The organism is Pectobacterium versatile, assembly GCF_020166435.1.
Lineage (GTDB): Bacteria > Pseudomonadota > Gammaproteobacteria > Enterobacterales > Enterobacteriaceae > Pectobacterium > Pectobacterium versatile.
Genome location: NZ_JAINZP010000024.1, coordinates 1 through 57,671, shown reverse-complemented (window position 1 = coordinate 57,671; position 57,671 = coordinate 1). Strand labels below are relative to the sequence as shown.

The window sequence follows — 57,671 nt, the reverse complement described above, 5'->3', positions numbered from 1 at the left end:
CTACGATGAAATTTGCTACATGACTGAGGTGAATTTCCGCAAAATACCGCCGCCACGTCACCCAGAGGACGAACTGGCCGCAGAGCCGTGGTACAGCGTCGCGCCGAATGACGTGTTTCCCGAAGAGTTCCCCCATTTCCTGTGCAGTGACCGTCACATTCGTACGCTATTTGAGGAAATGCACGGCGATCTGTTTTGCGCGGACTACTGGCGAGCACTACAGCAGCGCATCAGGGAAGGGCACATTGAGGATGTTTACGCCTACCGGCGGAGGAAGCGTTTTAGTCAACGTGTTGAAATTTAAGCGTGGCTCGTTATTCGTTAATTTATTCTGTCTCAGAGGGCGTTTCGTGCGCCACACCCCTGCCATTCACATGCGATACCGTATACGCGCCCGACGTAGGGCGGCTCAGTCGCCGCCGCCCTACGAACCCAGGCTTCCGACTAAATTATGCCGCTACGCGGTCCCATCGATGCTCTTGACCGCTAGTCGAGCCGCCAGTGACGCGTTCCCGACGCGGCACTGGCTTTCGCGACGTCCTGTCGCTCACTCGGCGGTCAAGTTCACCGCTGCATAATTTTCACGCCGGGCAATAGTAAAACTCGTCATAACAAGCTCTTATTACGAGAAATACTCGTTATTCATAACCCGCTGTATTCCTGCATGACCTGTTTCGCCGCTTTGATCACCAGTGCGCCGAGTTCTGTGACACGGTCGTCCGTGATGCGCGACACGGGGCCAGAGATGGAAATGGCGGCGAAGGCTTCGTGATGTTCATCCAGAATACAGGCCGCGATACAGCGTAGCCCCAGCGCGTGCTCTTCGTCATCAAACGAATAGCCCTGTTTGCGAATCAGAGACAGGTTTTCTTTCAGGGCTTGTGGCGAGCTAAATGTGTGTGGCGTGTAGCCATGCAGCCCTTTCTTGTGCAGCAGTTGGGTGACCTGAGCATCAGGTAAATGCGCCAGAAACGCTTTTCCGGCACCAGAGGCATGCATCGGTAATTTACCGCCGATAGGGGCGGACATGCGCATCAGCGCCGTACATTGCACCTGATCGATGATGATCGCCTGACTGTCGGTCTGATCGAGCACGGCCAGATTGACAGTTTCGCCAGAATCTTCCATTAGCTTGCGTAGTATCGGATGCACAATGGCCAGCAGGTTGCGGCTTTGCAGAAAGCTGCTGCCGACGATAAACGCGTGTGAAGCAATCGTCCACAGCCCCAAGTCGCCAACCTGACGCACAAAGCCCTGTTGCTGCATGGTGGTGAGCAGGCGGTGGGTCGTGGAATTCGGTAAACCGGCCTGTTGAGCGAGATCGGTTAGTGCCACGCTGCCGTTTGCTTTGGCGATATATTCAAGCAGCGTCAGGCCACGGGTCAGCGACTGAACCTGCCCGGTTGGCTGCGCGGTGGTGCCCGTACTGGCTCTGGGTTTCTTCCCGCGTTTGGCTGGCTCTGGTGGCGTCATGGCGTCGATTCCTTTTTAGGGTTATGGAATTGATTTTCGTTTTTTTACCACAGAATGCAACTCTTCTTTCTCTGCGCTTTTTATCGGCGAATGATCTGAAAAAGTCTCATGCTACACGGCGTTAGCGTGCTCATAACTTATGCTAGGATATACCCGTCATACTCCAAGCTACATGTGCGTTGGCAATACTCGGCTCTCTGAGCCTCGCTCTGAAGAGCCGCCGCAAGCGACGTTCAAATCGGCTTAGCCGATTTGTCCTTACTCACCCCAGTCACTTACTTATGTAAGCTCCTGGGGATTCGTGCGGTTGCCGCCTGCATGCAACTCGGATTATTTTGGGTATAGACACTACATATCGTATTTATTGGCTGGGAATGGGGTTCGCGTGAGTAATCGGGTAGACGAATTGCGGCGTCAGTTGGCGCAACGCATTATGGTGCTGGATGGTGGTATGGGTACCATGATTCAGGGTTATCGCCTGCAGGAAGTAGATTATCGCGGTGCGCGCTTTGCTGACTGGCCGAGCGATGTGAAAGGAAATAACGATCTGCTAGTGCTGACCAAGCCGCAGGTGATTAGTGAAATCCATGACGCCTATCTGGAAGCCGGTGCCGATATTCTCGAAACCAACACCTTCAACTCCACCACCATTGCGATGGCGGACTATGATATGGAAGCGCTGTCGGCGGAAATCAACACCGTCGCCGCACAGCTGGCGCGTGCCAGCGCGGACAAATGGACTGCCTTAACGCCGGATAAGCCACGTTATGTTGCCGGTGTGCTTGGCCCGACAAACCGCACCGCGTCGATCTCCCCCGATGTTAACGATCCCGCGTTTCGTAACGTGAGTTTTGATCAACTGGTGGAAGCGTATCGCGAATCGACACGCGCCTTGATCGCGGGCGGTGTCGATCTGATCATGATCGAAACTATTTTCGATACCTTGAATGCTAAAGCGGCGAGTTTCGCCGTCGAAAGTGAATTTGAAGCGTTAGGGATCGTGCTGCCCGTGATGATTTCCGGCACGATCACGGATGCGTCAGGGCGTACGCTGTCCGGTCAAACCACGGAAGCCTTTTACAATTCCCTGCGTCATTCCCGTCCGCTTTCCTTCGGCCTGAACTGTGCATTGGGGCCGGATGAGCTGCGCCAGTATGTCGCTGAACTATCACGTATTTCAGAATGCTATGTGAGCGCACATCCGAATGCGGGGCTGCCTAATGCCTTCGGGGAATACGATCTGGATCCGGCCGATATGGCGAAACATATCGGAGAATGGGCGCGATCCGGCTTCCTGAATATCGTTGGCGGTTGCTGTGGATCGACACCTGCGCACATTGCCGCGATGGCGAAAGTGGTGGAAGGCGTGCCGCCGCGTAAGCTGCCGGAGATCCCGGTGGCCTGCCGTTTATCTGGCCTGGAACCGCTGAATATCGATGCCAACACCCTGTTTGTTAACGTCGGGGAGCGGACGAATGTCACCGGCTCCGCACGTTTTAAACGATTGATAAAAGAAGAAAAATACAACGAAGCGCTGGATGTCGCCCGTCAGCAGGTGGAAAGCGGCGCGCAGATCATCGATATCAATATGGATGAAGGCATGCTGGATGCGGAAGCGGCGATGATCCGTTTCCTGAATCTGATTGCCGGTGAGCCTGATATCGCCCGTGTGCCGATCATGATCGACTCCTCAAAATGGGATGTGGTTGAGAAAGGGCTTAAATGCATTCAGGGCAAAGGGATTGTTAACTCAATCTCCATGAAGGAAGGCGTTGAGGCCTTTATCCATCACGCTAAGCTGGTGCGGCGCTATGGCGCCGCCGTGGTAGTGATGGCCTTCGATGAAGTCGGGCAGGCAGATACCCGCGCGCGTAAAATTGAAATTTGTAGCCGGGCGTACCGCATCCTGACGGGAGAAGTCGGCTTCCCGCCGGAAGACATTATTTTCGACCCAAACATTTTCGCCGTGGCAACGGGGATCGACGAGCACAACAACTACGCGGTGGATTTCATCGAAGCCTGTGCGGACATCAAGGCGCAGCTACCGCATGCGATGATCTCCGGCGGCGTATCCAACGTTTCCTTCTCATTCCGTGGTAACGATCTGGTCCGTGAGGCGATCCACGCCGTCTTCCTGTATTACGCGATCCGCAATGGGATGGACATGGGGATCGTGAACGCCAGCCAGTTGGCGATCTATGACGATCTCCCTGTTGAGCTGCGCGATGCCGTTGAAGATGTAATCCTTAACCGTCGCAGCGATGCTACCGAACGTATGCTCGATCTGGCAGAAAAATATCGCGGCAGCAAAACGGAAGATGAAGGCAGCAAAACGCAGGCGGAATGGCGTGGCTGGGACGTGAGGAAGCGTCTGGAGTATTCACTGGTTAAAGGTATTACCGAATTCATCGAGCTGGATACCGAAGAAGCGCGACAGCAGGCGACGCGGCCGATCGAGGTGATCGAAGGCCCGCTGATGGACGGAATGAACGTGGTCGGCGACCTGTTCGGTGCGGGGAAAATGTTTTTGCCACAGGTAGTGAAATCCGCCCGTGTGATGAAGCAGGCGGTGGCCTATCTCGAACCCTATATTGATGCTAGCAAAGACAAAGGTTCTTCCGCTGGGAAAATCCTGCTGGCGACCGTAAAAGGTGACGTCCACGATATCGGCAAGAATATTGTCGGCGTGGTGCTGCAATGTAACAACTACGAAATTATCGATCTTGGCGTAATGGTGCCGACGGATAAAATCCTGAAGACCGCGCGTGAAGAGAATGTCGATATCATCGGGCTGTCCGGGCTGATTACACCGTCGCTGGATGAAATGGTCAACGTGGCGAAAGAGATGGAGCGTCAGGGCTTCACGCTGCCGCTGCTGATTGGCGGCGCGACGACCTCTAAAGCGCATACCGCTGTGAAGATTGAGCAGAACTATAGCGGCCTAACAGTCTACGTGCAGAATGCCTCGCGCTCTGTTGGTGTGGTGTCGGCCCTGCTGTCCAGTACGCAGTATGCCGACTTTGTTGCGCGCACTCGTAAAGAGTATGAAACCGTGCGTATTCAGCACGCGCGTAAAAAACCGAGAACGCCGCCCGTGACGCTGGAAGCGGCTCGTGCTAACGCCTCCGATCTGGATTGGGAAAACTACACGCCGCCGGTTGCGCATCGTCTGGGTGTCCAGGAAGTGACGGCCAGCATTGAAACACTGCGCAACTACATCGACTGGACGCCATTCTTTATGACCTGGTCGCTGGCCGGAAAATATCCTCGCATTCTGGAAGATGAGGTGGTGGGTGACGAGGCCAAGCGCCTGTTTGCCGATGCCAATGTGATGCTGGACGACTTATCCGCACGCGGCGCACTGAATCCCCGTGGCGTGGTAGGCCTATTCCCAGCGAACCGCGTTGGCGATGACGTGGTGATTTATACCGATGAACGGCGTGAAACGGTGCTGTCAGTCAGTCATCACCTGCGTCAACAGACGGAAAAAACCGATTTCCCGAACTACTGTCTATCTGATTTTGTTGCACCGAAATCCAGCGGCAAGCCGGATTATTTGGGAGCCTTTGCGGTGACCGGCGGGTTGGAAGAGGATACGTTGGCCGATCTGTGGGACGTTCAGCATGATGATTACAATAAGATCATGGTGAAGGCGATCTCTGACCGTCTGGCGGAAGCTTTTGCGGAATATTTGCACGAGCGCGTGCGTAGGGTTTATTGGGGCTATGTGCCAAATGAGAACCTGAGTAATGAGCTGCTGATTCGTGAGAGTTATCAGGGTATTCGTCCCGCACCAGGCTATCCGGCTTGTCCAGACCACACGGAGAAATTACAAATCTGGAAACTGCTGGAGGTGGAAAAACACACCGGCATGAAGCTCACCGAATCCTATGCCATGTGGCCGAGTGCGTCAGTATCCGGCTGGTATTTCAGCCATCCTGACAGCAAATACTTTGCCGTCGCTCAAATCCAGCACGATCAGGTGGAAGATTACGCGGTACGTAAAGGGATGGATGTGAGCGAGGTTGAGCGCTGGCTGGCGCCGAATTTGGGCTATGATGCGGATTAAGGAATTGAGTAAGTGACTTACTGATATTGTTGTCTGAATTATGTATTGCAGGGTGGGCGTTTCGTGCGTGATGAGCCACATTTTTCTCTGTGACACTAGCGCCACGCCCGACATAGGGCAGCTCAAACGCCGCTTGCCCTATGTACCCAGGCTATTGGCTGAAATCCTGCCGCTACGCGGTGCCTTCGGAATCATTGAACGCTTATCGAGCCGCCAGTGACGCGTTCCCTACGCGGCACTGGCTTTCGCGACGTCCTGTCGCTCACTCGGCGTTCACTGATACCTCAGCATGATTTCTGATGCCAGCCAAAGAACCTTCCCTACGCTAACTAAGGTGTTCAGGATTTAGAATGCATTTCAATGAGAATAGTTATCAGTCTTATTGATGCGCTCGCTACGCAATGATAAGGTGAATAACGATCTCTGTAGCGAATACGTCGCTGCGTCACGTCATTTCCACTAACCGCAGGCCTGATTCTGGGCGTTAAACAGGATGAGGGTATCTTCCCGCTCATGCTAAAACGACTCTTTTCCATTGAGGATTTCTTCGACATCGGTGAACGTTACGGGATTGATTACCACTTCCCGCAGCTATCGTCCTGCCGTGAGCGCGCGAAAGAAAAGCGTATCGTGGTGCAGGGTGATGTCGAAGAGATGACGCTGTCCTCCGGGATTTGCCTGACGAATTCTAACGTGCGCGTGTTGCAGCCTTACGAATCGACGTCTTTGCATTGCTGTCCGTTCTATACACTGGTTGTGCTGGAAGGTCGTGTCGCGCTGCGTCTGAACGGCAAGGAATTTGTTGTGCGCTCAGGTATGGCATTCAGCACCCGGCTGGGTGACCCGTTAGTCATGAACGCCAGCCACCTTGCGGACTGTCACCTTCGTACCGTGTCGCTGGGTATTTTTCCCACCACTTTCGCTTTGGATCCGCTGTTGGGCTCGCTGCTGAGCGAGTGGGAACAGGGCGGTAATCCGACGTTTTTATGGCAGGTTCCCGGCTATTTATTATCTGGGTTGCAGCACGCGCTGGAAAATACCGTGCCGGGATTATCGCGCCAACTGATGCTGGAAGGTGTGATGCTACAGTTGCTAGGGCAAGGTCTGTCATTCGGGCAACGTGGGGGAGAACGGCGCGTATTGCCCCCGCCCGGCGAACAGGATCGACTGGAGAACGTTCGGCGGCTTCTGGCGCAACAGCCTGAAAAAGAGTACACCCTCAATGAACTGGCGCAGATGGCCGCGATGAGCACCAGTAGCCTGCGTACCAAGTTCCGTCAGGCGTATGGTCATTCGGTTTTTGACTACCTGCGTGACTGCCGGCTGGAACTAGCTCGATGCTATCTGGTGCAGGGATACAGCGTTCAGCAGGCGGCCTGGATGTCGGGTTACCAGCACGCCACCAACTTTGCCACGGCTTTCCGGCGGCGTTACGGTATGGCGCCGAGCGATGTGCGCATGGTCAGCTAACGTTTCCTTCCTTATCAACATCAATCCATATCAACTCATTGACCCTTTACGTCTGACTTTTCCGCCGTGCCGCTCATCTGGGTTTTTCTCGCTGAGTTCCCGTTTTGTCATTGCGCATACGTAAGCTGTCACTGCGCATAGCTATCGCCAGACCGAAAACGGTAATAATTCTTATTTACAATAATAAGGTCTGTGGAGATTCCCATGTTCAGAAAAACGCGGCTGGCGCTGGTGGTTGGCTGTTTCACCAGTGGATTGACGGTGTCGGCACTCGCGCAGGATACGCCATCTTCTTCTCAGGGCGAGACGCTAGTTGTGACGTCTCAAACACAACGTGGTGCAACCAAGCTGGAAACGCCCGATATTGAGACTCCTCAGGCCGTTTCTATCATTACGCGCGACCAGATTCAGGAGCAGGGTGCGACCAGCGTTCGTCAGGCGGTCGGTTATACGCCGGGCGTGTATAACAACCAAATCGGCGCGTCTAACCGCTTCGACTACATGGTATTGCGCGGCTTTTCCGATGGCAGTCTCGATAACGTCTATCTCGACGGGCTGAAGATGATGGGGGATACCAACTCCCATAGCTCACTGGTTATCGATCCCTGGTTCCTCGACAGCATTGAAGTGGTCAGAGGCCCGGCTTCCGTACTCTACGGGCGTTCTTCTCCGGGCGGGATTGTGGCGCTGAATTCCCGTCAGCCGTCGTTCGATCGCAGCGGACAGATCAAGCTGTTCGCAGGCAACAATGCACAACGTGGTGCGGCGTTCGACGTTACCGGTCCGTTGGATGATGACGAACGTTTTGCGTTCCGCCTAGGCGGGATGGTGCGTGAGGCGGATACCCAATTTGGGCCGCTGAAAGAAGAGCGCTATGCGATTGCGCCTAGCCTGCTGTGGCGGATTTCCGACAAAACTCGTCTGGAATTTATGGCTTATCTGCAACGCGATCCTGAGGGCGGCAGCCATTCGGGTTTACCGTATGAAGGCACCGTGGTGGCGCATAACGGGCAGAAAATCTCGAACACCTTCTATGAAGGGGAAGAGAATTATGAGAAATACGACCGTAAGCAAAACATGGTGGGATACAACTTTGAGCATGGTTTTGATAGCGGTTGGGCGGTACGTCAAAAAGTGCGTTATCTGCGTACCAAAGTGCACTTGGATCAGGTGTACGCCTATGGTTGGACGCAGCCTAACGCCGACACGCTGACCCGTTACTACTCGGGTTCCCGTGAGTCGCTGTCTGCGTTAACGTTAGATAATCAGCTCGATGGCAGCGTGGATACCGGTGCGGTGAACCACCGTCTGCTGGTGGGAATCGACTATCAGCAGCGTAATAATAATGTGGACTGGCCTTCGGGTTCTTTCCCTGCGATCGATGCGTTTAACCCTGTCTACGGTTCGGGCCCAACGGCCATGTCTGGCACGCTGGAAAAGCACAAGCTGCAACAAACGGGCATCTATATGCAGGATCAAATGAGCTGGGAGCGCTGGCGCTTAACGCTGGGCGGTCGCCATGATCGGGTGAAAGTGACCCACGTTAACCATACCAACGGCACACACAGTGAGTTGGATAAAAACAACTTTAGCTCGCGCGCCGCCTTACTCCACCTATTTGATAATGGCTTGGCACCGTATGCCAGCTATTCTACGGCCTTTACGCCAACCAGCTTCGCCGATGATAACGGCAACGTGCTGGAACCGATGAAAGGCAAGCAGTGGGAAGCTGGGATGAAATATCAGCCTGAAGGTTCTCAGGGTCAATACAGCCTGTCGGTATTCCGTATTAACCAGAAGAATGTGGCGACGAAAGTTCAGCCTAACGATCCTTATCGCTCCGTGGGTGAAATCGAGTCTGAAGGGGTGGAACTGGAGGCCGTGAGCCATATTACCGACAATCTGCGTCTGCAAGCGGCCTATACCTATACGGATATTCGCTATAAGAAAAGCAGCGTAGCCGAGCAAGGAAAACGTGCGGTGTACGCGCCGCGCAATCAGGCCAGCGCCTGGGCCAGCTATGATGTGAAAAGCGGTCCGCTGGACGGTCTGACGCTTGGTTCTGGCGTGCGTTACGTGAACGGTGTGACTTCCGATCGTGCCAATACTCACACGCTGCCTTCTTATACGCTGGTGGATATGGCGGTGGGATACGATCTCTCGAAGGTCGGTCTGAAAGGGCTAAGTGCGCAGCTTAATGTCAACAACCTGACCGACAAACGCTACGTGGCGGCCTGTAACTCGCTGGAGTTCTGCTACTTCGGTGCCGAGCGTAGTGTCGTCGGCAGCGTCTCTTATTCGTTCTGATCGCGTTTGTTGCTGTAATGCAAAGAAAAAGCCGAGGTAACCCGGCTTTTTCACATCATGATTCGCTAACCATTAATACAGGCCAATCGCTTTCCACCACAGCAGACCCGCGCTCATGAAAATCGCCTGATTCACCAGACTGACGACGAAACCGGTGCGCCACCAGACGGCGGTGGGCACGTAGCCCGCGCCGAACAGGATTGGGCCGCGCGCGTGCGTATATTGCGTCAGTGAACAGTACAGGCTGCTGGTAAACGCTAGCATGAACGCCATTGGTACCGCTGGAATATTCAGGTTGATCCCGACACTGAGGAATACGGCAAAAAGTGCGGCGATCTGCGCGTTGCCGCTGGCGAAGAAATAGTGAGTGTAGAAATAGGCGGCATTCAGCAGCAGCAGCACCAATACCCAGCTGGTTCCCTGCATTAAATGACCGATGTTGCTGCCGATGAGATCGCCAAACCAGTTGGTGAAGCCGAGCTTTTTCAACTGATTCGCCATCATCAGTAGGGCGGCGAACCAAATCAGCGTATCCCAGGCTCCTTTCTCACTCTTCACGTCTTCCCAGCTCAGTACGCCGGTTAACAGCAGGAAAGACAGCCCGACGAACGAGGCCGTCGTGGCATCCACGCCTAATTTATCGCCAAAAATCCACAGCACCAGCAGCAGGACGACGGTGAATGCCATCAGCCATTCACCGCGGCTCATATTGCCCATTTTTGCCAGTTCGGCGACAGCCAGTTTTGGTGCATCCGGCGTATGGCGAATTTCTGGTTTGGTCAGCCAGTAGACGAGCAGAGGGACAACGGCCAGAGAAATCAAACAGGGCACAAGCGCTGCCAGAAACCAGCTTCCCCAGGTAATCGTCACGCCTGCGTTGGCTGCCAGTTTCACCGCTAGCAGGTTGCCGGTGTAGGCGGTCATAAACATCGCCGCCGTCACATCGTTAACGTTACCGATACAAGTGATCAGGAAGGTGCCAATCTTACTGCGCGAGGCATCTTCCGGTTTGGAGTCGAAGCTTCGCGACAGCGAGTCGGCAATCGGATAAATAATCCCGCCGCAGCGTGCCGTGTTGCTTGGCATCGCGGGGGAAAGCACCAGATCGGCAAAGGCCAGTCCGTAAGCCAGACCCAACGTGCGTTTTCCCAACATGCGGATCATCTGCAAGGCGATGCGGCGGCCCAGCCCTGTTTTGATAAAGCCGCGTGCGATCATGAAGGCGACAACAATCAGCCAGATCAGCGAGCTGTTCAGGTCGCTGAGTGCAGTTTGTATCGCGCCGCTGGCCGTTTTATCCCCCGCGGCATACGTCAATGCAAAGAGCGTGATACTGATAATGCCGATGGCCCCAATCGGAAGTACGTTCGCGACAATACAGACGATCGTGGCCACGAAAATGACGGCGGAGTGCCAGGCGGCGGGGCTTAGGCCGGTAGGGGGCTCCATTTGCCAAAAAAAAGCGGCGATGGCGAGAATAATGATTAGCGGGAGCCAGTTCAGTCCATAAGAGGTTTTCGTCTTCATCCATTTTCCTTACTCTGGATCAGCAGGATTGTGTGGGGTTGTAACCCATAAGAGTTATAAGGATAAAAAGAGCATAGCGTTAACCAGAAAAAATGTGAGGTGAAGTTGTCGGCTTATTGATTTGGATTCTGTTTTTTAAATATTGTCAGTTAATTAACTTTAATCATTATTGATATTGAGCGATTTTTCTCTGGCGCGGGCTGCCTCGCAGTACGACCAGCCAACATCTGGTAAAATAGTTGTTCATTACCTCATCAATACATTGTATTTATCAACACACTGTATTTATCAACATATTGTTTAGCTGGAGGCGCGGACTTTTTGTTAACACTGCTGAATCTCCTTTCTGCGATTGCGTTACTGGTATGGGGCACTCACATTGTCCGTACCGGTATCATGCGGGTTTATGGCACCCAGTTACGGCGGGTTCTCAGCGATAGCGTTGAGAAAAAACCGTTGGCTTTCATGGCTGGCATCGGCGTCACTGCGCTGGTGCAGAGCAGCAATGCGACCGCGTTGCTGACAACCTCTTTTGTCTCACAGGGGCTGGTGGCATTAACGCCTGCGCTGGTGATTATTCTCGGGGCGGATGTCGGTACGGCACTGATGGTGCGAATTCTGACGTTCGATCTGTCCTGGCTTTCTCCGCTGCTGATTTTTCTGGGCGTGATATTTTTCCTCAGCCGTAAGCAGACGCGGGTGGGTCAGGTTGGTCGCGTGGCGATTGGGCTCGGGCTCATTTTGCTGGCGTTGGAAATGATTGTTGTGGCCGCGGCCCCGATCACGCAAACGTCGGGTGTGAAGGTGCTGTTTTCCTCGTTGACGGGCGACGTCATGCTGGATGCACTGGCTGGCGCGCTGTTCGCGGTGATTACCTATTCCAGTCTGGCAGCCGTGCTGCTAACGGCAACCTTGACGGCAAGCGGTGTGATCTCGCTGGAAGTGGCGATGTGTCTGGTCATTGGTGCCAATCTGGGTAGCGGATTACTGACGATGATGAGCACCTCGACGCAGAATGCGGCAGGCCGACGCGTCGCACTCGGCAGCATGCTGTTCAAGCTGATCGGCTGTTTGGTTGTGCTACCGCTGGTTGAGCCGCTTTCGCGCTGGCTGACGCGCATTCCGTTAAGCGCCGAAGAGCTGGTCATCTACTTCCACCTGTTCTACAACCTGATTCGTTGCTTGCTGCTGATTCCGCTTACTGGCGTGGTGGCGCGGCTGTCCTGTGCGATGATTGCTGATTCGCCGCAGGTCGATCTCCAGATGAAACCGCGTCATCTGGACACCAGCTCGCTGGACACGCCTGCGCTGGCGCTGACCAATGCTGCACGAGAAACGCTGCGCATTGGCGATGTGCTGGAGCAAATGCTGCGTTTGTACCGTGAAGTTTTACAGGGCGACCATATGCAGCGGCGGGAGATTCGCCGACTCGATGATGATGTCGATATCCTTTACACCGCGATTAAGCTCTATCTGGCGCAGATTCAGAAAGACGGATTGGATGAGCGAGATTCTCGGCGCTGGGCTGAGGTGATCGAGGTGGCGCTGAATCTGGAACAGGCGGGGGACATTATCGAACGCATGGCAGATGACATTGCCAATCATTCATCTGGCGTACGCATGGCGTTTTCCGCGCAGGGGCTGGAAGAGTTGAACCACCTACATGAACAACTGCTGGCGAATCTGCGTCTGGGACTGTCGGTTTTCCTGTCGGAGGATGTTACCAGCGCGAAACGCCTGCGCCGTGCCAAGCACCGTTTCCGCATTATGAACCGCCGTTATGCGCATGCGCATGTTGATCGCTTACATCAGCACAACGTACAGAGTCTGGAAACCAGTTCGCTTCATTTGAGCTTACTTGGGGACATGAACCGACTGAATTCACTGTTCTGTGCAGTAGCGTATAACGTCTTGATTGTGCAACAGGATGGGGAAGAAGAACGCGAAGAGTCACCGCTGACGCTGTGATTCCCTTTGTGGAAATTTTTATTCAGATTAAGATGCGGTTTCGTGCGCGATAATGCCGCTATTTTCATGCTACGTCGTAGCACGCGCCCGACATGGGGCGGCTCAAACGCCGCTCGCCCCATGACCCTCAGGCTTTTGGCGCAAATTATGCCGCTGACGCGGTTCCATCGGTGTTCCTGACCGCTAGTCGAGCCGCCAGTGACGCGTTCCCTACGCGGCACTGGCTTTCGCGACGTCCTGTCGCTCACTCGGCGGTCAAGCCCACCGCTGCATAATTTTTTACGCCGGATAACGGCAAAACCCACGATGCCTCTGTATTTGTGACTAAGAGACTACGCGCTGATGGAGAATTTACTCGAACAGGCTGCGGTGCAGTGTCTGTACCACACGCTCGGCGTCATCACCCGGCACTAAGAAGCACAGGTTGTTGCTGCTGGCGCCGTAGCAGATCAGGCGAATACGGAACGGCTCCAGTACGCCAAATACTTCTTTCCCGACGCCACAGGCCTGAGACAGATTGTTGCCGATCAGCGCGACCAGCGACAGATTCTCTTCAACCTCAACCCGACACAGCGATGACAGCTCAGTCAGCAAGGCGCTTGATAGCAGGCTGTCGCCCGTTGAGGTGGAGCCGGTTGTGTCGAGCGTCAGCGCGACGTTGACTTCTGACGTGGTGATCAGGTCAACGGAGATGTTGTGACGTGCCAGAATGCCGAACACTTCGGCCAGAAAACCGCGTGCGTGCAGCATGTTCAGGCTATAAAGCTTAAGCAGTGTTTGTTTACGACGCAGCGCCAGCGCGCGGAACAGCGGCGGATTTTCGGTTTTATTGCACACCAGCGTACCGCCAGCGGCCGGATCTTTGCTTGAGCCAACAAATACCGGAATATCGCTACGCACCGCAGGCAGCAGCGTGGCTGGGTGCAGGACTTTCGCGCCAAATGTCGCCATTTCGGCGGCTTCTTCAAACATAATTTGGTCGATGCGTTTTGCTGTCTGCACCACGCGTGGATCGGTGGTGTAGATGCCTGGAACATCGGTCCAGATATCAATCCGGCTGACGTTGAGCGCTTCGCCCAGCAGTGCCGCCGTATAATCGCTACCGCCGCGACCCAACGTGGTCGTGCGACCTTTCGCTTCGCTGCCGATAAAGCCCTGAGTGATCACCAGACCTTGCTCAAGACGCGGCTGCAACTGGCTGCGAGTCAGCTCACCCAGCACGTCACAGTCCGGCTGAGCGCGGCCAAAGTGATCGTCGGTACGCATGATCTTGCGTACATCAAACCATTCAGCCACAACATCACGCTGGCGCAGAATCTCGACAAACAGCAGGGTAGACATCAGTTCGCCGTGGCTGACTAGTTCATCGGTCAGGGCGTTGGACGTCGCGAGTGCCGCCGCTTCAGACAGCGTGGTGACGCTATCCAGCATGCGATCAATCTCATCGCGAATCACGCTTTGGTTGGTCAGTTTGTCGATGATGGCGTATTGGATTTGACGGATCTTCGCCAGATGCTCGGCACGCGTTTCGGGCGTTTGACCTTCCGCGAGCGCGACCAGTAAATTGGTGATACCTGCCGACGCCGACAGCACCACAACGCGCACATTCGGGTTGGATAACACCACATCGGCACTGCGATTCATGGCGTCAAAGTCCGCCACGCTGGTGCCGCCAAATTTGGCAATAACGGTAGAGTTCGCGTTTGCGGATACTTCAATTGCAGACATGTCAAAAAACCTCGTGTCAGGGGGTAGGCTGTTTTCAGTAAACAGCATTCCATTAATCAGCCTTGGCACAGGGGGAGAGCAAAAGTAGGGGGCAGGCGTAGAAAATTACTACGATACACCCAGAAGCGCTCCACCTTGCTGGACGTCCGTCAGGACTAATCCGGTGACAACCCAGAGGATTCAGCCTCTGTAGTCGATAGGGTGAAAGCCGTATTTCACCGCATCTCGGCGTCGCTCCCCCTCGGATATCATCAGCGGATTACGGTTCCTCCGATATCTTACCTGGGCGACGCGCCTCTTCTGGCTTGCACACCGAGTGTGCAAGTACGGTGTTAGAAATAACGGGTTATGCCGTTTCTGTCAATAAACAATCTGCCTGCAAACTACAAGCTGTCAGTAAACGACAGGGCATAAACCGCTTTTAGCAAGAAAAGGGATCTCAATCGGGATTTTAAGGGATACAATCGATTCAGTCACTTTGAACTCATGCTTAGAGAGAAAGTCGCATTATGAAAAATATTAATCCAAGCCAAACTGCCGCCTGGCAGGCATTACAAACCCATTTTGATACGATGAAAGAGGTGCAAATCAGCGAGCTGTTTGCACAAGATAGCGATCGTTTCGCGCATTTTTCCGCGACGTTCGACGATCAGATGCTGGTGGATTTCTCCAAAAACCGCATCACGGCAGAAACGATGGAAAAACTGCACGCGCTGGCACGGGAAACCGACCTGTCTGCGGCGATTCAGTCCATGTTTGCTGGCGAGAAAATCAACCGTACGGAAGACCGCGCTGTTCTGCACGTTGCCCTGCGTAACCGCAGCAACACGCCGATACTGGTGGATGGCAAAGATGTGATGCCAGAAGTCAACGCAGTGCTGGCGAAGATGAAAGATTTCAGCGAGCGCGTGATTGGCGGTGAGTGGAAAGGCTATACCGGCAAAACGATCACCGACGTGGTTAACATCGGTATCGGCGGCTCCGATCTGGGCCCGTTCATGGTAACGGAAGCGCTGAAGCCTTATAAAAATCACCTCAATATGCACTTTGTCTCCAACGTCGACGGCACGCATATCGCTGAAACGTTGAAGCCGCTGAACCCAGAAACCACGCTGTTCCTCGTCGCGTCGAAAACGTTCACCACGCAGGAAACCATGACCAACGCGCACAGTGCTCGCGACTGGTTCCTGAAAACGGCGCAGGATGAGAAACACGTCGCCAAGCACTTTGCCGCGCTGTCCACCAACGCGAAAGCCGTCGGCGAATTTGGTATCGATACCGACAACATGTTCGAATTCTGGGACTGGGTTGGCGGACGTTACTCCCTGTGGTCGGCGATTGGCCTGTCGATCATTCTCTCTCTGGGCTTTGATAACTTTGAAAAACTGCTCAGCGGTGCGCACGCGATGGACAAGCACTTTGCTTCCACGCCAGCGGAGAAAAACCTGCCCGTGCTGCTGGCGCTGATCGGCATTTGGTACAACAATTTCTTCGGTGCCGAAACTGAAGCGATTCTGCCGTACGACCAATACATGCACCGCTTTGCCGCCTATTTCCAACAGGGAAATATGGAATCCAACGGGAAATCTGCCGATCGCAACGGCAATCCAGTGGATTACCAGACCGGGCCGATTATCTGGGGTGAACCGGGTACGAACGGCCAGCATGCCTTCTACCAATTGATCCATCAGGGAACCAAGCTGGTTCCGTGTGATTTCATTGCGCCAGCGGTTAGCCACAACCCATTAAGCGATCATCACAGCAAGCTGCTGTCGAACTTCTTTGCACAGACGGAAGCGCTGGCGTTCGGTAAAAGCCGTGACGTGGTGGAAGCCGAATTTGCGGCGGCAGGCAAAAGTGCAAAAGAGGTGGAACACGTCGCGCCGTTTAAAGTATTTGAAGGCAATCGCCCGACCAACTCTATCCTGCTGCGCGAAATCACCCCGTACAGTCTGGGCGCGTTGATTGCGCTGTATGAGCACAAGATCTTCACTCAGGGCGCGATCCTGAACATCTTCACATTCGATCAGTGGGGCGTGGAGTTAGGGAAACAACTGGCGAACCGTATTCTGCCAGAGCTGGAAAATGACAGTACGATCGACAGCCATGACAGTTCTACCAACGGACTGATCAACCGCTTCAAGGCGTGGCGTAACTAATCGGGCCTGTGCCCTTTGGTTTTTCAATCGCAAGGAGGAAGACATGCAGGTTCGTATTTTGTTGGGGCTATCAGCGGCAGTTTTGCTGGCGGGGTGCAGCAGCACCAGTCAACTCAGCGCTGCTGGGCAAGCCGTGGCGTTCACGGATACCAAACCAGGAAGCGAATGTCAGCTGTTGGGGCAAGCCAGCGGTAGCCAGTCTAACTGGCTGGCAGGAAACCATAGCGACGGCAGTTCTATGCGCAGTGCGGCAAACGATCTGCGCAATAAAGCGGCAGCGATGGGGGGGAATACCATCTATGGCACAACCAGTTCGAGTGAAACCTTCTGGTCAAGCTTTGCGCCGCTAGACAGCAAGATGAACGGCAGCGTTTACAAATGTCCTTAAGCTAAAGAAAAACCCGGTGAGAGTGGAGAAATCCGCTCTCACCGCATTATTCACTCACTCGAACGCTCAACGTAATAAATCGGTATCGTCCTGATGCTGCTTCATCCCTAAATCCAACGGCGTTTTGCTGGCTTCCCCACCGATTTCCCGAGCCAGACGGGGCACCAGATAGCCGGATACCTTCTTCAGCAGCGCTTTAACTAAGACGCGTGCCTCGTTGTCATCTACCAGAAAATGAGCGGCACCCTGGACCTTATCCAGTACGTGCAGGTAATAAGGCAGAATTCCTGCGTCAAATAGTGCATTGCTGAGTTGGGCAAGCGTCTCTGCGTTGTCATTCACTCCGTGCAGCAGCACGCTTTGGTTGAGCAGCGTCACACCTGCGCGGCGCAAACGCGCCATACTTTGTGTTAAATCAGGATCAATTTCCTGCGGATGATTAATATGCGTCACCAACAGCACCTGAAGCGAACTGCGTGACAGGCGATCGCACAGCGCGTCGGTAATGCGCGCAGGGATCACCACAGGTAAACGGCTGTGAATGCGTAGGCGTTTCAGGTGTGGGATGTGTTCCAATTCGGTGATCAGCCAGTCCAGTTCATGGTCTTTGGCCATCAGCGGGTCGCCACCGGAAAAAATAATTTCATCCAGTTCTGGGTGCTGGCGGATATAATCCAGAGCCTGATGCCAGTTTGCTTTATTGCCCTGATTATCCTGATAAGGGAAATGGCGGCGGAAGCAGTAGCGGCAGTTCACCGCGCAGCCGCCTTTAACCAGCAGCAGGGCGCGGTTGTGATATTTGTGCAGTAACCCCGGCACGACGCTGTGTTGTTCATCAAGCGGGTCATGGGTGAAGCCTGGGGTAGCGATAAACTCCTCACGCGCGGTCAAGACCTGTAGCAGCAACGGATCGTCAGGATTGCCTTTTTGCATCCGTGCAGCGAATGCGCGTGGCACACGCAGCGCAAAAAGCCTGCGCGCATCACTGCCTTGCCGAAGTTTAGCGTGATCGTTCAGTGCCAAAAGTTGCAGTAATTCATCAGGATCGGTAATTACGTCCGCAAGTTGCTGCAACCAATCTTCTCTGGAAGGTATATTTAGGGTTACAATGTGTGCCATTTTTTGGCTTCGTACCAGTATTAAAATTATAGAGGGCCTTTATGGCGACTTATTCTAGCAACGATTTCCGTTCCGGTCTTAAAATCATATTCGAAGGCGAGCCGTATGCCGTCGAATCCAGTGAGTTTGTTAAGCCGGGTAAAGGCCAGGCTTTTGCTCGCGTAAAAATGCGTCGCCTGTTGACGGGCTCTCGCGTTGAAAAAACCTTCAAGTCTACCGATTCTGCAGAAGGCGCAGATGTCGTTGATACCAACATGAACTACCTGTACAACGACGGTGAGTTCTACCACTTCATGCACCCTGAGACGTTTGAACAGCATCAGGTTGAAGAGAAGACCGTTGGTGATGCCGCAAAATGGCTGCAAGACAACGCAGAATGTATCGTTACTCTGTGGAACGGTAGCCCAATCACCGTTCAGCCACCGAATTTCATCGAAGCTGAAATCACCGATACCGATCCAGGCCTGAAAGGCGATACTGCCGGTACTGGTGGTAAGCCAGCAACGCTGAGCACCGGCGCAGTTGTTAAAGTGCCATTGTTCGTGCAGATCGGCGAAGTTGTCAAAGTTGACACCCGTTCTGGCGAATACGTATCACGCGTTAAGTAATTAATGTAAAGAAGGGCGCCTTTTATATGTATCGGTGCGCCCTTCTTTAGGCATTTTTTCTGCATTTAGGCTCTCCTTTTGCCCCATTTTTCATCAGAGCCTAGCATTTAATCGAACGAAAAATCGCTTTTAAAAATTAGACGATCCTGTGTAATGATCAACCATCTCTTATTATAGTGAAGAATGAATAAAAAGTGTTTTTTGAAATAATTCATATGATTATCATATATAATAATTCTTCATTTATTAGGTGGTTATCTTACAAATAGAGACAATAATATGATTGGAAAAATTAACTGCCAACCTTCCTTCATTTTTTCTCATGTCAAATCAGATAACAACGCGTGTTTAGAAAAAAAACCATTAAAAAATAAAATCACTGGTTCTACGATTAATGTAAAGAACATTGACGCTGATTTTCGCATTGTCAGCAAAGAACTATCTCTATTCAGGGAAATAAAAAATAACCCTTGTTTGGCAGACGTTGCAAATATTGATGCGCAAAAAAACCAAAATACTCGATTCTGGTCTATTGGCATGGCAGTAAGCGCAATATCTAATTCAGATTTAGATGGGAATCGTTTTTTTGTAGATAGAAAAGTAAAAGAAAAAGCTGATGAAATATGTGATAAAAATGCTCTAAATAACCCCAGTGATATAAAATCTGATCTTTCAGTAAATAAACGGGGTCAGGAGTATATCCATTCCTTCCTTAATGCGGAAACCCCTCTTGATTCTACTAACTATGCTATTGGGCTCAGTGCAGCATCTGAAGTGATAGAAGGTTCACCCTATCTAACTATGAGAAAACAATTCGGTTTTATATGGGAGCAGCGGCAGCGTCTTATCCTATCAGGTAAGTGACAAATCAGCCAGAGGCTGGTTGAACGCTACTTGCAGCGGCTGCTAGCTAGTATGCCGAGTAATGCAGTTAACGTACAGGCAACTGAAATATGATGAGTGTAGAACACGATGGTGAAATGCTAGACGTGTTGTTATGCATTTTTCAGTCATACTAGGAGGATATTATAAGTAGATTGGCCTCATTTACGTGGCAATAATACATAATTTTTTGCGACCCCCGAAATTTTATAAGCTAGAGGGAAAGAGTGAACTGTAGGGATATATCGATAGTTCCAATTTTTGGTCGATGGTGCGTTATCGACGGCATATTTGAAAAATTTTCACAATAATTAAGCTATTGGACGACAGATTTCATAAAATGGTGGGGCATGTTTATCGTTTTCTGCCACATTTGCTTAAGGCCATCAAAGGCATATCAGAGGGAAAAAGGATATTACTTAACGTGAATATTGCTCCTCTGAGTATTAGAGACTTCATCCGAAAAATTTCCATAAGTATCAAAATTGGCTACGCTTAAAAAGCAGTCCTTTCGTACCGTTGAAATCCTACTCTCATAAAGAAGGAACCGAGTATGTTGAAGAAAGCGTTTGTTGCCATTTTCTCTCTGGTTATTTTCTCTGCGGTGGTTGGGTGCAATACCACCCGAGGTGTTGGGCAAGATGTTGAAGCAGGCGGGAAGGCCATTCAGCGCAGCGCTCAATAGCCCATACCCGTCATACTTCACGCTGCATGTGTGTTGGCAATACTCGAGGCTCATCTCTGAGCCTCGCCCTGAAGGGCCGCCGTGAGCGGCACTCAAATTAGCTTAGCCAATTTGTCCTCACTCACCCCAGTCACTTACCTGAATATGCTCTGATTACTGATTGACCCAGATAAGCGCCTCTGTCGGGAAGCCATAGCGTTTGGCTGTCGCGACCAGTTTGTCGCGTGTCACAGCATCTAACGTTGGCGTGCGCGAGAGAATCCACAGGTAGTCGCGGTTCGGCCCACAAATCAGGGCGTAGCGGTAGTCGTCGTCCAGTTCAATAATGTTGTAACCGCCATAGAACGGCCCGAAGAACGACACTTTTAGTGCGCCCCGCTGAGGCGAACCCGTGAAATACGCTTTCCCGATGCTCTCTTTCCATTCCTGTTTTTCGACGTTAAAGCCGCGGTTGATCACTTTGATGCCGCCGTCATCTCGCGGGCTATAGGTTGCCGTCACGCGTTCCATATTGTGTTCAAAGCGGTGGTCGAGGCGGGCAATCTCATACCATGTGCCGAGGTAGTGATTAACGTCAAAATTTTCCACGACGGTGACGTTATCGGGCGGTGTTACGCTACAGGCGACAGAAAAGAGTGCTATCAGCGCGGCAACGCACGCTTTCCCACGTCGTCTGATTTTGAATAGAAGGTTTTTGAATAACGTGGTGTTAAAGCGAATAGCGTTAAAGGGCATCATATTGACATCTCATCGTTTTCATCTCTGTTCCAGTGTAGACGATGGATGTGGTCAGGCGGGGAAAATAAAACGGCCTGCAATATCGTGCAGGCCGTTAAGTAGAGATTCACATCTACAGCGTTGTATCTACAGAGTGACAACACCGATGACGGTAACCACAGTCAGGATTGCCGCCAAGCCGTAGAACACCCATTTCCCAGCAGGAACGTGGATTTTCAGGTCATGCATCGCATGGTGGATACGGTGCAGGCCACACCAGAGCGGCAGTACAATCATCAGCAGTAAAAAGACGCGGCCGATGAAGCTCTGGCTGAACGCGGCGATGCGCTCATAGGTTAACGCGTCCGGGAACAAGCCCAGAGGCAGCATCACACCGACCAGCAGGATGATCACCGGAGCGAAGAACGCGCTCCACATCCCACCGGCGCCGAACAGGCCCCAGAAAGGCGGTTCGTCAGAACGTTTTGGCGTTGGGTTAATCACGTTATTTCTCCTGTTCAGAATAGTAAGGCGATTGCCAGAACGGCTACGGTTACCACCACGGTGACAGCCCACAGCCCTTTAATGATTGGCTCCGGCCCCATTTTTTCATCTTTAATTACGATGATGCTGGCCTTCGGTGCCAGTTCAAACCAGGTTTTGGTATGCAGCGCGGCGGCCAGCAGAGCAACGATATTAATCAGCAGTACCAGCGGGTTTTGCAGGAAGCTGACGAAGTTTGCCCAGCCTTCCGGCCCATTTTTCAGCGCGAAAACGCCAAACATCAGTACGATGCTGAACCAGACGGCAGGGACAGCAGTCCCTTCACGCACCATATAAAAGCGGTAGAAACCCAGCTTTTTCCACCAGGTCGGCGACATACCGCGAACATACGCTTTACGTTTAGATGTCATCATTGTCCCTCCCTTATTGTGGTTTCAGCATCGCGATCATGAAGTCTTTTGCGCTTTCGACTTTGCCTTGCTGGATAGCCGCGGCAGGGTCGACGTGCTTCGGACACACTTCTGAGCAGTAGCCCACAAACGTACAGGTCCAGACGCCGTTATTCCCGTTCAACTGCGCCATACGCTCTTTCTTGCCGTGATCGCGGTTGTCCAGGTTATAACGGTGTGCCAGCGTAATTGCCGCTGGGCCGATGAACTCAGGGTTCAGGCCGAACTGCGGGCATGCCGCATAGCACAGACCACAGTTAATACAGCCGGAGAACTGGTGATACTTCGCCATTTGCGCCGGAGTCTGTTTGTTCGGGCCGTCAGCCGGTTTACGATCGTTGCCGATGATATACGGCTTGATGGCTTCCAGACTCTCGATAAAGTGGGTCATATCGACCACTAAATCGCGCTCGATGGGGAAGTTGCCCAGCGCTTCGACCTTCAGACCGTTCGTGTATTCACGCAGAAAGGTTTTACAGGCCAGTTTAGGGACGTTATTCACCATCATGCCGCAGGAACCACAGATCGCCATGCGGCAGGACCAGCGGTAGGAGAGGTCCGGTGCCAGGTTATCTTTGATGTAACCCAGCGCATCCAGCAGGGACGTCTGCGTGTTGTACGGAACATCGAACGCCTCAAAATACGGTTCGCTGTCCTGTTCAGGGTTATAGCGCATGACTTCCATTTTCAGGGTTTTGATCATCTCAGCCATTCGCCTGCTCCTTCTTGCTGCCTTCCTGCGCATCACCTTCTGCACCGTATACGCGTTTGGCCGGTGGAAGTTTGGTAATCTTCACATCGCTATACTCCAGACGAGGTGCGCCTTCTGGGTTATAGAACGCCAGCGTATGCTTCAGGAAGTTAACGTCATCACGCTCGGTGCAACCATCATCCAGACGCTGGTGTGCACCGCGGGATTCTTTACGGCTGATCGCCGAATGCGCCATACATTCCGCAACATCCAGGCTATGGCCCAGCTCAACGGTGTACAGCAGGTCGGTGTTGAACACGCTGGATCGGTCGGTGATTTTCACGCGTTTGAAGCGTTCTTTTAGCTCAGCCATCTTATCGACGGTTTTCTGCATCAGGTCGGTGGTGCGGTAAATACCACAGCCTTCTTCCATCGACATGCCCATCTCATCGCGGATTTTCGCCCAGCTTTCTGTGCCTTCCTGATTCATCAGGTCATGCAGGCGTTGTTCGATATCGCGGGTTTGTGCGTCCAGTGCCGTGCCGTTGGCCGGCGCTGCCGCCTGTGCGCGCTGTACGGCGTGTTCACCTGCAACGCGACCGAAGACCACCAGTTCGGCCAGCGAGTTGGAACCGAGACGGTTCGCACCGTGCAGGCCAACCGAGGAACATTCGCCGACGGCAAATAGACCTTTGATGCGGGTTTCGCAGTTTTGATCGGTTTCAATGCCGCCCATCGTATAGTGCGCGGTAGGACGGATAGGAATCGGCTCTTTCACTGGATCGACGCCGACATAGGCTTTTGCCAGTTCACAGATGAACGGTAAACGTTCCAGAAGCTTCTTCTCGCCGAGGTGGCGCAGATCGAGGTAAACCACGTCACCCAACGGGGTTGAGACGGTGCGGCCTGCGCGCCATTCGTGCCAGAATGCCTGCGATACCTTATCGCGTGGCCCCAGCTCCATATATTTATTTTTCGGTTCTCCGAGCGGTGTTTCTGGGCCCATGCCGTAGTCTTGCAGGTAACGGTAGCCGTCTTTGTTGACCATGATGCCGCCTTCGCCACGGCAGCCTTCGGTCATCAGGATACCGGAGCCGGGTAAACCGGTCGGGTGATATTGAACGAATTCCATATCACGCAGTGGAACACCGTGGCGGAACGCCATGCCCATGCCGTCGCCTGTGACGATGCCGCCGTTGGTATTGTAACGGTACACGCGACCTGCGCCGCCTGTCGCCAGCACCACGGCGTTAGCGCGGATCTGAATCAGCGAGCCTTCCATCATATTGATGGCAACGAGGCCGCGTGCCTGGCCGTCATCGACCAGAACGTCGAGGACAAAGTGCTCATCGAAGCGTTGGATTTGCGGATATTTAAGGGAAGTTTGGAACAGGGTATGCAGCATGTGGAAGCCGGTCTTATCGGCGGCAAACCAGGTGCGTTCGATCTTCATCCCGCCAAAACGGCGAACGTTGACAGAACCATCCGGTTTACGGCTCCAGGGGCAGCCCCACTGTTCCAGTTGAATCATCTCTTCCGGGCAGCGCTTGACGAAGTGCTCAACAACGTCTTGTTCACACAGCCAGTCGCCACCAGACACGGTGTCATTGAAGTGATAATCGAAGCTATCGTGTTCCTGAGTCACTGCTGCTGACCCACCTTCTGCCGCCACGGTATGGCTACGCATTGGGTAGACTTTTGAGATCAGCGCAATTTTCAGTTGAGGGTTGGCTTCCGCGGCAGCAATTGCCGCTCGTAGGCCAGCGCCTCCAGCCCCGATAATGGCTAAATCGGCGTTAAAGGTTTGCAATGCATTCCTCCAGTTACTTAAGTTAATTAAGTTAAAATAAAAAAATAATATCTATTCGTTTCTGTCTTTATATCCGAGCTTAATATCAAACCCGCTGAAAATTATGTGATAGATGTATAAAGAATAGATAAACCTATAATTTTTGTGTGGGAATGATTATACCGAATTATAGGTAGATGAAATTTGATGTGATCCTGCATTTTGCGGTTTTTTTAGTGGGTCGCGTATTTATTGATAAAAACGTGATCGAAAGACTTATTTAGGGGGGAATAATGCTTTTATTTCTTTAATAACCCTTTTGGGGTGGATATAAGAAAATGATCCACTGGATATAATTGATGGCTGCTATCCTGACCGCACCTTCTTAGAGGGTAGATCATGCGTTGCTGAAAAGCGCGTCTGGCCTTTTTTCCGCTGGAAATTTGGGCTGATGCGGGTAGACTGCACCCCCTGTTTGACTTTGGAGTAAGAACCATGAGCGAGACGACAAGTTGGCAACCTAGTGCTTCTGTCGCTAATTTGTTGAAACGAGCGTCGATCATTGCTGCTATCCGACGTTTCTTCACCGATCGTGGTGTACTGGAGGTTGAAACGCCCGCGATGAGCCAGGCTACGGTAACGGATGTTTTCTTATACCCGTTCCAGACCCGCTTCGTTGGCCCTGGTGCTGCGGATGGCATGACGCTGTATTTGATGACCAGCCCGGAATACCACATGAAGCGTCTGCTGGCTGCTGGCAGTGGACCGATATTTCAGCTGTGCCGCAGTTTCCGCAATGAAGAATCAGGCCGACACCACAACCCAGAATTCACTATGCTGGAATGGTACCGCCCTCACTATGATATGTACCGCCTGATGAATGAGGTCGACGACCTGTTGCAGCAGGTACTGGATTGTGAAAGTGCGGAAATGCTCTCCTATCAGCAAGCGTTTTTACGCCATCTGGAGATCGACCCTCTGTCTGTTGATAAAGCGCAACTGCGTGAAGCGGCAGAAAAACTCGGGCTGGGCGATATCGCCTGCCGTGAAGACGATCGCGATTCGCTGGTGCAGATGCTGTTTACCTTTGGCGTTGAGCCGCACATCGGGCGTGACAAACCGGCGTTTGTCTACCATTTCCCAGCAACACAGGCCTCGCTGGCAGAGATCAGTTCGGAAGACCATCGCGTCGCCGAACGTTTTGAAGTCTATTTCAAGGGGATCGAGCTGGCGAATGGCTTCCGTGAATTGACCGATGCTGATGAGCAACGTCAGCGCTTTGAGCAGGATAACCGCAAGCGTGCCGCGCGTGGTTTGCCACAGCAGCCGATCGATGAAAACCTGCTGGCGGCGCTGAAACACGGTCTGCCGGATTGTGCCGGTGTGGCGTTGGGCGTGGATCGTTTGATTATGCTGGCGCTGAATGCCGAGAAGCTGAGTGACGTGATTGCGTTCTCCGTAGAGCGCGCGTAACCGGTCTGATACAGGGCGGTGCCACATCTGGCCACCGCCCGTTTTCCTTTCTTATAAGCTGCCCGGCGTCCGCTGCCGTGGCGTCAGCGTTTTTCCACTGCGCGACAGATTGTCCATTTTCACCTGGAACGGTGGGAAAGGAAGCTCCAGATTGTGTTTACGGTAGTTTTCCAGAATCAGCTGATGCAGTTCGTGACGCAGCGGCATACGGTGCCCCATTTCGGCGGCGAACACGCGCAGCTCGAAAATCTGAATGCCCTGTTGCAGGTCAACGAGGAAGGCTTCGGGCTCTGGCGTATCCAGAATTAGCGAACAACGCTTCACTGCATCCATCAGCAGTTCCGTGACTTCCTGACTGTTCGCGTTCGCGGGAGCAGGCACCGTCATCACCACACGCGTGACTGAATCCGACAGCGACCAGTTAATAAACTGCTCGGTGATAAAGGCCTTGTTCGGCACGATGATCTCTTTGCGATCCCAGTCGGAAATGGTGGTGGCGCGGGTATTAATCCGCATGACGCTACCCGTGAGATCGCGGATCGTGACCGTATCGCCGATACGGATCGGTTTCTCGAACAGGATGATCAGGCCGGAGATAAAGTTGGCGAAGATCTCCTGTAAACCGAACCCGAGCCCCACACCCAGTGCAGCAACCAGCCATTGCAGTTTCGACCATTCGATCCCGATCAACGAGAACCCCATCAGACAGCCGATCAGCATCAGAATATATTTGCTGATGGTGGTAATGGCGTAGCCGCTGCCCGGCGACAGATCCAGATGCTGTAGGATTGCCAGTTCCAGCAGGGCGGGCAGGTTACGCACCAGTTGTGCGGTAATAATAAAGATCAGAATCGCGATCAGTACCGATCCCAGCGTAATCGCCTGCACGCTTTCCACGCCCTTGACCGTGCTGGAGACATCCCACAGGCTAATATTTTCCATGAACGCGAAGGCGGAATGAATTTCCGACCACAGTGCGATAACGGAAACCAGTGCGATCAACGTCAGGATGGAACGCACCAACTGCAAGGATTTGGCGCTGATGGCGTCCAGATCGACAACGGGTTCTTCCACCGCTTCCGAACTGCTTTCATGTGATGATGCAGACGGCGTGTCTTCTTCACCTTTGGCACGCTGCGCCAGAATTTCCGAACGTCGCTGTTTGGCGCGGTCGAAGGCGATGCGGCGGCGCTGAATTAACATCCAGCGGCGGATAATGTGGTAAACCACCAGCAGGAAGAACCAGATAGAAACGGAGGTTTCCAGACGGGCTAACAGTGCCTGTGCGGTCGCCAGATAGCCTATGCAGGAGGCCAGCGCAGCAACGAGCGGCATGGCGATCAGGATGTTCCACATCGCACGGTTAACGGAGTTTTCCCCCGAGCCTTCTTTATCCAGATACAGCGGGATACCCGCGCGTTTTAATCCGGTGGTGACCAAACTCAACGCCATACAAAGCAGGATGAAACAGAGCCGCCCGAGCGTGCTAGAGAACTCGCGATCGTTGAGCTTATCGAACGTAATCAGCGCCATAATCAGCGGCACGATAAAGGCGATGGAGAGACGATAGTAGCGCATCGCTCTGGCTACGCGCTCCGGCGACCAGCGGAAGTGGACAATGAACAGCCCCTGCGGATGCGAGAATGAGGCACTGATCATCACCAGCCACATCAGCGGCACAGTGGCGGTCACGCTGTCGCCGATGGCGACGGCAATCGGGTAAGGCCAGGCGTTTTGCAGCCCGTATCCCAACGCGGCCCAGAGCACCGGCAGCGGCAGGGCGGTAAGGATGGACCAGAACACGGTACGCAGCGTCAGCATAAAGTGATCGAGCGTGACCTTGCCGACACGGCTGCTGGCGCGCTCCATAAACGCATGATAGTGGCGACGTGAGCTGATACTAAAACCAACCAGCAGCAGTGCGCCCAGCAGCGGCAACACGGTTTCCTGACTGGTCACCATCATCACCAGCGCGCTACCCAGCTGCGTCAGCGTATCTAATGACAGCAGGCGCGTCAGATCCTGTACCAGTTTGAGCGGATAGGCGAACGTTACGGGATCGACATCTGCAACCCAGAACAGGTCGCGATGGGCCGCTTCCCGTGTTTCGGTTAGTGCATCCGCCAGCTGGTTATTGGCGACTTTGAGTTTGGTCAGTTCGAGTATCTGTGAATCACAGCCGGAGATCAGTGACGTCAGCAGGTCGCGCTGGGTTCGCATCTGATCGGCCAGAATACGCTGCTGCGCGCTGGTCAGCGGATCGCCATTATCCTGCTTGGCATTATCAAGATCCTGAGGTTTGTTGATCAGGTCTTCAAAGTGCAGGCGCTGTACGCGCAGCTGCGCCATGTCGCTATCCAGCAACTGAGGTTTGGGCATTTCCGGCAGGCGGGCGATCTGTGCCCGTAAGGTTTCACCCAATATCGGTGAGACGCCGAGCCACTGTGCCTGTTCGCGAATGGTGCTCAGCGCCTGACGAACCTGAATGGTGTGCGTGGCCGCCTGACGCTGCTGAGAGGCGATGAGATCCATCCGCTGCGCTTGTTGATTCAGCGCGACGGAGAGCTCGCGGTTAACCTGTAGCTGCTTGCTGATGACGCTGGGTAAATCGCCACTTTGTTCCGCGAGCAGTTCTGTACGTTCTAATGCCTGTTCGGCTTCGCGCTGGCGCAGGTTGTTGAGTCTGCTGCGTAAATCCTGTTGCAGCAGATCCAGCCTGTCGTGACGCTTTTTATACAGTTCGACGCGTAGCCGAGACAACTCTTGACGATTGCTGGCTGACAGCTGTGCCAGTTCCAGTTCGTCTACCCTACTTTTTCGCAGGGCGGATTCGGCCTGAAGAGCGACAAGCTGCGCTTGCCCCAGCGGGGTAGCAGGAGTACCGAGAGACTGAATACGGCGTTCCGCCTCGCTTTGCATGCGGCTGGCTTCAGTTTGCTGCTGCGGAAGCTGGCTCAGTGAATCACTGATTTCACGCAGCCGATCCTGTTCCTGTTGGAGCTGGCGGGCCTGTTCCAACAGCTGGCTGCTGGTTTGCAGTAGCTGCTGTTCGAGATCGTTGCTGGAGAGGCTTTCTGAAATAGACGACGGTTTGCCGTCTTCAGCATTAAGCTGGCGACGCAGCTCTTGAACCAGTTTGGGGAAATCATCAATGACGCGTTGATACTGTGTGGCGCGCTCCAGTGACTCTTTGCGGTCCTGCAGGGTGTTCAGTGCAGCCTGATATTCTTCAACGACTTTCGCCTGATCGGCTGCACCTTTGTTGGCTTCTGCCTGCTGTAGCTGCTGGCGTAACTGCGCCTCATTGGGCGCAGTGGCAGCCAACGCAGCAGTTGATAATAAACATCCCAAAAGAAAAGTCAGAATCAGACGCACGTTAGCTACCTTTATTACAGTATTACAAACAACAAAAATCTGACGTTATTTACGGCGCGTCGGGTTTGTGGCCCGTCTGGCCGGCTGCATCAGCCGCAGGATGTTGTCCCTCAACTTTAACAGGCTCAGACGTTGCCGCGACAGGCGATGGTGCGGTGTCGTTTTCTTCCAACTCGGTTCCTTCCGGGAAAACAACAGGCGCTTGCTCATCCTGACGGACTTCGGCAAACGGTTCGCCCATACGCGTCACGCTCATCGTATTCAGGTGTGCAGCAAACTGGAGATTATTGCCTGCGGCAAACAGGTTAATCACGGTGGAGCCCAGCTTGAAGCGACCCATTTCCTCGCCTTTCGCCAGCACGACTGCACCTTCTTCACCCGCCTGTGGATAAGTCCAACGCTTGATGATGCCTTCACGCGGTGGCGTCACCACGCCTGACCACACGGTTTCGATGCTGCCGACAATGGTTGCACCGACCAGAATCTGTGCCACTGGGCCGAATTCAGTATCAAACAGGCAGATGACACGTTCGTTACGTGCAAACAGATTCGGCACGTTATCGGCCGTCAGCAGATTGACGGAGAACAGGTCACCCGGCACATAAATCATCTCGCGCAGCACGCCATCGCACGGCATGTGGAGGCGGTGATAATCACGTGGAGAAAGATAAATGGTGGCAAACAGGCCGTCGCGGAACAGATCGGCCATCACATAGTTGCCAGCCAGCAGCGCTTCCAGCGTGTAGTCGTGATTCTTTGCCTGAATCAGCTTGCCGTCGGTAATGGGGCCAAACTGCGACAGGACACCGTCAGCAGGCTGCACCAGACGGTGCGCATGAGGATCGACAGGGCGAATGCCTGGGCGCAGCGGGCGAACGAAAAATTCGTTAAACGTGCGGTAGGAGGCGGTATCCGGCTGCTGTGCTTCCTGCATGTTGACGTTGTATTGGCGGACAAACAGATCGATCACCAGCTTGGTGAGTTTTCCCGCACGCTTATTTGCTCCCCAGCCCGCTAAGCGGGTCAGCCAGATCTTGGGAAGCCAATACTGTAATTTGATTTTGATATTATCCAGCACTGTGAGCCTCTTGGATTAATAGTGCGCCATAAAACAAGCTTTCTGGGGAACACGCTTAGCTTAGCGCTGTCAGCGGTAGCCCAGAGAGAATAAGCGGATTCACTTATCCTCAAAGGGGGCGCATTGTAGCGACGGTTATGATAAATGTCAGTTATCTGTATCCGAAAAGCCTTTACGCGTTTTTACTTGCGCCATGCTCTCCAGAATCCGGTGATAGTTATCAAAGCGCTCTGTGGCAATCTCTCCGCGCGCAAGTGCGGCATTGATCGCGCAGCCTGGATCGTTTTCATGTTTACAGTCGCGGAACTTACACGAGCCGATGTGTTTACGTAACTCAATGAAACCACTCGTCACTTGTTCAGGCTCCAGATGCCACAGACCAAATTCCCGCACGCCCGGTGAGTCGATCACGTCGCCGCCGTGCGGGAAGTGATAAAGCCGAGAGGCGGTGGTGGTGTGTTGCCCCAATCCTGAGTTATCAGAAACCTCATTCACCAGAATGCGTTCTTCACCCAGTGCGAGCAGCGCATTAAGCAGACTGGATTTCCCGACACCTGACTGTCCGGCGAAAATACTGATACGGTCAGTGAGTGCCTGCTCCAGTTCAGGGATACCCTGTTGAGTATGGCTGGAAACCATCAGCACGCGATAGTCGAGGGCGCGGTAGATATCCATTTGTTTATCAACAAACTGGCGGGATTTGTCATCCAGCAGGTCAATTTTGTTCAGCACGATCAGCGGATCTATCTCCAGCGTTTCGCAGGCGACCAGATAGCGATCGATAATGTTCAGCGACAGCTCAGGCAAGATCGCTGAGACGATCACGATCTGATCGATATTGGCGGCGATCGGTTTAATGCCATCGTAATAGTCGGGGCGGGTCAGGACTGAATGGCGAGGGTGAACGGCTTCCACGATCCCGCTGATACCAGCGAGTGATTCATGGCCGGGTCGCCAGACTACGCGGTCGCCCGTGACCAGCGATGAAATGGTCCGACGAATGTTGCAGCGGTGCACCACGCCATCGGTGGCTTCCACATCGGCGTGCATACCGAATCGGCTGATGATAATACCTTCCTGCGCATCGCCCAGTTGGCTATCTTCCCATTCGACTTTGCTTTCCGTTTTTTTCAGGCGACGCTGGTGGTTTGCGCTAACCCGACGCTGCTGACCTTTCGACAGTTTCTTTTTGCTCACTGAGCCTCACTTAAGACGATTTATCGTTCACGATAGCGGGTTATCGCTCGCTGCGTTTGAACAGACTATAATACACCCTATTTGATTTTAATTAACTGATACCACCTTATCGGTATCAGCATTGAGATTGATACTGGTATCCTTGCCTCGACGACAGGGCACAATGCAACAGGAATTCCCACGATGGTAGATGAAAATAACCTGATCTGGATCGATCTCGAGATGACCGGTCTGAACCCGGATCACGATCGCATCATTGAGATCGCAACGCTGGTGACGGATGCAAACTTGAATGTGTTGGCCGAAGGACCGGTAATGGCGGTGCACCAGTCAGATAGCCAACTGGCACTGATGGATGACTGGAATGTGCGTACGCACGGTGCCAGCGGCCTGACGGATCGCGTCAAAGCCAGCACGACGGATGAACGCGCTGCTGAGCTGGAAACGCTGGCGTTTCTACAAAAATGGGTACCGGCGGGTAAATCGCCGATCTGTGGCAACAGCATCGGCCAGGATCGCCGCTTCCTGTTCCGCTATATGCCAGAGCTGGAAGCTTACTTCCACTATCGTTATCTGGATGTCAGCACGCTCAAAGAACTGGCGCGACGCTGGAAGCCAGAAATCCTGACGGGTTTTAAGAAGCAAGGCACACATCAGGCGATGGACGATATTCGCGAATCACTGGCGGAATTGGCCTATTACCGTGAGAACTTTCTGCGACTGTAGTCGGTGACGCAAAACGGGTAGGGTGTGATGCCCAGCGATCTGTTGCTATTTACGCCATAACGCCTGTTTTGTCAGCGCATTGTTTTTTTTATCAGCAGTCAGACAATTTTTCATTTTTGGGGGCTTGCGGTTAAACGGATTTCTCGTATAATGCGCACCCCATACCGATGAAGAATTTCAATTAAAGAACGTCAACATCGTGTAAAGATTTCCCGGGCGGGAATAGCTCAGTTGGTAGAGCACGACCTTGCCAAGGTCGGGGTCGCGAGTTCGAGTCTCGTTTCCCGCTCCAAGTTTTATCACTGTTTGTCACCATACAGGCAGTGTGCAGTAATCAGACATAACGCCTGTTAGCGTCTGTCCGATATGCGGGAATAGCTCAGTTGGTAGAGCACGACCTTGCCAAGGTCGGGGTCGCGAGTTCGAGTCTCGTTTCCCGCTCCAATCTTTTAGTCTCTTTTTTCAATCATCTCCTGATTTATAATCTCTCGTTCCTACTTTATATGGTCCCATCCACGACTCACGTCATTTATGCCTCTATTTAGAGGAAGAATGGATATCGGCGTATCAAATGTATAAAGCGAGTACGGGTTTTCTTGTCGCTGCGTCTACCGGAGAAATGAAGCGGTTTTGGCGGGCCACATTCAGTGGTCGACTGCTGAGCGGTGTGGGAAAACAGAACGCAGATCGCTGTCTTATGGTTTGGCTAGATGACGTCCAGTGTTATAGGACGTTTCTTTACGAAAGCACCAGCCAGCGTCGATCATCATATCGTCTGCTTGTACCCTGATATCATGAACTCAATTTTCTCCAGAAAGAAAAACACCCCGCCAGCATATGGCTGACAGGGCGGTGGTTTGCGTATTAACCCAGAAGTGTAGCTTCAGGGTTTTTCATACTAGCTGGATCGGCAATAGCTTATGAACCGATTAGCATTGGGCCTTTAAGCTTTTTTCTTTCAGCAACATTCACCTCTCTTGTGAATGGATAGCCATTTCAATGTTTATAGGCAGGAGACGCCTGGATTACGATTCAAAGGTTGAGAGTTCCTCACATACCTCGCTCAGTGCTTTAACAAAGGTATCCGCTTCTTCCAGCGACAAAACCAGCGGGGGTTGTATGCGCATCACGCGGTTGTTATTCGCTGTCACGAAAGTCAGAATATGGTGATCTTTGGAAAGTTTGGTCATGATTCGCAGTACGAACATGTCCGCCAGTGTAGATTCTAATTCCTTTATTGCGGCTTCCAGATGTTCACGAGCTTTCATCGGCATCATCCGATAGGTTGCCGCAGCTTTGGCAGGCAAGCGGCTGGACATTTCCCGGACAAATGCCTCAATGCCATCTGAGACGTCATTCTGAAATTCGATCGCAATCATCAGCCCTTGTCCACGAACTTCCTTGATGAAGTAATGCCTGTCGGCTAATTCCTCCAGTCTTTTTCGCAGATGTGCACCAACCTGTGCGGCATTGTCGGCCAGATTTTCACGTTCGATCACGTCCAGTGCCGCCATCGCTGCGGCGGCGGCAAAGTTACCGCCGCCAAATGTTGATGTGTGAAGCGCGAAACGATCGATATTGCCATAAGCACGTTGCCAAACATGTTTGGATGATAGCGTTGCTCCAATAGGGACAAGGCCACCAGAGAGGGATTTTGATAGCACCATAATGTCGGGAGAAACGCCCTCCCACTGGCAAGCGAACATCTTGCCGGTACGGCCAAGTCCAGTCTGGATTTCGTCGAGGATCCAGAGGCAATCATGCTCTGAACAGAGCGTTCTTACGGCGTTGAGATAGCCATCGGGCGGTATCACCACGCCACCTTCCCCTTGGATGGGCTCCATGATAAAGGCTGCTATGTCTCCCTTTTGCAATCTGGCTTGTAAGGCTGAAGCATCGCCAAACGGAATTTCCTCACAGTGAGGTAATAGAGGCTCGAACACCTGCCGATGTTTCGCTCGTCCTGTTACGGACAAGGCCCCAAGTGTTTTGCCATGATAACCATTAGCGCAATAGAGCAGTGTTGGTTTGTCGCTGGCTGCCAGCGCTAATTTCAACGCGGCTTCCACGGCTTCAGTGCCAGAGTTACTCAGAAACACACGTTCCAACCCGTCAGGCGAAAGTGCCGCTAAACGCTTGGCTAGAAGGCTGGCATGGAGAGGTGCTGACAGATATTGAACAAAAGTAGGATGTTGCTGTAGCAGGTACTTTTGCAGATTAGCAGCAATATCTGGATGGTTATGGCCAGTATTGAGGCAACCATATCCTGCTACAAAGTCCAGATAGCGTTGTCCGTCCAGATCCGTTAGCCAACAGCCTTTTCCGTGGTTGAAAACCCGTTCAACATGGTTGAAAGCATAAAACTCTCGCAGAACGGGATTGATGTATTCTCCGAAGCATCTCAGCACGTCTTCACGAAGACGTTCAGGTTCGCGAAGATGTTCAGGGTTAATGTCACTGCCATCAGGAGTTGTGTGTCGTTTCCCGTTATGAAATCGACGCAGTTCGCGCAGTTTCACATCATCCACATTTTCACCGCGGCTTGACATGGGGCGGGGCAAAAAACCATGTCGTTCAGCAAGACGGCCAATCTCCAGAACCCGATCAACGGGTAACTCCCGACCAATCGAGAACGGTTCGGCCCAGCCTTCCAGAGCGAGAATGATGGTCTCAGCCAGACAACCATTGAGATGGCGTTTGGGATCCAGTCCTAACGTCATCGCGCCGAAACTGACGGCATCGGTTGCGGAAACTAATCCGCCATCAATCACCAGAATATCGTCACGAGTTTCCCAACCGGGTAATACATCTTTTGGCAGTGCGGCATCCACGACGATACTGCCTGGAGCCAGTCGCTGAGGGTCAATGACACCGCCACTGGATGTAGCGGCTACGAACAATTTCACCCGCTCGTAGCAGTCGTCCATGCCGGCGTGCAGCGTCACATTTCTGTGTAAGGATGCAGGCAGATAATCCAGTAAAGCCTGAGCATGCTGTTTCTCATCCCGGTGTATCAATCTTAGTTGGCATCCCAATGGGGCAAGCAGCCGTGCAACCGCCAACGCAATTGAACCGGGATATCCCAGTATCGCAACGTCGGCTTGCTCTGCTGGAATATCTAACGTAGAGAGGACATCCAGTATATTCACATAGGTTGCATAGGCCGTCAGTGAATTGCCTGTCGTGACAGGAATGTTTGTGCGGTCAAGGGTCTGTAGACCACGGTTGCCGACAATAGAGGTAAAGCCGCCGAGCCCTACCAGCTCCACCCCCTGATGCTTGAGTGTGTTGACCCCTTCGACTACACGCTCGGCAATGCGTCGGGGCTGGCTCAGCATTTGCTCTGCGGTTAACGGCATGAACTGTAAGATCCCCTCGCATTGGGCACCACTGGCGCTAACGATGCGGCTGAATTCGGCAAACGGGACCAGATTACGCCGTTGCCACAGCATAGGATCATAACCCGTTGCCTGTTCTTCCAGCATTCGGCCAGCCATATCGATCAGTTTTACCTGATTTAGAAGCTCTCTGGATGTTGGATGGGCAATAAAGCCAAATTTCATGGTGTTCCCTCATTACCAATATGAATACGGTTCCAAGAGTCCTCAGAGGCCAGACTCAAGCCATCACCCTCAGAATTATGTCCAAGCCAGATGTCGAAGAAGTTGACTCTCCCTGGTGCCAATAAGGCTTCACGTAACAGTGCTGGACAGAACTGACGCAGCACGCGGTGATGAACGTTGATTCCGTCGATTACGCGATGAGAAGGCCCCTTATCCAGCTCTATCAAGGGCACATTGACCTGACAACTGGCATTGAGCGCATAACGTTTGTCCATATAAGTCTGAATCATGGAGAGCACGCCGTTGGTCAGGTAAAAGACCGTGACATTACCGCCACGCCCTGTCACGCCCTTAACTGATGACCAGGCCAGACGTTGCTCAATATTCGGTACCATTGCTCGGGCACCATCGCCGACGAAAGCTAAAATATTGTGTTCGTTCTTCAGTGCGATATAGGGTAACGACATCAGACCATCTCCCATCAACGCGCGGCCATACCAGCCGGAGAAACCAGGATCGGTACGTGGCACATTACGGATGGCCGATAAGCTACAGCGGCCTACATCGTAGACCCCTGTATAGCGATAATCGTGGTTCTCAATAAGTTCGGCGATAAGTTGGCCTAGCCTGTGGAAGAAATGATTGGATGTCATAGGCATGGTTTCGATCATATCGCTTGGCAACGCTGTCGGCAGCTGTCGCAGCCGCTTAAGCCCAGCACGACGATAAGACAATACGGTGCTGTCGATTTGTAGACGAGGTTCAAGATAGTCTAGGAAATCAGACAGTTGAATATCCAATCCCAGATCGGTAAAGGGTGAAAGGTGTGCCGGGTTGCGGTTAACCTGAGCGATGCGGAAATTACGTTTGAGCTTACCTTCTGAGTAAGGTGTTGCTGACTGCTCAACTTTGCCTTTTAAGAAAAACAGCCAGGGTGTGCCTTCTCCTTCTGCTGCTGGTGTTTCCAGGAACTCATAGACGGCGCGGTTGAAGCCATACATGGAAAGCGTACCCAGATAGTTATCTACCAGAGTGCCATCGCTATAAGCAGACACGCTGCCGGGGTGAATGATGCTGTCGACTAATGCTATTCCGGCCCGTTCTGCCAGCGTTAGGATGCGTTTGCGCTCTCGAGCAGTAAGCCGTCCGCAGTGCCACAGGATGCGGGCGTTATCATGATTGATGGCTGACACTGCCTGATCTAGCTGTTCACGTTGCTGTGCGGAAAGTTCCTCCTTCCTGGGAATGTGGGAAGGAATCTCGATTTTGAGGTTGTCTGCTTGAGATTCAAGGATGTTTTGCGTGGCTAAAACAAAGGTAGGCGCCGGACGTTCATCTAGTGAGCGAAAAGCACCTTGCAGACCGGTGGGCATTTCATCGGGTGTGCGGATGAAGCAATGCCATAAGCCACGGGCAGTAATAACTTCATGCCCGTCATTATCGGCGTCAAGCGTTCCCTGAAATGGATACCAGGTTGTTTGCGGCGAGTCCGCGCAGATAATCAGGCCTGGTGCAGCGGCACGCTTGAGGTTTGATAATGTCCCACGTGCTTCATCGATCATGCCGGACGTTATAGCAATCACATAGGCGCGCCCATATAATTGCCATCCTGCCAGTGCGCTGACGGCAAGAGCATGCTCATTATTACCCGTCAGACAGCGGTTTTCTGAACCGTGAAGTAAGGTTTTCATTGAGTCGATGAACCCTGCCACCATTGACCCGGTGTAGAAGTGAAAATCCCATTGATCGCCCCAGCGCTCGGTCATATGACGATAAATCGTTTGCGCTAATATCCCAGGGCCTTCCGTTTTTTGGCAAGCACGTACCAGCAGGCGGTTGAAGTGTGCATGTTCAAGATGATCCAGCACCAAACGAAGGATATCGGCCCGCCGTTGCCACGGACAATCGTGTAGAACCCTGACTAATCGATTTCCTCCGAGTCTGCCCATCCATTTACCCAGAAGTTCCTCTTTGCAAAGCAACATGGCAGAACACGGTGAAAACCGTGACTCTGATGACTTCGGGGTGAATTGGGTAAAGGGATCTTCTGAACCGTGTAGCTCTTCGTGACGTGTATCTAATAACACACATTCGATAGGTGGTGGATGGTGTGCTGTCATCGCGTGATTTGCTGTTGCCATAGAATCAAAGCGCCGCAATGTCAGTGATAACGTTTTGTCACGCCGCTGTGATGACAGGTATTGACTTGCCTGAGATAGAACCCGCCGATAGGGCAGGCAGGTACCGTCTGGCGTTATACTCTTGGGGACATCAATATTGCCGCAGAGCAAATTATTGACACTTTTCAAAACGACATCCAGATCCTGTGTTAATCCTTCATCCTGGCTAACCAGGCAAACGCCAATGGTTCGTATGTCTTGTCGCATAAGCAGGTGCTCCTCTTTTGGTTACTGCTAATGTCGATCTTTTCAAGATCACGATTTCCCTTGGCTCAGTCTGTAATTGACGCAAACGGAAGCGATGTTTTCCGTGACGTCCGGAAATAAAATCAGTACCTAAAACAAGAAAAACTAGACGATATACCGCCGGATGGAGGTGCCGCCAACTCTGTTGGATGGAAATATCATCCAACAGGTAGAACGTAGCAATGATTTTTTTAGCTGTGTGTTTTTACTGCCTTTTAGGGGCAGCAAGACACTTGACGAAATAGAATTTCGCCGCAGAATTTAATCAATTTTTTTATTATACATTGCGAATATTATGTATAGTTGAGGCTGATGAAATGGCAATAATTGAGATGTGTAAATAGCTATTAATTTCTTTGTTTTTACTTATCTAATTGTATGGTATGGGTTTTTATTTGAATCGCTTTTATTAAAAATGCTATTATTAAGTAGTCTGGTAATAATGAATGAGTAACTTATTTTTCAATTTCATTGAAAGATTATTTTTATCGGTTTTTTATTTTTAATCATATTGTTAGATATGAATGAATAACATTGAATACTGAACAGTGGTGAAATAGATGAGACCGAATAACCTATTCTTTTCAATACCTAATAAATATATTACAGAAGGATATTTTCAACATTATTTACCATCCACGTATAGCTCTCCTGAATACGTATCAGTAGCATGATGACCGTCAGGAAGCATCATGTTACCTGTTTGTATACGGATGTAGTGATATCATCTCTGTTCAGGTGGCAAAATTCCGTGTGTTACGACAGGCCAGCGTTACAGGTAAATAATTATTTTGAGTGCAAATCGAATCCAAACCCCGTCTCTCCCCGTGTTAAAGCTCCTCGCACTTGCGACAGCCGCGTTTCTGACCTTACTGACTGAGATTATGCCGGCAGGGCTCCTCAGTGCGATCGCGACGGGTCTTGATGTCTCTGAAAGTCTGGCCGGCCAGTTCATCACTGCGTTTGCTCTGGGGGCGCTGTTATCTGCGATCCCCGCTACGGCGCTGACGCGCGGCATGCGACGTAAACCTCTGCTGCTCGTCGCGATTAGCGGATTTGCCGTCGTGAATGCGGTGACCGCCTTTTCAGACAACTACGCTTTATCACTGGCTGCCCGCTTTGTCGCTGGTCTGTTCGGTGGTGTGGTCTGGTCGATGCTGGCCGGGTACGCCTCCCGTATGGTTCCCAGGTGGTTACTCGGGCGTGCAATCGCGATTGTCGGTGCGGGTTCTACGGCTGCGCTGGTCCTCGGCGTACCGATTGGCGGCCTTCTCGGCTCGGCGATTGGCTGGCAGGGCGCCTTTGGGCTCGTGTCGGTTATCGCGGTACTCCTTGTCGTCTGGATCGCGCTCTTTGCTCCCGATTTTCCGGGTGAATCGGCTGATAAACGGCTATCGCTGCCTCAGGTTGCCGCCAAGCGTGGCGTCGGGGCGACGCTTGCGCTGATCCTCACCTACATCGTCACGCACAACATTCTGTATATTTACATCGAGCCTTTCCTCGTGGCTTCCGCCATGGGGGACTGGCTCAACGGCGTGCTGTTCATTTTCGGGGCGGGTGCGGTGTTTGGCCTCGTGCTGTCAGGGATTATCGTCGATGGGAATCTCAAGCGTCTCGGCCCTGCCGAGGTGTTATTATTCGCTGCTGCGACGCTCCTTCTGGGCCTTTGGTCCGATGTACAGGCCATTCTGATTCTGGCAGTCTTTATGTGGGGCATCTCCTTTGGGGGATTCTCCGTCGTCACGCAAACGGCAATGACTCACCTTTCCTCTGATGCCGTGGACGTCGCACAATCGATGTCGACTACATCGTGGAACACCGCTGTGGCCTTAGGGGGCGTCATCGGAGGATTGCTCCTCAGCGGCGCAGGCCCGGGCGCGTTTCCGTGGGTGATGATCGGGCTATTGACGCTATCATTCCTCGTCGTGCTTCTGGGGGTTAACCGCGCGCTGACAGCGGCTAAGCCAGCGCAGTCTATCCCTGTCAGAAGCGATTCCTTGATGCAGAGTAACCAACACTTATGAAATACCGCCATTTCCTGTTTGACCTTGACGACACGCTGTTGGACTTCAAAGCCTCCGAGCGTCTTTCGTTCGCGCGTACGCTGACGAACCTTGGTGTCGATATTGAAAATACGACCCTGTTCGCAGATTATCAGCGCGAGAATTCCCAGCTATGGAGCGAGTTTGAAAAGGGGGAAATCTCCAAGGATCTCCTGAAAGTAGAACGATTCCGCCGCACGTTTTCCCTTCATGGCATCGATATCGATCCCCACAAAGCGAGCAACCTCTATCTGGAGTGCCTGCCTGAGACGGTGGTGTTGGTGGATGGGGCGGTTCAGATCTGTGAAGCGCTTGCCGAGATCGGTGAAGTTGGCATTATTACCAACGGCATTGAGTATGTGCAGGCGAAGCGAGTGGCGAACTCGGGTCTGGCAGATTGGCTCTCGTTTGTCGCTACCTCTGAAGCTTGCGGCTTCGCCAAGCCGGATGCGCGTTTCTTCGAGTTCTCCGCCAGCAAATTCAGCTCGTTCAAAAAAGCCGAGGCGGTCATTGTAGGCGACAGGCTCGATGCCGATATTCTTGGGGCGAACCTGTACGGCATAGACAGCTGCTGGTTCAATGCAGGTGGGGCCGCCAACGATTCGGACATCGCGCCAACCTATGAGGCTGCAACACTACAAGATGTCTTCACGCAGATCAGCGCCAGGTCTTGAGCCTGTACCACGCAATATCGACGACAATCACCATCATTAGCCAGCAGTGGGTTGTCGTCGTACTTACCTGCTAATCAGCGCAAATTCTCAGTAATCGCAGACCATGAATACCTTGTCAAAGCGTAGGGCTGCGAGGTCGGTGCGATGGATGATGAAATTCAGCGTGCCGTCATCCCACTGAAATTGTCCATCCAGACAGACCTGAAACAGCACCAGCCAGTCCTGTGCCTCGCCGCCTAACGTCTGTGCTGCCTGCAATTCTGGTAATTCATGCTGGCTGAAGCCACAGCCGTTGACTCGGGCAATCCCCTGATATTCAGGCAATGGAGCATCAAGCGGAAAGTTCGATGGTAGCATGTCCTTTTCGATCATCCAGGCGAGTTGCTCTTTAGTCACTTTACTATCAGGCAACAGATTGAATGCGCCCAGTTGCCGTAACTGCCAGGCGTAATATTGTGCGAAGCCGAGATGGGATAACGTATCGTCGTATTCATCATCGTCCAGCGCCGCCTGTTGTTCCAGACTCAGGCGCGAGCAGAGTATCGAGCCAAGATGGGGATTTTGACGCAATGCGTAAAAACTGGGTACGGTGACGCTGGCTCTGGGATGCAGTGTAAAGGCGGGCTTTTGCCCGAGCGTCTTCTCATCATTGAAAGCAAGATCGGCAAAGCGCGTGCCGCTACACAGGCTTGCGACATCCTGCACATAAATTACCTTGCCTCTGGTCGTTAAAGGGCTGCTTCCACATTCCAGAAAGAAGAATAATGTGCCTTCGCGCGGTAAGTAATCTTGCAATGGTGCCAAAGCGCGGCAGTCTACCTGTGCAATAAATTCCAACGGTACACGATAGGTCTGCGTAACGTCGTCCCAAGGGAAAATGCACACATCTTTTTCGTCTTCACCTTCTTGCCAGCACTCCTCGTATTCGAGCAAGGTGTCTTCGGTGGTGCTGACGCAAGGGTAGGGGATATCGACAGGTAAATCCGGCAGGCCGCCCAGCCGATGATTGCCCAGCGCAGTGTGGTCGTCTTCTGCACCATGATAGAAATCGATACTACTGCGCAAGGTGCGTGCCACGGCCTCGGCGAGGGGGGCGATGCCGTCAGCCGAGAGCAACGTATTTACGAGATGTTGTCGCTGCGGAGAATGCTCCGCCAGCAACGGGTGCATAGCGGGATTGACAGCCACGGAGGGATTGGCCGACTCTTCCGTGTGTATGATTGGCATAACTATTCCTGTTTGAATGTCCTTCAAGGTATCGGAGTACTCGATAGGGTGAGAACGTGACGACATTCACTCTTCACCCAGCGAACGCGATACGCGTTCTTTTCTTAATACGCCCTGTATGCCAACAAACAGCACGCCGATTAGCAGCAAGGTGACGATGAGGCCGTCGTAACCGTAAAACATGATGGCTGCACCAGAGAACAGCGGCCCGCTGATACTGCCCGCAGACCACACCAGCCCCAGAAGTGAATTCATCACAATCAGTCGCTGACCAGCAAATTTCTGACCCGCCCGCACCAGAGACAGCGTGTAAAGCCCGCCTGCCGCTGCGCCCAGTACGATACAGACGGGAACCAGAAGTGCAGGGGAGGAGAATGAGAACGTGATCAATACCAGCATCACACAGAACAGGACGCCGCAGCTGATGTGGGTTTTGATGATGCCGCATTTGTCTGCCAGCCAGCCAATCGGCGTCTGAAATACGGCATCGCCCAGAAAAATGAGTGTGACCAGTAATATCGCGGATTTTTCGTCTAAGCCTTGTTCTATGCCGTAAAGCGGAAAGAGCGCAAGTATGCTGGCATCGAAGAAGGAGAAGCAGAGCACACCAGAGGCGATTGCTGGGAGAAAAGGGATAAGATCTCGATAAGACGTCGAGGACTGTTCATCCGCTCGAACCATACTGGTGCAGTTCCTCAACATGAATGCACACGCAGCGGATATGCCACAAATCAGCCATAGCGCATAGATTTGAATATGCTCCCCAGCGGCAATAAGCAACGGCCCTATCAACTGACATCCTGTGAAAACGGAAGCATACAGCCCCGTCAGCGTCGCTTTGTGTTTGTCAGAAGCCCGGCTGGTGACCCAGGTTTCTCCCAGCACCACCAAAACCCCCGAGGCCAGCCCGGTTAACAGGCGAGGTAAAATGAGTGATACGGGGTGTGACAGCAGGAATGAGGCAACGGTTGAGGCTGCCAGAATAATCAGGCTGCCGGATAACAGATAGCTAACGTGCAGGTGGCGGCTGAGCCACGGTGTAACGAATGAGGATAGCATCATCCCCGCCGCCGGAAGAGCTGCCAGAATACCAAGCGTCGCCGTGCTGTGTCCGTGCTCTGCCAGTTTCAGGCTGATCAGCGGTAGCGTGTACCCTGTCACCAACCCCACGAGTGAGGCGGCGATAATCATGTTCAGTGTCGTGAAATTGGATTCACGGGAATGTGCTGTCATTGTACTTCCTGTGCGGGTTTAACAAGCATTCTCGACCCCGGAAAGGCCGGTGGAAACTTCCTGCATTAGCCAGGTATGAAATCGTACATACTTTTCATTTTGCTCAAGGGGGATGGGCGATAACAGATAATAGGCAGACCCATCCCGCGCAAATCCATACGGTGCATGCAACTGCCCGTTTGCTGTCTCGTCTTGCACCATCAGGAAAGATGCCATTGCTATGCCTAATCCCGAGACGGCGGCCTGAATACACAGATAAAAGTGCTCATAGTCCGCTCTGGTGCTGCCTTTGAGTGACACATGCGTCTGCCGCTGCCAAGTTGCCCACGCTTTCGGTCGCGTTCCGGTATAGAGCAAACGCATCCCTTCCAGACTGTTTTTGCACTCGGTTTTGTCACGGCTTACTGGCCCTATCCATTCGTCACATACCTTTACCGCATGCGTTTGCGGCTCCCAGTGAAAATCGTCACGCCGCAGCGCGAGGTCAACGCCGCTACGCACAAAATCAATCGGCCCACCCGCGGCCACCAGATGAAGTTTGATATCGGGATGCGCCTGATTAAAAGCCGGTAGCCGTGGGATCAGCCATTTCATGGCAATCGTAGGCTCGCATGACAGCGTCAGCACGTCATCCTGTGCACTTTGCTGTAGCCGATAAACTGCGCCTTCAAGCTGTTCAAAAACGGACTGCGTGACCGTATGCAAAGAACGGCCCGCTGCGTTTAAAAAGATCGCTCGGTTGCGTCGTTCAAATAGCTCAACCCCCAGCGCATCTTCCAGCAATCTGATCTGCCTGCTGACAGCACCATGCGTGACATGCAGGGACTCGGCGGCTTTAACAAAGCTACCGGTTTGTGCGGCCGCTTCAAAGAAGCGAAAAGAGGCTAACGAAGGAATTTTCATATACACGATGAAATTTGACAGATTTATACCAAGATAAATCGCTTTTTTGCCACATGCAAACGCTGAATAATCACACTTTCCTCAGGTGAAAAAAGCCTAATAGCCTAAATAGTGAGGAAATATCGTGGGGATCGCACCTTTGCTAGTCGTATTGCGTCAGTGATTTTTGCATTCCTCTTTTAGCCTATCTGTTACCCATCTGTGCAGAATCATCGTGAAAGTGATGGCTTGCCGAACAAGGAAAACGTTAATGAATGAGTTAATTGCTGTCGCGACGATCACCATTTTGGCGGTGATCAGTCCGGGACCTGATTTTGCTATGGTGACCCGCAATAGCTATGCCTTTGGTTCGCGTGCCGGTTTACTCAGTGCGTTTGGTATTGCCTGCGGCGTCCAGATCCATGTGATGTATACCGTTTTTGGCATCGCGGTATTCATTGTTAACTCTCCGATGATATTTATGGCGATGAAGATTCTGGGAGCGTCATATCTGATTTATCTGGGATATAAATCATTAACCAATAAGATAAAAATAACATTAGAAGAAGCGTCCGGTAATGCACCGTCATCGCTTGCCGCGTTTTGCATGGGCTTTCTCACCAATGCGCTTAACCCAAAAACCATGCTGTTTGTCGTCGCTACCTATACTCAGGTCGTACAGCCCGGTAGCCCAATGAGCCATAATTTTGGCTATGGGTTATTCATGTCGGTGGCGCACTGGGTCTGGTTCAGTATTGTTGCGCTGTTTTTTGCTGCACCGGCCATGCGTCGCCGACTGATCGATCGTCAACATTGGGTCGATAAAGGTATCGGTGTTGCCCTGATTGCGTTAGGCGCGTCTCTGGCATTGACCAAAATTACCCTCTGATGAGGTGAGATTCATTGGAACAGGCAAGAAAACCATCGGAATGCTATACCTATCTGCTGAGGGATTTAGGAAAATAGTCGATTTTTTAACATGATCGGTTTCTCAACATAAAAGGAAATAGCCATGCTTGTACACGCGTATGGGGCCCATGCGGGCGACAAACCTCTTGAGCCGTTACAGATCGTCCGACGTACGCCGGGTGCCCACGATGTTCAGATTGAGATCGCGTACTGCGGTATTTGCCATTCGGACCTGCATCAGGTGCGTGCTGAATGGGCGGGAACACAGTTTCCCTGCGTTCCCGGCCATGAAATCGTCGGGCGAGTGTCTGCCGTTGGGGCACATGTCTCTGCCTTTAAGGCGGGCGATCTTGTTGGTATCGGCTGCATTGTAGACAGCTGTAAGCAGTGTCAGGATTGCGATGATGGTTTAGAGAACTACTGTGATGGTATGGTTCTCACCTATAATGGCCCGACGTCGGATGAGCCCGGCTGGACGCTTGGCGGCTACTCCCAGCAGATCGTCGTGCATGAGCGTTATGTGCTGCGCGTCCGTCATTCCGAGGCGGAACTGGCTGCGGTCGCGCCGCTGCTGTGTGCGGGAATTACCACCTATTCCCCGCTGCGCCACTGGAATGCTGGGCCGGGTAAGAAGGTCGGCGTTGTGGGTATCGGCGGGCTTGGCCACATGGGGATCAAACTGGCGCATGCCATGGGCGCTTATGTTGTGGCGTTCACCACGTCTGAATCCAAACGTGAAGATGCGAAGGCGCTGGGGGCAAATGAAGTCGTGGTGTCTCGTAACGCCGAAGAAATGGCAGCGCACGCGGGCAGCTTCGATTTAATCCTGAATACCGTTGCTGCGCCGCACGATCTGGATGCGTTTCTGGTTCTGCTGAAGCGCGATGGCGCACTAACGCTGGTCGGTGCGCCTGCGTCGCCGCATCCTTCTCCGAACGTGTTCAACCTGATCATGAAACGCCGTACGGTGGCGGGATCGATGATCGGTGGCATTCCTGAAACGCAGGAAATGCTGGATTTCTGTGCTGAGCACGGGATTGTTTCCGATATTGAGCTTATTCGCGCCGACGAAATCAATGGGGCCTACGAGCGGATGCTCAAGGGTGATGTGAAATACCGCTTCGTCATTGATAACGCCACGCTGAACGCCTGATTGGCCTATGTCCCACAGCACGGATTTCCCCGTGCTGTGGGGCTGTCATGACGTGATTGATCACGCCTTCTTTGCATCATGAGAAAAACCACACCATCGTGATTTCCTGTCACCAACGACGCGTGAATGCGGTACTATTTATCGTCATGTCTTTATGCCAATGCGTTGATTTTCCTTCTCTATCACAGCGAAAAGACAGTTTAAGATAAGCATTTATCCTGATTTCGCCCTCCTGCTATGTTCGCTACATTTCACTGCTACGGAATGACGAGAAAGGCAAAAAATAGCGCGATTCGTGCTACCTTTTGGCGGTTGGTCAACATCATCAATGCTGTTTTCTGGGGCAAAATTTCATCTGCGATAAACAAGGAAAAAGAGAAAAATGACGGAGAGGCACTCGAACGAGGCTGGGGGATCACTACCACATGAACGACCTATGCAGGATGAAGTGCTGGCGATAATCAGCGAATGGTTTGATGCGCTGGAGAAAAGAGTCGATGTCGATAAGGTCGTATTGCGAACAACGCTGCAGGCAGGCATCCATAACGATGTGATACTGGATTATGCGCCCGGGCGGACGTCAATATCCGCTAAGTCGAAGCGTGATGCTGACGGACTATCGATCGGTAGCCGAAAAGGGGCATTAAGCGTCGCGCAGATACAGGAAAATATCGTTCCTGTGCTGACTCAGGCTATCGCGCAGCGTGTTGAGAAACTGGCAGAGACTGCGGTGATTGACTATCGGTTTTGCTTTCGAGCCGTATTCCCAGCAGCCGAAGGCCGGCTGCTGACTACGCTGTTTACGTTCACTAACTACGTGAAAAAACAGCGGCTACTTGAGTCTATTCACGACTATATCGAACAGCATCTTACCCGTGGTAATGCGCCGACTGAGCCGCTGCAAACGTTCTTTCTGGCTCGTCATTTGCTTGATGTGCATCTCTTTCCCTCGCTGGATATCCGCTGGATCATGGCTCAGCTTGAACGAATTCAGCAGCAAAACGCAGGGCAAGAGACACTGTTGGAGCATAGGCGCACGATTATCCGTGCGTTAAGAACGTGGGTCGATCAGCAATTTCTGTTGCGCTACTGCGACGTGTTCCAGCCTGAACACTTTTTCGAACCAGAAACCCATTCCCTCAAGCCCGGTATTGCATTGGATTTGCCGGATCCACAAACGCTGCACCCCGTTGAATTAGTTCTCTATGCGGCAGTTATGATCCTGCGTTATGAGCCTTCCTATAGTAAGTCTCAGGCGCTGGAATACCTGGGTATCGCGAAGCAGTTGGGCTACCCGCGTGCGCTAAGCATCATGGAAGAGGGAAGTGGTGCGTTTGAGAACGCGCAGATTAACCTGAAGAACGAATCGGTCGAATGCGTGGCGAATGATGTGTTTTCGACCATCACGGTACGTATTCGTAAGGAAAGCGCCGAAGCGTATGAGCAGGCGCTGCTTTTCATTACGCGCTTACTGACGCTCGGTTTTCCAAAGAGCTACAAGATCGTTCTGAAATCGTCGGCGCGACAGTATCTTCCTATCAAGGGGCTGGCAAAATCGGATACCCACCGCTTTTTTGCTAACGCGTTGCAATATGCATCGAACTATCCGCTTCTTGAGGATTATGCGCGTATCGCGATTGAGGAATTTGAATGGTATGCGGATTCGGAAGGCGAAAAGTGCTGCATGCCGGGAAGCTATGCGGTATTCGGGCTGGGTCTGACCGATACGGGCTATTTCCCACTCGTAAAAGCGTATATGGAAAGCGTGGATGACGAACACCAATCAGTACAAGATGCCTTCATTCGTGCATTTTTCGATAAGCATGGTGTGATGGTACAGAACGTGGCGACTTTGGTTGCTTGCCTGAGCCATGCGACGGAAAGGTTAAAGCTGAATATGTTGCCTGCGCTAGAGGATGACGCGCTGTTCGAACAACTGGCCGAAGAAGTTCGGATGCGAGAACCCGCCGTGATAGAACATATTTTGTATCTCATTTGGGGCAATACTAAGAAACTTGCAGTGTTGGTGAAAAAATCGGAAGCGAAGCGCGGCGCGTTATTGACGTCGCTTATTCAGGCTTCTGCCTAACCCTAAACGGAATGACGACAATAATTAGGGTGAGGCCGAAGGTGCTTTACCCTATTTAAGGAACGTGCTTATGACCGCTATTCTGCTACTGGACTCGCGTGCCGATGAGATTGGCTCTGTCTTACATCATGCTGCGCCGGAGCTTGAGCTGGTGCTCTCAAACGGTACGGCAGAGCAGGCCGTGAGCTGTCCGATTTGGCTGGGTGAGCCTGATACCGCCGCCGCATTGCTGGCTCAGGGAGCCAAACCACAGTGGCTACAGTCTACCTGGGCAGGGTTCAAACCGCTGTTGGCCGATGGGCTACCGCGAGATTACCGCTTAAGCCGCGCCGTTGGCGTGTTTGGGCAGCCGATAGCCGAATATGTGATTGCCTACATGCTCAGGCATGAGCTGCGTCTGGGGGAACGACAAATCAGTCAGGAAGAGCGGCGCTGGGATCACCGTTTACCGGGATCGCTGGCGGATAAAAACGTGCTGATTGTCGGTGCGGGAGAGATCGGCTGTGAGGTTGCTGGCTTTTTACGGCCTTTTGGTGTTGAGCTATACGGTATCGTCAGTACGCCAAGGCAGCGGCCTGATTTTAAACGGATCATGAGTTTAGCGGAACTGCCTTCTGCGGTGCCGGAGGCCGATTATGTGATCAATCTTCTGCCAGACACCTCGGCAACCACCGATATCTATGATGCCAGTCTGTTTGCCGCCCTGAAGCCTTCGGCGCTGTTTATCAATGTTGGGCGCGGTAGTGCCGTGGTGGATGATGATTTGCGGGCGGCATTATGTGATGCGCAAATTGCGGGAGCGGTGCTGGATGTATTCAGGCAAGAGCCGTTACCGTACAGCCATCCGTTCTGGAAAACGCCGAATCTGACGTTGACGGCACACATTGCTGGGCCGATGGTGCCAGGACTGATGGGACGATTATTCCTGGAGAATCTTGTTCGTTTCCATGCCGATAATACGCTGCGTGGCGAGGTGGATTTTAATCGCGAATATTGAATATATCATTAGTATTAATTTAATTAAAAATAGTTTCACATTAATTCTATTATAAAGAATTCTGGGAAATAACCGTTAAAGCTAAATTAGGGCAGAGTAAAGCAGCCCTAGTTTAGCAAGTTCCAAACCTTGCATTCAGGGAAAAGCACCTTATTCGGATGATTCAGCGGTAAGAGGGTATTGAGATAACCTATCGCGGTTCAGATCCATATTCGGCGGTTGGCGGATAGCTTTAATCGAATTCGTGGCGGCTCTGATAGCTGTTCTGATGCTCACTACGCATACACTCTACTATGTGGTTAGCATATTTTACTGTGTACTGGTGTCCCTGCTCAGGAAGATATTGGTGTAGAAGAAAAAAGCGCTACTCATGTCACATTTGAGCACATTTGCAGGGAAACCTTGTCGCACGGCGTAACATCATGACACACAGGAGCAAATGGTATTATGAATAGTATTTCTACATTTGGATCGCACACAGTGGAATATTCAGGGCAAAATAGTCGAACGGTGAATAACCAGACTGAACAACCTAATGTCGCGAAGAGTAAAGCCGTGTTAACTGGGGACAACATTGAGCGTCAGGTTGTAGAGATAAGTCAGGAGGCCCTCACTAAATTTCAGGAATATACCGCAAAGCAGAAGGTCAGCGATATGGTATCTGAGCAGCTAAGAACTGCTGAAGGCGCTAGGGTTGGCCAAGCTGATCGTCTTAGTGGGGAAGAACAAACCAGCCAAGCAGAATCTGTAGCGATTAATATCGAGAAGTTTATTGCTGAACATTATCGTGAGTCCGATAAGGCGCTCGCCCATCGTCTTGCTATACAAGATCAGATGAATAAAACCTATGTGTCGTTTCTCGATCAACTTGCTGAAGAACATCCTGATTTGCAGGGGGCATTTTTCGGATTTAGTGTAAATAAAGACGGAACGTTGTTTGTGACGCAAACTGACGGGTTGAACCGGGAACAAATTAATCGTCTGGAAAAGGCGCTGAATGATTCTGAGGGAATGGTTACGCTAGCCAATCAATTGGCAGATGCTCAGATTGCAGAATTTAATATTCGGCCCGGTCTCAAACCCAACGTAACGCTTAATCGAGACAGCTATGGGCAAACTATCGATATGGGACTCGAGTTCTTCACCAGACATCAGGCTAGTTTCGCGCCACGCGATGGAGATGCTGGGGGGATCCGTCAAAAAGCGATGTATAGTACTTGGGATAACCAGCTATATAAATAAGTTATAGCATCCTCGGAGGCCTCTACAGCACGAATTATGGACGTCGTTCGCCCCAAAAGCGTGGATCTATTCACATTGCCGGGACCGATGGGGCGGTTATTCCTGAGGAATCTTGCTCGTTTCCATGCCGATAATACGCTGCGTGGCGAGGTGGATTTTAATCGTGAGTATTAAATGATTATTTAGTAAATAATTAATGAGAGAATTAATTTATTTAAAAAAATTTAATTCTCTCATTTGAAAGATTTCATTTTAAATATTTTTGTAAGATTTTATTGAGATTATACGTCGTGTCAGTGTAATACTACCTCCGCTTAGCGTTCAGTATTTGTTAAATATTAAATAATAAGTCTGCATTCTATTTGAGAATACTCAAAGATAAGGAAATATTGGGATGAAATACCATCGTTTAAATTTATATCTTGCGGCTGCCGGATTGGCATTCTGTATGGGTTCAGCGATCGCTGAGACCAGCGTTTCTGTCGAAGTGAAGGATATTGGGAAACTGCAAAAGAAAGGCACGGTTTCTGTATTTGATGCTCCCAATAGTATACAAGCACATGCCGCAAGTAATTATAAATTCCACAAAGCTGAAAATGAGGGGGTTGTTGTTATTGCTCCCAATTCATCAACTGCGCAGGCTGATGCAAACAGCGCACAAAAAAAGTCGTTATCAAGCAGTCAGGCTCTGGCCAATGACAGTTCATTCACCCCGCTGTGTCCGACTCTTGCAGTAAACTCAATCTATACGCTGGATGGACTGCAAAGTGGAGGTAGTGCCTGTTATCACTTTGAAATCACTCAGCGTTCTAAAACAACCGCTTTTGTCGTAGGCATGAGCCCTGAAACCGATATTGCTCTTAGTTTGATGCGGGACGATGGCCAGAATAATGTGACGGCAATTAATTATTCAGATCAGCAGGGAAATGCTGATGAGGCTACGCTGAATTTAACCCAACCGGGGCACTATTATTGGTTTATGGAGGCCAAGGTGGCAGATGGTTCAAGTTTTAATTTTGGAGCCATTGTTAATACGGGTATTGATGCCTATGAGTTAAATGATATTCCCTCTCTGGCATCTCCTTTATCGAATGTAATAAATCGCATTGTCGGGAATTCTGATAGTGACTCTGATGCTGATCACTATATATTTACCGCAGTACGTGGCCAGCATGTTCTACTGCGCGTTGATGGAGTGACTAGCGGAACGAATAATAATTGGCTACTGGCGTATTCTACCAATGGTGGAAATTCCTGGATAACTCGTAATACAGGACAGGATGTTACAATTATCCCCTCTCAGCCAAATGAAAAAATTCTGGTAAGAGTGTTACCTAATCCATCAAGGTTGCCGACGGCCTCTCAACTCTACATATTGTCTTTAGGCTCTAAAATTACCACATTCACCAGCTCTGTTGAGGGGGAAAGTAGCGTTTTGCGAATCCCGTATTCGGCACCGACAAGTTACGGCTTTATGACCACACAAGCTTACCGAGATGTTACCTGGCGGGTTCGTGTTGCTGATTCAACCGGTGCCGGTATTCCAAATATTAATGCAGATCTTTATCTCGATCAGCGGGAAGATGATGGTAAGTTGTTGTTTGATGAAAGTAATCTGCATAGGATAACAACGGATTCAAATGGAAATGCTTCAGGGGCGGTGAAGTTGGGTACCTGCCATGCGGATTACACCACGCAATTCCAAGACTACAACCTAGGCTATATCAATACTTGGAGCACAACCTATGATGTGGGTGGGTGGCGTATTGATTTCCGTTCTCAGGATGGAATCGGCGTTGGAGGAGAAAATGCGACTCACGTCACGTTTGGACACATTTGTAAGCAAACCTTGGTACGCAGCGTAAAATCCTGATGCTCAAGAGCAAATGAAATGTCAGGCCGCCTTAATCTACGGTGGCCTGATCGTGGAGGCTGGCTTATGGCTTCGCCTCCACAGCGACAGGGCTGATTGAAACGGTGTAGCGATGTTTTTCAGTGAAAGGGCTTGCCACGTTAAATTGATTGGTACATAATGCTGACCGTTAAATCGCTTTATTAATAAATAGTTATTAAATTCATTAAGTTATGCGTGATTTAACAGGGTTTAATTGGTTTTAATTTCAGCATGGTTTACTTTTTGCTGAAATTAAAAAGATAATAAATCCGATTCTATGCGGGAATAGCTCAGTTGGTAGAGCACGACCTTGCCAAGGTCGGGGTCGCGAGTTCGAGTCTCGTTTCCCGCTCCAAAATTTTTCGTTGTTTTCCCCCTTCCTTTAGCCCGACATCAGATTTTTATCACTGACTACTTTTTGGTTTATCCTCGTTAAATATTAATAATCTCTACGAAAAATTGGATCTCTGCTAAGCATCACTACCAATATTATTTTAAATAGCCTTGCATACAGGGTGAAAGCGCTACACTTATCTGATTTATGTTGGGATTAGTGCTGGCGGGGAATTTTTGCCTATCTCAATGAAAAAAAGGCAGTACTGTAATCATTAACTGTTGTTATGACCAAAAGGTAAGATGAAGTAATTATTAATTTTACATTTGCCATTTTGTTTTTCCTATTGATTATTTAAATTACAACGGAACTGTGTTTTTTGAGGTTATTCAGGGCTAGCTTAATAAGCTGGATTGCTATTTCTGTTAAATAAGTAGGCTCATAATTTATTTCAAATTTTTCTTTGAAATAATTCCTTCGTATATGTAGATTTGTTATCAGTGAAGTTCAGGCTGGCTGGTTTTTTATTTTTTTTTCTATAAAAACGATCATGTTTTATAGCTGATCAGTAAATATTTGTATAAAGATGGGGGTATCGGCCAACGAAAATTGACTATAGGGTAATACTTATTTCATCGCTGGATGAGTTACAACATTACGCAACAGAATGGCAGTGGTTTTATAATCATAAAATATCCAATGCGGCATGGGGGGATGCACACTAAAACAGCATGCATTATGTGCTGCATGAAATCTACTTATGGCCTTAGTTGTTTCAATCGGGCACGTTCCCTTGTGCATTTTCTTGTTCCTACCCTACTGGTTATATGATGTTTGTCTGCTATTAAACGAAAAATACCAATAATCGCTTTTTTTAATACTCATGGAGACTTGATATCTATATCATCTAATACACATCACCATTGATCATATGCTTTAAAATAAACATATGATGTGTATGACTTTGATTAAGTGACTGGTTATACGTTGAATTTTAACACTAAAATTGCCGATTGGTTATCGGTAATCAATCGGTCGCTAATATAAAAAAGTCTATCGAGACTGGGTACATACAAAATTGTGGTACCCCCATATAGAGATAATAATAAATGATTAGAGTAATTAACCCCATAAGAACCCAATGCGTAAATTTATATAAAAACCCACTACTCAATAGCAGGATTGATAGTAGAGGGATTTTATCCCAGGTAAATAAAATCTAAAACGCTAAATCTGGGATAACGTTATTCCGAGGGAACCACAAGCTAACCATTCAACACCAAAATCCTCCAGAGAAAAGGGTAATTAATGAACATGGCACACTTTTCCAAGGACTAAGTGTAGGCTCTAAAATATCCATTAAGGAAAGTAATGATATAACAAATACCAAAGATAAAAAAATTCAAGATTGGAAGATATAAAAAATTTTAATGCACCTGACATCAACAAAGCAGATTATAAAGAAGAGCTGTCTGGATATCTCTTAGACAAATATTTATTAGATAGGAACAAACTATTTTTTTCTCCAATGAAGGAAGATCATACATTGCCAAAATCAGAAAATGACGAACACCTAAAAAATATTAATACCAAGTTTACTCCTGAATACTATAAGCTTACGTTCGAGTAGACCGATATCTTCCCTTTGTTCAGGGTATGTGCGTTCTGAAAAGTGAATACCGATTCGTCGGAAATTGCCTGAATCTGTTTTAGCAGGGCAACCGTCTGCCGTGACAGCGGCATAGGTGTTCATCCTTCATTTTTGCGCCACGCTCGGAGAACCTCATGCTGTTCGTGCCGAGCTGGTACCCTCCAGATATGTGCCTTAAGGTTGAATTCATCTCAGTCCTCCTCTGTCAGAAGGGGGGCTAAGTCAGAAGTTCGATGTTGCACTAGGACTTGAATACATTACAAGGACTGCACCTAAAAAGATCGCCAGTCTTTCAAAGACTCAGCAAGCGCAAATGCGTAACCTTTACGTTGCAATGTAGCGCCCTACGAAGTTGCTATGCCTTGCTGCGAACGAAAGTCGTGTCTCACAGAGTTTGCGAGATAAGATTGTGGAGATGGGATGGCATATTGAGATAGTTAACTGACTTTTAAGCAGGTTCTGGGTTCGGATATACCATCGGCACGGTAGTGAAACCAGCCCGCCAATATTATGGTGGCAGGGTGTTTTAGAAACTATTCCACGGTGCATTCTCTGGGAATACCTCCGAAAGAAAGTCGAGAAATACTTTGACGTTAGGATTACCCCGCCTTGATTCTGGCCAAAAGGCAATAATGTCCATTCGTATGGAATGAAAACCTATCATTACTGGGATAAGCTCACCACGCATGTGATAGTCATAAGCAAGGTATGTAGGGAGCATGCCTATACCGCCCCCCTCTCTTATCACTGTGAGGGCTGCATCGGTGCTATTAACCAGAATATGTGCGTCAGGTATAAACTCGATTATTTTGTCACTTACCTGCATTGGCCATCGGAGAAGCTGGCCTGAGTTGGGCATTCTGACACTGACGAGGCTGTGGTGGCTTAATTCTTCCACGGATTGTGGAGGAGCATTTTTCTTAAGATAGGCTGGTGAAGAATACAAACATACTGTGTTTGGTACGAGCTTCCTTGCTATCAGCCTTGAATCACCGAGCGGCCCAATCCTAATGGCAACATCGATACCTTCTTCTACTAAATCAGTGTAGTTATCGTTAAGACACAGTTCGATTTTCAGATTCGCGTATCGCTCATGAAATTTCGGTAGATGGGAAGCAATGAGTGTATTTCCAATTGCATAAGGAGCGGTGATTTTTATAAGACCTGAAGGCTCGCTTCGAGCTGAAACGGCTGCTTGCTCAATCTCTTCAGCCTCATGAAGCAGCCTTAGGGCTCTCTGATAAAGGTCATGGCCTTCGGTAGTCAGCGTAAGTGAACGTGTTGTTCTGTTGAATAATTTGACTCCGAGTCGCACTTCGAGCCTTTGGATACTTTTACTGATAGCCGAGGGAGATAAGGACAACACTTTTGAAGCCGCAGTATAACTTCCCAAAGAAGCAGCACGCGCGAAGGCGATTATACCCGTTAACCTGTCTAGTGAAACGTCTTTCATGTACACACCTGCTTAGGAGAAAAATGCTGTTCACATTCTGACTATATGACCAAAGTCTTATAAACTATTGATAAAAAATAGATTGAATGTGTCATGGCTTTAGCTCTGGAGCGAACTCACTGTAGTTGTAATTACCTGTGATGGTAATAATTATCATGCACATCAAAACATTTTAACTGATCTTAACATGCACAGACTCAGGAACAACTATCACGCGATCCTGGAGCATTTTAGATCAGTTAGAAAATGAATTATGCATTTGTGACATGATGTCACAACTGAAATGAACTCATGAGCATTTAGGAGGGTGTTATAATTAAAATGTGAAAAATTAAATTATGTTTAGGTCGAGCTTTTTGACGTGAAGCTAATTATTTTATCATAGATGCATAGACATAAATTTTTAGAGTAAAATGGAAAAAATATGAATAATCAAAATTATCTTCAGCGTTGTGGTGCCTTATTGAGTGCTATTCTTGTTGCATCGGCATTATTGACAAATGCGCATGCTGTGGAAGTCAATTCGGCATTAAATAAACAACATGAATTGACAGAAAGTACGAAGCTATCAAGCGCTAAATACAACCTCGATCCGAAAGATGTCATTTTTATCTTTGCTGATTTACATCCAGATTTAATTGCTACAAGTAATACAATGAGCCCTGATGCGCTGGCTAAGAATGCAGGTGGTCTGGCTAAGGTAGCACATGCCATATCTGCCCCCTCGCTCTTTCTCACAGTCCCACGCAATGGCAAGCCCGGTGAGTTGATCAAGGAACTCAAACCTTATGCGAACAATGAAAATACTATTTATCGACTCAATGCAGACCCGTTCCAAGTGAATGAAATTGTTGATGCTATTAAGAAAACGAACAGAAAGACTATCATTGTATCGGGTTACACCGCTGAAGTGGCTGTCACGCTTACTGCGCTGGGTGGTCTACGTGACGGTTATAATATATACATCCCGGTGGATTGCATAGGCAACCGATCGCTTCGAACTGAACAAGCAGCTTTGGCCAGAGCAGAGCAGGCAGGTGCTGTAGTGACTTCTCTTGCAAGTGTTGCCGCGCAACTGGCTCCAGATTTTTCTAAGGAACCTGGCACAACTATTCTGTCAGTGATCCTCGACGCTCAGCTTTAGTTTCAAAGTATATATGGCTCGGATCAATATAGGCTACTAATGCGTGACTAACTATTCCCGTAACACAAAGTATATTTCCTAAGAACCGAGCCAATTATATCGTTAACCGTTTACAAGGTATTTACTATGAAACCAATAACGTTATCCAAAATGGGATCATTCATAGCCGGTGGCGAAAAGGTGAGCCGTACAGAGAATAGGCCGAATGTTGTACTACGTAACCATGCCTATGTTGAATATTTTATTCCTGATAAAACATCTCCTGATCGCCCGCCGATCATTTTGACACATAATTACTTTACGGCTGCTGGCTTGGCAACGTAGAAGGGAATGAAGGCTGGGCGCAATTTTTCCTCCGTAATGGATTTCCGGTATT

General features: G+C 50.9%; 40 protein-coding genes, 3 tRNA genes, 1 pseudogene and 1 riboswitch (1 of these 45 running past the window's edge). Of the genes and pseudogenes, 25 read left to right on the top strand and 19 right to left on the bottom strand.

What is annotated here, in order from left to right:
• Positions 1-304: the 3' portion of a bifunctional isocitrate dehydrogenase kinase/phosphatase gene (gene aceK / locus K7X24_RS19165; protein WP_224557618.1), read on the top strand. The gene continues 1,424 nt to the left of window position 1, outside the view; the window shows 304 of its 1,728 coding nt (coding positions 1,425-1,728); its start codon lies off the left edge, out of view; the stop codon is at positions 302-304.
• Positions 305-642: 338 nt separating this feature from the next.
• On the opposite strand, the gene iclR is transcribed toward aceK, so the two are convergent.
• The gene (gene iclR / locus K7X24_RS19160) at positions 643-1,473 is read right to left on the bottom strand and encodes a glyoxylate bypass operon transcriptional repressor IclR (protein WP_010310516.1); all 831 of its coding nucleotides are present in this window, start codon (positions 1,471-1,473) and stop codon (positions 643-645) included.
• 385 nt (positions 1,474-1,858) lie between these two features.
• On the opposite strand from iclR, the gene metH reads away from it, so the two are divergent.
• The 3 genes from metH (at position 1,859) to K7X24_RS19145 (ending at position 9,319) form a co-directional block, all read left to right on the top strand.
• A complete protein-coding gene (metH, locus tag K7X24_RS19155; RefSeq protein WP_224557606.1) occupies positions 1,859-5,542 on the top strand; it encodes a methionine synthase in 3,684 nt (1,227 codons plus the stop codon).
• Between the two features lie 513 nt (positions 5,543-6,055).
• Complete coding sequence (locus K7X24_RS19150; RefSeq protein WP_224557586.1) at positions 6,056-7,012, top strand: AraC family transcriptional regulator; 957 nt, start codon at positions 6,056-6,058, stop codon at positions 7,010-7,012.
• 204 nt (positions 7,013-7,216) lie between these two features.
• Positions 7,217-9,319 (top strand): ferrioxamine B receptor FoxA, encoded by a 2,103-nt coding sequence (locus K7X24_RS19145; protein WP_224557584.1) that lies wholly within the window; start codon positions 7,217-7,219, stop codon positions 9,317-9,319.
• A 72-nt stretch (positions 9,320-9,391) separates the two neighbouring features.
• On the opposite strand, the gene K7X24_RS19140 is transcribed toward K7X24_RS19145, so the two are convergent.
• Entirely contained in the window at positions 9,392-10,846 is a 1,455-nt protein-coding gene (locus K7X24_RS19140) for a DASS family sodium-coupled anion symporter (protein ID WP_224557582.1), read from the bottom strand.
• 321 nt (positions 10,847-11,167) lie between these two features.
• Here K7X24_RS19140 and K7X24_RS19135 point away from each other — a divergent pair, with 321 nt between their 5' ends.
• On the top strand, positions 11,168-12,814 hold the full coding sequence (locus K7X24_RS19135; RefSeq protein WP_039490955.1) for a Na/Pi cotransporter family protein: 1,647 nt from the start codon (positions 11,168-11,170) through the stop codon (positions 12,812-12,814).
• A 351-nt stretch (positions 12,815-13,165) separates the two neighbouring features.
• Here K7X24_RS19135 and lysC read toward each other — a convergent pair whose 3' ends face one another.
• A complete protein-coding gene (gene lysC, locus K7X24_RS19130) occupies positions 13,166-14,542 on the bottom strand; it encodes a lysine-sensitive aspartokinase 3 (RefSeq protein ID WP_224557580.1) in 1,377 nt (458 codons plus the stop codon).
• A gap of 115 nt (positions 14,543-14,657) precedes the next feature.
• Positions 14,658-14,850: riboswitch (Lysine riboswitch) on the bottom strand.
• 201 nt (positions 14,851-15,051) lie between these two features.
• Between lysC and pgi the strand changes: the two genes are divergently transcribed.
• Both pgi and K7X24_RS19120 read left to right on the top strand, forming a co-directional pair.
• On the top strand, positions 15,052-16,701 hold the full coding sequence (gene pgi, locus K7X24_RS19125; protein ID WP_119881871.1) for a glucose-6-phosphate isomerase: 1,650 nt from the start codon (positions 15,052-15,054) through the stop codon (positions 16,699-16,701).
• A 43-nt stretch (positions 16,702-16,744) separates the two neighbouring features.
• The gene (locus K7X24_RS19120; protein ID WP_039487234.1) at positions 16,745-17,089 is read left to right on the top strand and encodes a DUF4156 domain-containing protein; all 345 of its coding nucleotides are present in this window, start codon (positions 16,745-16,747) and stop codon (positions 17,087-17,089) included.
• Between the two features lie 66 nt (positions 17,090-17,155).
• Here the strand turns inward: K7X24_RS19120 and epmB are convergent, their stop codons facing one another.
• The gene (gene epmB / locus K7X24_RS19115) at positions 17,156-18,208 is read right to left on the bottom strand and encodes an EF-P beta-lysylation protein EpmB (RefSeq protein WP_224557577.1); all 1,053 of its coding nucleotides are present in this window, start codon (positions 18,206-18,208) and stop codon (positions 17,156-17,158) included.
• Positions 18,209-18,249: 41 nt separating this feature from the next.
• Here epmB and efp point away from each other — a divergent pair, with 41 nt between their 5' ends.
• The 3 genes from efp to K7X24_RS19100 all read left to right on the top strand — a co-directional run bounded on the left by efp (position 18,250) and on the right by K7X24_RS19100 (position 20,383).
• On the top strand, positions 18,250-18,816 hold the full coding sequence (efp, locus tag K7X24_RS19110) for an elongation factor P (RefSeq protein WP_039279757.1): 567 nt from the start codon (positions 18,250-18,252) through the stop codon (positions 18,814-18,816).
• 279 nt (positions 18,817-19,095) lie between these two features.
• A complete protein-coding gene (locus K7X24_RS19105; RefSeq protein ID WP_224557567.1) occupies positions 19,096-19,680 on the top strand; it encodes a hypothetical protein in 585 nt (194 codons plus the stop codon).
• Positions 19,681-20,251: 571 nt separating this feature from the next.
• The gene (locus tag K7X24_RS19100) at positions 20,252-20,383 is read left to right on the top strand and encodes an entericidin A/B family lipoprotein (protein WP_224557553.1); all 132 of its coding nucleotides are present in this window, start codon (positions 20,252-20,254) and stop codon (positions 20,381-20,383) included.
• A gap of 153 nt (positions 20,384-20,536) precedes the next feature.
• Here K7X24_RS19100 and blc read toward each other — a convergent pair whose 3' ends face one another.
• The 5 genes from blc to frdA all read right to left on the bottom strand — a co-directional run bounded on the left by blc (position 20,537) and on the right by frdA (position 24,554).
• On the bottom strand, positions 20,537-21,121 hold the full coding sequence (gene blc / locus K7X24_RS19095) for an outer membrane lipoprotein Blc (RefSeq protein ID WP_224557535.1): 585 nt from the start codon (positions 21,119-21,121) through the stop codon (positions 20,537-20,539).
• A 126-nt stretch (positions 21,122-21,247) separates the two neighbouring features.
• A complete protein-coding gene (gene frdD, locus K7X24_RS19090) occupies positions 21,248-21,604 on the bottom strand; it encodes a fumarate reductase subunit FrdD (protein WP_005972985.1) in 357 nt (118 codons plus the stop codon).
• A gap of 14 nt (positions 21,605-21,618) precedes the next feature.
• Entirely contained in the window at positions 21,619-22,014 is a 396-nt protein-coding gene (gene frdC / locus K7X24_RS19085) for a fumarate reductase subunit FrdC (protein WP_103861992.1), read from the bottom strand.
• Between the two features lie 13 nt (positions 22,015-22,027).
• Positions 22,028-22,765 (bottom strand): succinate dehydrogenase/fumarate reductase iron-sulfur subunit, encoded by a 738-nt coding sequence (locus K7X24_RS19080; RefSeq protein ID WP_039490639.1) that lies wholly within the window; start codon positions 22,763-22,765, stop codon positions 22,028-22,030.
• Entirely contained in the window at positions 22,758-24,554 is a 1,797-nt protein-coding gene (gene frdA / locus K7X24_RS19075; protein ID WP_224557522.1) for a fumarate reductase (quinol) flavoprotein subunit, read from the bottom strand. The genes K7X24_RS19080 and frdA overlap by 8 nt, the downstream gene beginning before the upstream one ends.
• A 474-nt stretch (positions 24,555-25,028) precedes the next feature.
• On the opposite strand from frdA, the gene epmA reads away from it, so the two are divergent.
• Entirely contained in the window at positions 25,029-26,006 is a 978-nt protein-coding gene (gene epmA / locus K7X24_RS19070; protein ID WP_103861963.1) for an elongation factor P--(R)-beta-lysine ligase, read from the top strand.
• A 51-nt stretch (positions 26,007-26,057) separates the two neighbouring features.
• Here the strand turns inward: epmA and mscM are convergent, their stop codons facing one another.
• The 3 genes from mscM to rsgA form a co-directional block, all read right to left on the bottom strand.
• A complete protein-coding gene (gene mscM, locus K7X24_RS19065) occupies positions 26,058-29,381 on the bottom strand; it encodes a miniconductance mechanosensitive channel MscM (protein ID WP_107333503.1) in 3,324 nt (1,107 codons plus the stop codon).
• A 49-nt stretch (positions 29,382-29,430) separates the two neighbouring features.
• On the bottom strand, positions 29,431-30,459 hold the full coding sequence (asd, locus tag K7X24_RS19060; protein ID WP_039541559.1) for an archaetidylserine decarboxylase: 1,029 nt from the start codon (positions 30,457-30,459) through the stop codon (positions 29,431-29,433).
• Between the two features lie 147 nt (positions 30,460-30,606).
• Entirely contained in the window at positions 30,607-31,656 is a 1,050-nt protein-coding gene (gene rsgA, locus K7X24_RS19055; RefSeq protein ID WP_010295503.1) for a small ribosomal subunit biogenesis GTPase RsgA, read from the bottom strand.
• A gap of 183 nt (positions 31,657-31,839) precedes the next feature.
• Between rsgA and orn the strand changes: the two genes are divergently transcribed.
• The 3 genes from orn to K7X24_RS19040 all read left to right on the top strand — a co-directional run bounded on the left by orn (position 31,840) and on the right by K7X24_RS19040 (position 32,826).
• Positions 31,840-32,382: an oligoribonuclease gene (gene orn / locus K7X24_RS19050; protein WP_010283124.1), complete on the top strand. Its 543-nt coding sequence runs from the start codon at positions 31,840-31,842 to the stop codon at positions 32,380-32,382.
• Between the two features lie 216 nt (positions 32,383-32,598).
• Positions 32,599-32,674: transfer RNA gene (locus K7X24_RS19045), tRNA-Gly, on the top strand.
• Between the two features lie 76 nt (positions 32,675-32,750).
• Positions 32,751-32,826: transfer RNA gene (locus tag K7X24_RS19040), tRNA-Gly, on the top strand.
• Between the two features lie 581 nt (positions 32,827-33,407).
• Here K7X24_RS19040 and K7X24_RS19035 read toward each other — a convergent pair.
• Both K7X24_RS19035 and K7X24_RS19030 read right to left on the bottom strand, forming a co-directional pair.
• Complete coding sequence (locus tag K7X24_RS19035; protein WP_224557519.1) at positions 33,408-35,945, bottom strand: aminotransferase class III-fold pyridoxal phosphate-dependent enzyme; 2,538 nt, start codon at positions 35,943-35,945, stop codon at positions 33,408-33,410.
• Positions 35,942-38,332, bottom strand: a complete 2,391-nt coding sequence (locus tag K7X24_RS19030) for a hypothetical protein (RefSeq protein ID WP_224557486.1) — start codon at positions 38,330-38,332, stop codon at positions 35,942-35,944. Before K7X24_RS19030 ends, K7X24_RS19035 begins: the two co-directional genes overlap by 4 nt.
• An 830-nt stretch (positions 38,333-39,162) precedes the next feature.
• Between K7X24_RS19030 and K7X24_RS19025 the strand changes: the two genes are divergently transcribed.
• Positions 39,163-40,395 (top strand): MFS transporter, encoded by a 1,233-nt coding sequence (locus K7X24_RS19025; RefSeq protein ID WP_224557483.1) that lies wholly within the window; start codon positions 39,163-39,165, stop codon positions 40,393-40,395.
• Positions 40,392-41,087, top strand: coding sequence for a YjjG family noncanonical pyrimidine nucleotidase (locus K7X24_RS19020; protein ID WP_224557480.1), 696 nt, complete (start codon positions 40,392-40,394; stop codon positions 41,085-41,087). Before K7X24_RS19025 ends, K7X24_RS19020 begins: the two co-directional genes overlap by 4 nt.
• Before the next feature lie 87 nt (positions 41,088-41,174).
• Here the strand turns inward: K7X24_RS19020 and K7X24_RS19015 are convergent, their stop codons facing one another.
• From K7X24_RS19015 to K7X24_RS19005, 3 genes are all read right to left on the bottom strand, one after another.
• Entirely contained in the window at positions 41,175-42,314 is a 1,140-nt protein-coding gene (locus K7X24_RS19015) for a DUF1963 domain-containing protein (RefSeq protein WP_224557470.1), read from the bottom strand.
• Positions 42,315-42,380: 66 nt separating this feature from the next.
• On the bottom strand, positions 42,381-43,547 hold the full coding sequence (locus K7X24_RS19010) for an MFS transporter (RefSeq protein WP_224557469.1): 1,167 nt from the start codon (positions 43,545-43,547) through the stop codon (positions 42,381-42,383).
• Positions 43,548-43,565: 18 nt separating this feature from the next.
• On the bottom strand, positions 43,566-44,450 hold the full coding sequence (locus K7X24_RS19005; protein WP_224557468.1) for a LysR substrate-binding domain-containing protein: 885 nt from the start codon (positions 44,448-44,450) through the stop codon (positions 43,566-43,568).
• Positions 44,451-44,700: 250 nt separating this feature from the next.
• On the opposite strand from K7X24_RS19005, the gene K7X24_RS19000 reads away from it, so the two are divergent.
• The 7 genes from K7X24_RS19000 to K7X24_RS18970 all read left to right on the top strand — a co-directional run bounded on the left by K7X24_RS19000 (position 44,701) and on the right by K7X24_RS18970 (position 53,068).
• Entirely contained in the window at positions 44,701-45,318 is a 618-nt protein-coding gene (locus tag K7X24_RS19000; protein WP_224557459.1) for a LysE family translocator, read from the top strand.
• 123 nt (positions 45,319-45,441) lie between these two features.
• Positions 45,442-46,491, top strand: coding sequence for an NAD(P)-dependent alcohol dehydrogenase (locus tag K7X24_RS18995; RefSeq protein ID WP_224557455.1), 1,050 nt, complete (start codon positions 45,442-45,444; stop codon positions 46,489-46,491).
• Positions 46,492-46,873: 382 nt separating this feature from the next.
• Positions 46,874-48,580, top strand: a complete 1,707-nt coding sequence (locus K7X24_RS18990) for a DUF6138 family protein (RefSeq protein WP_318013150.1) — start codon at positions 46,874-46,876, stop codon at positions 48,578-48,580.
• Between the two features lie 70 nt (positions 48,581-48,650).
• Positions 48,651-49,577, top strand: a complete 927-nt coding sequence (locus K7X24_RS18985) for a D-2-hydroxyacid dehydrogenase (protein WP_224557405.1) — start codon at positions 48,651-48,653, stop codon at positions 49,575-49,577.
• Positions 49,578-50,024: 447 nt separating this feature from the next.
• A complete protein-coding gene (locus K7X24_RS18980; protein ID WP_224557402.1) occupies positions 50,025-50,819 on the top strand; it encodes a hypothetical protein in 795 nt (264 codons plus the stop codon).
• A 394-nt stretch (positions 50,820-51,213) separates the two neighbouring features.
• Complete coding sequence (locus K7X24_RS18975) at positions 51,214-52,692, top strand: hypothetical protein (protein WP_224557398.1); 1,479 nt, start codon at positions 51,214-51,216, stop codon at positions 52,690-52,692.
• Between the two features lie 300 nt (positions 52,693-52,992).
• Positions 52,993-53,068 (top strand) — tRNA-Gly (locus tag K7X24_RS18970).
• A gap of 1,623 nt (positions 53,069-54,691) precedes the next feature.
• Here K7X24_RS18970 and K7X24_RS18960 read toward each other — a convergent pair.
• Both K7X24_RS18960 and K7X24_RS18955 read right to left on the bottom strand, forming a co-directional pair.
• Positions 54,692-54,889 (bottom strand): annotated as a pseudogene (locus tag K7X24_RS18960) (integrase); the annotation flags it as partial.
• Between the two features lie 335 nt (positions 54,890-55,224).
• Positions 55,225-56,151, bottom strand: coding sequence for a LysR family transcriptional regulator (locus tag K7X24_RS18955; RefSeq protein ID WP_224557395.1), 927 nt, complete (start codon positions 56,149-56,151; stop codon positions 55,225-55,227).
• 424 nt (positions 56,152-56,575) lie between these two features.
• Between K7X24_RS18955 and K7X24_RS18950 the strand changes: the two genes are divergently transcribed.
• A complete protein-coding gene (locus K7X24_RS18950) occupies positions 56,576-57,295 on the top strand; it encodes an isochorismatase family protein (RefSeq protein WP_224557372.1) in 720 nt (239 codons plus the stop codon).
• 126 nt (positions 57,296-57,421) lie between these two features.
• The gene (locus K7X24_RS18945) at positions 57,422-57,619 is read left to right on the top strand and encodes a hypothetical protein (protein ID WP_224557349.1); all 198 of its coding nucleotides are present in this window, start codon (positions 57,422-57,424) and stop codon (positions 57,617-57,619) included.
• The last annotated feature ends 52 nt before the right edge of the window (positions 57,620-57,671 follow it).

Excerpts from the sequence above, each read along its gene's own strand:
- iclR (WP_010310516.1), bottom strand. The coding sequence starts at position 1,473 with ATGACGCCACCAGAGCCAGCCAAACGCGGGAAGAAACCCAGAGCCAGT.
- K7X24_RS19150 (WP_224557586.1), top strand. The coding sequence starts at position 6,056 with ATGCTAAAACGACTCTTTTCCATTGAGGATTTCTTCGACATCGGTGAA.
- K7X24_RS19145 (WP_224557584.1), top strand. The coding sequence starts at position 7,217 with ATGTTCAGAAAAACGCGGCTGGCGCTGGTGGTTGGCTGTTTCACCAGT.
- K7X24_RS19140 (WP_224557582.1), bottom strand. The coding sequence starts at position 10,846 with ATGAAGACGAAAACCTCTTATGGACTGAACTGGCTCCCGCTAATCATT.
- lysC (WP_224557580.1), bottom strand. The coding sequence starts at position 14,542 with ATGTCTGCAATTGAAGTATCCGCAAACGCGAACTCTACCGTTATTGCC.
- pgi (WP_119881871.1), top strand. The coding sequence starts at position 15,052 with ATGAAAAATATTAATCCAAGCCAAACTGCCGCCTGGCAGGCATTACAA.
- K7X24_RS19120 (WP_039487234.1), top strand. The coding sequence starts at position 16,745 with ATGCAGGTTCGTATTTTGTTGGGGCTATCAGCGGCAGTTTTGCTGGCG.
- epmB (WP_224557577.1), bottom strand. The coding sequence starts at position 18,208 with ATGGCACACATTGTAACCCTAAATATACCTTCCAGAGAAGATTGGTTG.
- efp (WP_039279757.1), top strand. The coding sequence starts at position 18,250 with ATGGCGACTTATTCTAGCAACGATTTCCGTTCCGGTCTTAAAATCATA.
- K7X24_RS19105 (WP_224557567.1), top strand. The coding sequence starts at position 19,096 with ATGATTGGAAAAATTAACTGCCAACCTTCCTTCATTTTTTCTCATGTC.
- K7X24_RS19100 (WP_224557553.1), top strand. The coding sequence starts at position 20,252 with ATGTTGAAGAAAGCGTTTGTTGCCATTTTCTCTCTGGTTATTTTCTCT.
- blc (WP_224557535.1), bottom strand. The coding sequence starts at position 21,121 with ATGATGCCCTTTAACGCTATTCGCTTTAACACCACGTTATTCAAAAAC.
- frdC (WP_103861992.1), bottom strand. The coding sequence starts at position 22,014 with ATGACATCTAAACGTAAAGCGTATGTTCGCGGTATGTCGCCGACCTGG.
- K7X24_RS19080 (WP_039490639.1), bottom strand. The coding sequence starts at position 22,765 with ATGGCTGAGATGATCAAAACCCTGAAAATGGAAGTCATGCGCTATAAC.
- epmA (WP_103861963.1), top strand. The coding sequence starts at position 25,029 with ATGAGCGAGACGACAAGTTGGCAACCTAGTGCTTCTGTCGCTAATTTG.
- orn (WP_010283124.1), top strand. The coding sequence starts at position 31,840 with ATGGTAGATGAAAATAACCTGATCTGGATCGATCTCGAGATGACCGGT.
- K7X24_RS19035 (WP_224557519.1), bottom strand. The coding sequence starts at position 35,945 with ATGAAATTTGGCTTTATTGCCCATCCAACATCCAGAGAGCTTCTAAAT.
- K7X24_RS19030 (WP_224557486.1), bottom strand. The coding sequence starts at position 38,332 with ATGCGACAAGACATACGAACCATTGGCGTTTGCCTGGTTAGCCAGGAT.
- K7X24_RS19020 (WP_224557480.1), top strand. The coding sequence starts at position 40,392 with ATGAAATACCGCCATTTCCTGTTTGACCTTGACGACACGCTGTTGGAC.
- K7X24_RS19015 (WP_224557470.1), bottom strand. The coding sequence starts at position 42,314 with ATGCCAATCATACACACGGAAGAGTCGGCCAATCCCTCCGTGGCTGTC.
- K7X24_RS19010 (WP_224557469.1), bottom strand. The coding sequence starts at position 43,547 with ATGACAGCACATTCCCGTGAATCCAATTTCACGACACTGAACATGATT.
- K7X24_RS19005 (WP_224557468.1), bottom strand. The coding sequence starts at position 44,450 with ATGAAAATTCCTTCGTTAGCCTCTTTTCGCTTCTTTGAAGCGGCCGCA.
- K7X24_RS19000 (WP_224557459.1), top strand. The coding sequence starts at position 44,701 with ATGAATGAGTTAATTGCTGTCGCGACGATCACCATTTTGGCGGTGATC.
- K7X24_RS18995 (WP_224557455.1), top strand. The coding sequence starts at position 45,442 with ATGCTTGTACACGCGTATGGGGCCCATGCGGGCGACAAACCTCTTGAG.
- K7X24_RS18990 (WP_318013150.1), top strand. The coding sequence starts at position 46,874 with ATGACGGAGAGGCACTCGAACGAGGCTGGGGGATCACTACCACATGAA.
- K7X24_RS18985 (WP_224557405.1), top strand. The coding sequence starts at position 48,651 with ATGACCGCTATTCTGCTACTGGACTCGCGTGCCGATGAGATTGGCTCT.
- K7X24_RS18980 (WP_224557402.1), top strand. The coding sequence starts at position 50,025 with ATGAATAGTATTTCTACATTTGGATCGCACACAGTGGAATATTCAGGG.
- K7X24_RS18975 (WP_224557398.1), top strand. The coding sequence starts at position 51,214 with ATGAAATACCATCGTTTAAATTTATATCTTGCGGCTGCCGGATTGGCA.
- K7X24_RS18955 (WP_224557395.1), bottom strand. The coding sequence starts at position 56,151 with ATGAAAGACGTTTCACTAGACAGGTTAACGGGTATAATCGCCTTCGCG.
- K7X24_RS18950 (WP_224557372.1), top strand. The coding sequence starts at position 56,576 with ATGAATAATCAAAATTATCTTCAGCGTTGTGGTGCCTTATTGAGTGCT.
- K7X24_RS18945 (WP_224557349.1), top strand. The coding sequence starts at position 57,422 with ATGAAACCAATAACGTTATCCAAAATGGGATCATTCATAGCCGGTGGC.